Genomic DNA, 56,518 nt, shown 5'->3' with positions numbered 1-56,518 from the left:
ATTACTCGATGATCTTCGCGACGACGCCGGCGCCGACGGTACGGCCACCTTCACGGATGGCGAAGCGCAGGCCCTCTTCCATGGCGATCGGGGCGATCAGCTTGACGGTGATCGACACGTTGTCGCCCGGCATGACCATTTCCTTGTCCTTCGGCAACTCGATCGCGCCGGTCACGTCCGTCGTGCGGAAGTAGAACTGCGGGCGATAGTTGTTGAAGAACGGGGTGTGGCGGCCGCCCTCTTCCTTGCTGAGAACATAGACCTCGGCGGTGAAGTGGGTATGGGGCTTGATCGAGCCCGGCTTGCACAGCACCTGGCCGCGCTCGACGTCTTCGCGCTTGGTGCCGCGCAGCAGGATGCCGACGTTGTCGCCAGCCTGACCCTGGTCGAGCAGCTTGCGGAACATTTCGACGCCCGTGCAGGTCGTCTTGACGGTCGCCTTGATGCCGACGATTTCGATTTCGTCGCCGACCTTGACGATGCCGCGCTCGACGCGACCGGTCACGACCGTGCCGCGACCCGAGATCGAGAACACGTCTTCGACGGGCATCAGGAAGGTGCCGTCAACGGCGCGCTCGGGCGTCGGGATGTAGGTGTCGAGGGCTTCGGCGAGCTTGTAGATGGCTTCTTCGCCGAGTTCGCCCTTGTCGCCTTCAAGGGCGAGCTTGGCCGAGCCCTTGACGATCGGGGTGTCGTCGCCGGGGAAGTCGTACTTGCTGAGCAGTTCGCGCACTTCCATTTCGACGAGCTCAAGCAGTTCGGCGTCGTCGACCATGTCCGCCTTGTTCAGGAAGACGATGATGTAGGGCACGCCGACCTGACGGGCCAGCAGGATGTGCTCACGCGTTTGCGGCATCGGACCATCGGCAGCCGAGCACACCAGGATCGCGCCGTCCATCTGGGCGGCGCCGGTGATCATGTTCTTGACGTAGTCGGCGTGACCCGGGCAGTCGACGTGCGCGTAGTGGCGGTTGGCCGTTTCGTACTCGACGTGCGCGGTGTTGATCGTGATGCCGCGCGCCTTTTCTTCCGGCGCCGCGTCGATCTGATCGTAGGCCTTGGCTTCGCCACCGAACTTGCGCGACAGCACCGTCGTGATCGCCGCCGTCAGCGTCGTCTTGCCGTGGTCAACGTGACCAATCGTGCCCACGTTCACGTGCGGCTTGGTCCGTTCAAACTTGCTCTTTGCCATTTGCCGACTCCTCGGTCTTAGAACTGTGTTGCTGACGTTCGCTTACCCGGCCGCGAGCTGCGGCCGGGAATAGTTGGTGCCCATGGCGCGGATCGAACGCGCGACCTCTCCCTTACCAAGGGAGTGCTCTACCACTGAGCCACATGGGCAAAACCTAGCGCAACAAGACCGGAGTTCATTCACACCGCAAGCAATGGAGCGGGTGAAGGGAATCGAACCCTCGTCATAAGCTTGGAAGGCTTCTGCTCTACCATTGAGCTACACCCGCGAGCTCGATTTCCGGTCTTGCCAGAGCTTTCACACCCTGAACAGCAAGCATCCGCCAGCCTGCTAGCGAACGCCCGCCAAAAATTTGGTGGAGGAGGTTGGATTCGAACCAACGTAGGCGTAAGCCAACAGATTTACAGTCTGCCCCCTTTAGCCACTCGGGCACCCCTCCAGGGAACCTCGAACTCTAGCGACACTCCTTCAGCACGTCAAGCATTCGAGAAAATCTGATGCAATGAACCGACGGTACGGTTGTGGTTTTGCACATCGGCGAAAAGCAAGGGGCGGCGTACCAATGATTGCCATGCCTTCATAGGCCGGCACGTGCATGACCGGGAGCTGGAATTTCCGGGGGCAACTTCAGCCGTCGAGTGTCTTCGTGATGTCGGCGAGCAGCTTGCGGTCTCCGGGAGTGATGGTGCTCGGGTAGCTGCCGACAACCTTCCCACTGCGATCGATCAGGTACTTGTGGAAGTTCCAGCCCGGGCGGATCCCCGTGAGTCGCGCGAGCTCGGCGTAGAACGGATTGGGATTCGCGCCCGACACCACCGATTTCTCGAACATCGGGAAGCGCACGCCGTACGTGTTGAAGCAAAGTTCGCCGATCTCCTTGCTACCGCCCGGCTCCTGTCCACCGAAATCGTTGGACGGGAAACCGAGGATGACGAGACCGCGCGCCCCCAGATCGGCGAAGAGCTTTTCGAGGCCCTCGTATTGCGGCGTGAAACCGCAGTAGCTCGCCGTGTTCACTACGAGGACCGCCTTGCCCGCGTACTGGCAGAGCGACTGCGGCTTGCCGTCCTGGAGGCGATTGAACGTGAAGTCGAGCAGGCGAGGACAAGTCGCCGGCTGGGCCACTGCGACGCCGGGCAATACGCCCGCCGCGGTCGCCGCGAGCCAGGCGGATGCGCCTGCGAGGCAGCGCCTGCGCGGGGCCGACATCCGTGGCTCCCGAGAGCGGACGAATTCCGGCGTCGGATGCAAAACCTTTGGCTTCATCTCCCCTCCAAGACGTGTCGCGACGAATGAATCCGGCCCTGTGGCCGGATACCGCTTGAGCTGACCGGTCGTCGCGCGATTGGTTCGACACGCCTGAGCCTGTCTTGGTCAGACATTGGACACTCCCTAGAATCGCCCGCGATGGAAGACAACAACATTGAGCAGACCTGGCCCGGCATCGGCATCGCGGCGGTCGAGCGCGACACGGGACTGTCGAAGGATCTCCTGCGGGTGTGGGAGCGTCGCTACGGATTTCCGCGACCGGGACGCGACGGATTCGGCGAACGGACCTATCCGGCCGACCAGATCGAGAAGCTGCGCCTGCTGCGCCGGCTCATGGGCGCGGGGCATCGGCCCGGCAAGATCATCCAGCTCGAAGTGGCCGAGCTGCGCCGGCTTGCAGGCGAAAGCGGCACGGGCGGCGGCACGCCCGCGCCCGCGACTCGCGGCGGCGAGGCGCTCGACCCGCTGCTCGATCTGGTCAAGCGGCATGACGCCGAGGCATTGCGCACGGCGCTCCAGCAGGGGCTGATCCGGCTCGGGCTCACGCGCTTCGTGACCGAGTTGGTGGCGCCGCTCGTCGCGCGCGTGGGGGAGGCCTGGGCGCGCGGCTGGTTCGAGGTGTTCGAGGAGCACCTGTTCACCGAAGTCGTGCAATCGGTGATGCGCACCACGATCGGCTCGGTGCCGGCAACGCGCGGCGAGCCGAACGTGCTGCTGACGACGCTGCCGCAGGAAGCGCACGGCCTCGGGCTGCTGATGGCGGAATCGATGCTCGTGCTGCATGGTTGCACCTGCCTGTCGCTGGGCGTGCAGACGCCGGTGTGGGACATCGTGCGCGCGGCCGAAGCGCGCAAGGCGGACGTGGTCGCGCTGTCGTTCTCGGCTTTCGTGAGTCCGGCGACGGTGGCCGAGGGACTGGCCGAACTGCGCCAGCGCTTGCCGGCGTCGGTCGAGATCTGGGCCGGCGGCAGCAACGCGGCCTTGCAGAAGCGGGCGCACCGGGACGTGGTGGTGATGACGGCGCTCGATGACATCGAGACCGCGGTCGCCGACTGGCGCCTGCGCCACGGCGCCTGAGCCGCATGGCCACGGACACGGCCGTGGGCGCCACGCCGCCGCGCCGGCTGGCGCTCGTGCTGGGCGACCAGCTCTGGGCCGGGAATCCGGCGCTCGACGGGCTGGACCCGACACGAGATGCGGTGCTGATGATCGAGGCGCGTGGCGAGGCGAGCGGGGTGTGGAGCCACAAGGCCCGCATCGCGGTGTTCCTGAGCGCGATGCGGCACTTCCGCGACGAACTGCGCGCGCGGGGCTGGACCGTGCACTACCTCGCGCTCGGCGAGACGGTGGAGCGGTGGGCGGCGTCGGCGTCGGCGTCGGCGTCGGCAGGCGAGCCTGAATCCGCGCCCCGCGCCGACGCCCTCCCCGGCTTCGCGGCCCGCCTCGCCGACGCCCTTGCCCACCTGCGCCCCGCCGCCCTCACCTGCTGCGAGCCGGGCGAATGGCGGATGCTTGCCCTCGTGCAGGACGTCTGCGCCCGCGCCGGCATCGCGCTCGACCTGCGCGACGACACGCACTTCCTGTGCAGCCGCGCCGACTTCGCGCGCTGGACCGAGGGCCGCCGCGAATGGCGCATGGAACTGTTCTACCGCGAGCAGCGCCGCCGCCTCGGCATCCTCATGGACGGCGACGCGCCGGCAGGCGGCCGCTGGAACTTCGACACCGAGAACCGCAAGGGCTGGGGCCGCCACGGCCCGGGCCTCATCCCGCCGCCGGCGCGCTTCGAGCCCGACGCCGTCACGCGCGAGGTCATCGCGCTGGTCGAACGCGAGTTCGCCGACCATCCCGGCTCGCTCGCCGGCTTCGGCTGGGCGGTGACGCGCGCCGATGCGCTCATCGCGCTCGCGGAGTTCATCGATGCGCGGCTGGAGCAGTTCGGCCCCTGGCAGGACGCGATGTGGACCGGCACGCCCTTCGGCTGGCACTCGCTGCTGTCCGTCGCGCTCAACCTGCGGCTGCTCGATCCGCGCGAGGTCATCGCCGCCGCCGAGACCGCCTGGCGCGAACGCGGCCTGCCGCTCGCGTCGGTGGAAGGCTTCATCCGCCAGATCGCGGGCTGGCGCGAGTTCATCCGGGGCGTGTACTGGCAGCTCATGCCCGGTCTGGCCGACGCCAACCACTACCGCCACGACCGCCCACTGCCGCACTGGTACTGGACCGGCGAGACCCGCATGGCCTGCATGCGCGCCGCCATCGGCCAGACGCTGGAGCACGGCTATGCCCACCACATCCAGCGGCTGATGGTCACGGGCCAGTTCGCCCTCACCGCCGGCATCCGGCCGCGCGAGGTGAGCGACTGGTATCTCGCGGTGTACGTGGATGCGGTGGAGTGGGTCGAGGTGCCGAACGTGATCGGCATGGCGCTGCATGCCGACGGCGGCCGCTTCACGAGCAAGCCCTACGTCGCCAGCGGCGCCTACATCAAGCGCATGAGCAACTACTGCGACGGCTGCGCCTATGCGCCCGAGCGCCGCCACGGCGACGGCGCCTGCCCCGTCACGACCTTCTACTGGGCCTTCGTCGATCGCCACGAGGCCGCGCTGCGGCGCAATCCGCGCACCCAGCCCATGACGCTCGGCCTCGCCCGCCTCGGCGACGACGAGCGCGCCGCGTTCCGCGCCCACGCCGCCGCGCTCGGCAACAGGCTCGACGAGCTGTAAGCGCGGTTGCCGCACCGCGCGGAGCTTGCTGATCTGACGCGCGCCGTGACGAGCGCGCCACGCCACGCCACGCCACGCCACGCCACGCCACGCCACGCCACGCCACGCCTTCAGCCTCCGCCCTCCGCCGATGCCAGACAGCCCCGACCTCACGCTCCAGCTCGCCGCCTTTGCCGGACGTCATGCGCTCGCGCTGATCGCCGCCGCCATCGCCGGGACGATCGCGCTCGTCTGGCTCGGCGCGCGCGCCACCCGGCCATGGCGCCATGCCGGCGCCGATCCCGCCGCCGCGCGCCGGCTGCCGCTGCGCATCGTCGCGGCCGTGGTGCTGCTCGGCGGCGTGCTGTTCGGCGCGCTCGCCGACGAACTGCGCGAGGGCGAGGCGATGGAGCGCTTCGACGCCGCCCTCGCCGCCGCGTTGCGCGCCGGCCTCGACGACCGCGTGCTGCGAGCCACGAGCTGGCTCACCCGCCTCGGCGACGGGCCGGTGCAGACCGCCCTCGGCGCCGTCGTCGCACTCGGCCTGCTGGCGGCGCGCGAGCGGCTCATGGCCGTCACCTGGTCACTCGCGCTGCTCGGCAACGGGCTGATGCTGACCCCCACGCTCAAGGCGCTGTTCGCGCGCGCGCGGCCGCCGCACGACCACGGCTGGCTGGCGGCCGACGGCTTCAGTTTTCCGAGCGGGCATGCGTCGGGGTCGATGGTGTTCTTCGGCTTGCTGGCGCTGCTCGCGGCGCGCCTGCTCGATGGCTGGGCCCGGCGGCTGGCGGTGGCGATCTGCCTCGCGCTGCTGGTGGCGGTGGGCGCGAGCCGGGTGCTGCTCCAGGTCCATTACGCGAGCGACGTGATCGCCGGGTTCGCGGTGGGCGCGGCGTGGATGGTGGTGTGCGTGGCGCTGGCCGAGGCCTGGGCCGCACGGCGGGCCGGAAGCCACGGAGCGCAACGTGCTGCCGCCGGCAGCGGCAGCGGCAGCCAGCATGCCGCGGCGGCGACCGCCAGCGAACTCGACCGCCGCCCCCCGTCCTAGCCGCTCTCGGCCAGGCGGGTCCAGCTGTCGATGCGGAAATCCCGCTCGACATGCGACAGCAATCCGTCGAGCGCCAGTTCATGGCGCAGCCGGGCATGCACGTAATCGCCGGTGAGCGGCGCCTCGGCCGGCGGCAGGCGCGGATCGCAGCAGACCAGCTCGCCGCCCGGCACGAGACCGGCCAGCACCCGCGTGATCAGCCGCGAGAAGCCGGCCGAATCGAACCAGCAGGCGTAGTCGTCGAGCACGACAAGATCGGCACAGGTATCAGGCCAGTCGTCGGGAGCGTTGGCGAGGCGCGGCGAAGCAAGCCGGTCGCCGAAGCCGGCGGCGAGCACGGCGGTGGTGCAGGCCGAGCGCGCGGTATCGGTGGGGGTGACGAGACTGAGCTGGTCGCAGCGGCCGGCGAGTTCGACCGCGAGTCCGCAGCCGCCGCCAGGGCCGCCGGCGGCCAGCACGATGCGCGCGTAGCTCGGCCGCGCCAGAACGGCGAGGAGCAGGGCGCGGCGGCGCTGGCAAGCGTCGGTAGCCGGATCGCTCTCGGCATCGAGAGCGAAGGTGGCCGCCGCGTCGTCGCGCGGATGCGAGACATCGGCCGCCGCGGACACGAACAAGGGACTCGCCGCCGGCTGTGCTACGACGGGCAGGCGGCCGGCGCCGCCCGGCAATGGCACGGTCGGACCCGACAGCAGCCGGCGCGGCGCGGCACCGCCGGGAGCGCGCAGACCGACCGGAATGGCGCCGCAGATCAGCGGCAGCCGGGACGAGGCAGGAGGTTGAGGCATGGTCACCTCTTGGGGGGAGGGTCGGCGCCCCAGCACGGGCATGCGCCGACACAGGACGAGTGCAGCATCGGCCCCGGCGCGCTGCCGGCCCATCGGGAAGCCGGCCGAGCAGCTGTAGGAAGCGTCCGAGATCGACGCCGGTGCGCTTCAGAATCCCCAGTTCACCCCGATCGACAGCACCGGCTGGCCGCGCCCGAAGCGCGGGTCGTCGCGCAGGCGCAGTTCGTCGTCTGCGCGGCGCCCGGCGAGGGCGGCATCGCCGCCGGCCAGGGCGTCGGCATCGGCAGCCGGGAACAGCAGGCCCAGGTCGGCATGCAGGCCGAGGCCCAGCCCGTCGGCGCGACGCGACGACCAGCCCACGCCCACATAGGGCGCGAGGCGCCAGCGCCCCGGATCGGCCAGCCCGGGCGAGAAGCCCGGCATGCCGCCCACGGCACGCGCCGCGCCGCCGAGACCGAGGCTGCCCGCGCCATCGGGCAGCAGCCTCAGTCCGCCCGCGCCCTGGCGGTAGAGCGCGCCGCCGGTGAGCTTGAGTCCGCCGCCGAGCTGCCAGTCGGCCAGCAGGTCGAGGGCGGCGAGCCGGGCCGCGCCGAAACCGGCGGCATCGGCCGGCGAATCGAGACGCAGGCCCGGCCGGGCCTCGGCGCGCAGGCTCGCGTCGGGTGCGCTCACGTCGGCGCCGAGCCGCAGCCCGACGCGCTCGCCGAGGCTCAGGCCGAGCCCGGTCCCGCTCGCCGTCAGCCCGACCGCGTCGGCGGGACCGAGGCTCAGGCCCTCGGCCCGGGCACCGCCCGCCACGAGCACGGCGGCAAGGGCCAGGCCCGCGCGGCGACGGACCCATGACGACATCAGGACTTGCACGACTGCGGACATGGCGGCTCTCCGGCCCGCCGCGACCGGCGGGCAATGCGACAGCGATCTCGATGCGCACGATGCTGCGCCGCCCGCGCCGACGCCAAAGCCACGCGAACCGGCGCGAACGACGCGCTGCTCCGACCTTACGCCGCCCGCCTCAGCCGAGGAACAGCGTCAGCACGCCGGTGTGGCCTTGAAGCTCGTCGCGCGCGATCTCGCCATTGGCAAAGAAGCCGGTGAGCGGTATGTCGCCGAGGTTGTCGCGGATCAGCGCCAGCTCGTCGGAAGGGTCGTCGAAGAGCTGGCCCGGCCGCGCGACGCAGGAGATGTAGATGCCGCCGCGGATGCGCCGGCGCCCGTCGAGCGGACCGCTGGCGCGCGCCGCCTCCAGCGCCAGCGCGGGCGCGTCGGACTCGATCTCGTCGCGCAGCTCGGCGCAGACGCGGCGCAGGTCGACGCGGGCCGACTTCGCGTCGCGCGAGCAGAACAGCAGCCGCCGCCCCGGCTCGACCGGCCCGGCCAGCGCGATCGATCCGTCGCGCGGGTCGAGCGCCAGCACGTTGCGCAGCAGCATGTCGTGCGGCGCCGCGCCCGGCAGCTGCAGGCCGACGAACAGCCCATACGTGAGGCGCGGATGACGCACGAGGGTGAGCGGATTGTCGGCGTCGAGGTCGGCCAGCAGCGCGTAGAGCGCCGGATTGCCGTCCAGCTCCAACACCACGTTGCCCTCGGCGCGCGTGACCGTGTGAGCGCCGCCCACCGGCGCGATCGCCCGCGAGCTGCGCGAGGCCAGATGCACCTCGCTCGAAAACACCACGCCCGACAGCCCGCTGCCGTACACATTGGCCGCGTGGCCGCCGCCGGACTGCGTCTCGTTGGCGAGCTGCACGCCCGGCCCGCGCGACGAGGTGATGCCGCCGAACAGCCAGCCGCTCTCGACGCGCCGGGCGAGGTCGGCGACGAGCAGCGGCAGGTCGGGCGCGTCGGGATCGGCGTGGACCAGCGCGCTGTGGGCGGCGATCGCGCCGCTCGGCGTGCGCTGCTCGGCGGCGGGAATCGGCCGGGTGCCGCTGAACACGCTGAACGAGGCCGGTGGCAGATCGGCCAGCATCACCGACAACGCCGGCTCGTCGAAATAGCCGGCATTGGACGCGACCACGCCGATGCCGACCGAGCCGACCCAGTCGGGCACGCCGGTGCGCACGCGCAGGAAGGCGAGGATCTCGCTGGCATAGGGCGTGAGCTGGTCGCCGAGGTAGGCGAAACCGAGGTTGGCGCGCTTCGCGTAGGCCGGATCGCGCGACTGGGCATCGAGCTGGGCGAGGCAGAGCTCGACCGCCATGCGCCAGTTGGGATGGACCGCGTGCGCATGGCGGAAGCGGCCGGGCGCGGCGGAGCGCGCATCGGGTTGCGACGGGGGCGGGACGGGTTCAGACATCGGTCTCGGTGGCTCGGCGGCGGCGGGCGGGCGGGGTGGATCGGGCGGTCTTGGCGGCGGGTCCGGCGGCGGAGCGCGCGGCGGGCTTGCCGTCGGTCCGGGCGGCGGAGGGGGCGGCCGACGCGGCCGTCTTGCGCGGGGCGGCACTCCGGGCCGGCGCATCGGAGCCGGCCGGGCGCGGCGCGGCCGACCTGGGCGCCGGACGGGCCTCGGCCTTGCGGGCGGCGGGGGCGACGGCCTCGCCCGCCGCGCCGGCGGGACTGGGCGTGGCGGCGCGCGCAGTGGTCTTGCCGGCCGGCGCGCGGGGCGCGGGCGTGGAGGCCCCGCTCGCGGCGGCGCGCGCGGACGCGGCCGGCGCCCGGCCCGGCGCGGCGCGGCCGGTGCCCGGCGGCGTCGCGGCGGCCGGCGTGGCGGGCGCCGCCGTCTCGTCGCCCGGCGCGACACCCTGCATCGCGGCGCTGGCGACCCGCGCGAACTGGTCCTGCATCAGGTTCCACCAGGCGGTGGCGTTGGCCAGCGCCGCGCCGCTGGCGAATTCCTTCATGGCGCGGGCCGGATCGGCCGCAGGCGCGGCAGGATCGGACGGAGCCGCGTCGGCGCCAGCGCCGGAGGCCGTGGCGGCGGGCGCGGGGCTGGCGGCGGGATCGGCGCCGGTGCCAGTCGCACCGGCGGGCAGCGCCTCGAAATCGTCATCGTCATCGAAGGCGTCGGGATCGGGCTCGGGCACCACGGTATGAGGCGGGATGCTGGCCGGGTCGATCGCGGCCGGCTTCGCGGCGGCAGGCTTCGCCGCTACGGGCGCGCCGTCGGGCACGGCACCCGGCTGCACGGCGCCGGCAGCCGAGGCCGCCGCCTGGGCCACCCGGGCCGGCCAGCCGAACGCGGCGGCGACCGCCTCGCTCCAGCCGGGGCGCGCGGGCTCGGCCTGCGACGTCGCGGCCGGATCGGCGCCGGCCGGCTTGCCCGTGGGCCCGGCAGGAGCCGTGGCCGTCGCGCCGCCCGGCCGGGGCGCGGCCTTGCCGGCAGAAGCCGGTTCGTGATGGCGAGCATTGGGCGTGTCCATCGGCCAGTCGGGCGACACGCTCGGCGTCGGCGCGGGGCCGGCCGCACCCTCGGCGCGACGCGGATTGAGCGCCTCGAACAGCGCGCCCAGCATCGTCAGCGGCTGGCCCGGCTCGGCGCCGTGGCGCGCGAACTGCTCGGCATGCGCGCCCGGCTTGGCCAGCACCTCGCCGAAGGACTTGAGCGTCGCCACCGTGTTGCGCTGCACCTCCAGCGCCTGGATCGCGGTGCGCAGCATCTGCAGATTGGTGTCGAGCCAGCCCTCGACCGCGCGCAGATCGGTGATGCGACGGTCGATCTCATCCACGTCGAAGGACGGCAGCACGAAGCCCGGCAGCGGCGAACCCGCCGGCCCCGCGCCGGCCGCCGCGCCGCCCCACAGCGTGCGCAGGAACTCCACGCCCGAATTGAGCCCGCCGACCATGCCCCCCTCCCCGCCCAGCGGATTGGGCAGCGAGAAACCGGGCAGGCCGAAGCCCGCGAAACCTTCCTTCGTCTTGTCGCTCATCACATCTCCCTGGTGCGCTTGCCGATCGGCCCGCGCGGGCCGCCGGATCGTGCTTTCCAGTATGCGAGCAATTCTTTGCGTCGCACTCCATGCCGATCCGGGTAGCGCGACGGGCACGAGCACCGGGACACCGGCGGCGCCGACGCGCGGGGACGCTGCGGCTACCATCGCCCGCCTGTCCCTTCGCAGCCTCCGACCATGCGCCCCGCCCTTCGCCCCATCACCGAGCCGTCCGCCGCGCAACGGCCGGCGCGACGCGCGCGGGCCGGCCGCTGGAGCTGGATCGCGCTGTCGGCGCTGCTGCATCTGGTGCTGCTTTGGCACGGATGGCAGACCACGCGGGAACTCGGCGCCGACGGCAAGTGGCGCGACCCGGGTGTCCAGGTCGAACTCGCCGATCCCGAGCCCGCCGCGCCGCGTCCGCCGCTGGCCGGCACCGACGCCGATCCCGCGCCGCGTGCCGCCAACGCCGCGCCCGGTACCGACACGGACACCGCCCCCGCGACCGACACCGCCACGCCACCCCAGGCCGCCCCGGCGCCCGCCAACGCCAACGCCGACACCCCCGCCCCGGCCGCCACCGCCCCCGACCTGCCCGACAACCTCGCCGGCGAACTCGCCCCCGACGCCGCCGCCCCCGCGCCGCTCGTGCGCGACGGCAGCACGGCCCCCGACGCCAGCGCCGGCCCGGCCACGCCCGTCACCGGCGTTCCGACCGCGCGCGCCGACGCCAGCGCCACCCCGCCCGCCAACGCCCCAGACGCCGACGCTCGCGCGGCCCAGCGCGCCGATGTCGCCGCCGCCGATGACGCCCCCGCCCCCTGGCCCGGCGACTGGCCCAGCCCCGTGCCCGGCCAGCGCCGCGAGATGCGCGTCGTCCCGCCCAGCCGCCAGCTCGACTTCAACGCCCGCGCCGTCGTCAACGGCAACGAATACTTCGGCAAGGGCGTGCTGCGCTGGCGCATCGGCCACGAGCGCTACTCGCTCGAACAGGAAGCCTCGCTCGACCTGCTCGTCACCTCGGTGCGGCTGCAGAACTCCACCAGCACCGGCCGCCTCGGCGAAACCGGTCTCGAACCGCTGCGCTACACCGAGAAGACCCGCACGCGCGCCCAGGTCGCCACCAACTTCAACCGCGACCCCGCGCACAACAGCATCAGCTTCTCGGCCAGCACCGCCGTGCTCCCGCTCGAACCCGGCGTGCAGGACCGCGCCAGCGTCACGATGCAGCTCGCCATCCTGTTCGCCAGCCGCGCCGACGAGATCACCGACGGCACGATCTACCACCTGCTGCTCGCCGGCGTGCGCGGCGCCGAGCCCTGGGTGCTGCGCGCCGGCGGCCCCGAAAGCATCGACACGCCCTTCGGTCCGCTGCGCGTGCGCCGCATCGAGCGGCTGCCCCGACCCGGCAGCCGAGACAACCGCGTCGAGGTCTGGTTCGCGATGGACTACGGCTGGCTGCCGGTGCGCATCCGCCACATCGAGGCCAACGGCAACCTCACCGAACTGACGGTCGCCAGCATCACCGCCCTGCCCGACCTGCCGCCCTGAACCCCGCGCCAGCGCGCACGGCGGCCGGATGCCGGCGGCCGCGCGCCGTGGTTGCCGATGCCGGGCCGACGATCCTGCCCGCCCCGCCCTTCGCGTTGCCCGATCCCCGACAAGAACAGGAAGCCCTCCGCCATGCCCCTCTCCCGCACCCCGCTCTGGTTCGACGACCTGCATGTCGGCCTGCGCCACCGCAGCGCCGACTCCGCGCCCGTCGACACCGCCGCCATCACCGGCTTCGCCGCCGACTGGGACCCGCAGCCCTTCCACCTCGATGACGCGGCCGCGCGCGCCACGCTGTTCGGCGGCCTCGCCGCCAGCGGCTGGCACACCGCCGCCATCACCATGCGGCTGCTCGTCACCAGCGGCGTGCCGGTGGCCGGCGGCATGATCGGCGCCGGCGTCCAGCTCGACTGGCCGCGCCCCGTGCGTCCCGGCGACGTGCTGCATGTGGTGAGCGAGGTGGTCGAGCTGATCCCGTCGCGCAGCAAGCCCGACCGCGGCATCGCCGTCATCCGCAGCGAGACGCGCAACCAGCGCGACGAGGCGGTGATGGTGCAGACCGCCAAGCTCGTCGTGCCGCGCCGGAACCAAGCGCTCGGGCAATAAAGTCCGAGCTATTTCCCTGATTTGCCCGGCAAACCTCGGCCAGACCCGAACTCGCGCAAGACGGCCTCGGACTTACCCTGACTTCCTGACGACTGGCGCGCCCGGCAACGGCGAGCACGAAGGCAAGCAGCGCCCGCCGCCCCCGGCAGGCAAGTGCCAGCGATCCCCGGAGAGACACACAGGATGCGGACCTCCGCAGCGCGCTGGCAGTGGCAGTTCGTCGGCGTCGAATGAACGGAGGCCGCGCTGTTCTTCAACCGAGCCAGTGCGAGATCTCTTCCATGCCTACGCAGCCTTCCGTGACCGGTCGGGAGCATGACTATTCCGGCGCCACCACCCTCATGTCGGCCACCGATACCGACAGCCGCATCACCTACGCCAACGACGCCTTCGTGAAGGTGAGCGGCTACGAGCGCGACGCGCTCATGGGCCAGCCACACAACCTCGTGCGTCATCCCGACATGCCGCGCGAAGCCTTTGCCGACATGTGGACCACGCTGCGCGGCGGCGAATCGTGGAGCGCGCTGGTCAAGAACCGCCGCCGGGACGGCGACCACTACTGGGTGCGCGCCAACGTCACGCCGATCCGGCGCGGCGGCCAGCTGGTCGGCTACATGTCGGTGCGCACCAAGCCAGAGCCGGGCGAGACGGCGGCGGCCGAATCGCTCTACCGCGACTTCCGCGAGGGCCGCGCCACGCATCTCGCCTTCCGCAAGGGCGTGGTGGTGCGGCGCGGCGCGCTGGCCTGGACCTCGCTGCTCAAGACGATGCCGCTGCGCTGGCGCACCCGCGCGGCGGTCGCGGGCGGCGGTGCGCTGCTCACCGGCGCGGCCGCGGCCGGCGGCCTGCACGGTGCCGGACTGGCGAGCTTTGCCGGCGCCGCGACGACGGTGGCGCTGCTGTCGGCGGTCTGGCTCGAATGGCAGGTCGTGCGGCCGCTCGGCGCCGTGCTCGACCAGGCGCGCGCCGTCGCCGCCGGCAATCCCGAGCGGCTGCCGGTGCCCGACCGCGTCGACGAGATCGGCATGCTCATGCGCGCCGTCAACCAGTCGGGCCTCAACCTGCGCGCCCTGCTCGACGACGTCGAGGCGCAGAGCGGCGCGCTGCACGCGGTCAGCGCCGAGATGTCGGCCAGCGCCGAGGACCTCGGCGCGCGCACCCGCACCGTGAGCGACAGCCTGGCCAACACCGGCGACGCGATGGCGCGCATGAACCAGGTGCTCGGCCACAGCTCGGAAGGCGCGCAATCGGCGGTGGCCCTGGCCGAGACCGCGAGCAGCGTCGCCTGCCGGGGCGGCGAGGTGGTGGGTGCGGTCGTCTCGCGCATGCAGGACATCGCCGACAGCTCGCACCGCATCGCCGACATCATCGGCGTGATCGACGCGCTGGCCTTCCAGACCAACCTGCTCGCGCTCAACGCGGCGGTCGAGTCGGCGCGCGCCGGCGAACACGGACGCGGCTTTGCCGTGGTGGCGGCCGAGGTGCGCACGCTGGCCCGGCGCTCGGCCGACGCCGCGCGCGAGATCAAGACGCTGATCGGCGCGAGCGTGGCCGGCGTGCGGGACGGCTCGAAGCTCGCCGACAGCGCCGGCGTCACGATGGACGAGGTCGTGCGCCAGGTACGCCGCGTGGCCGGACTGATCGGCTCGGTCAGCCGCGACACCCGGACCCAGACCGACAGCATCGGCGCGGTGAGCGACGCGGTCGGCGAGCTCGACCGCATCACGCGCAGCAATGCCGACGTGGTCGAACGCTGCGCCGCGGCCGCCACCGCGCTGCATGCCGAGGCCGACAAGCTGGCCGAGGTGCTGCGCTTGCATCGCGGTCAGTCATGAAGTGCCGGGGCAAGTGCGCACTGACGAACGCGGGACGAACGGTAGGTCGTTGCGCGTCGCGCCACGGCCTACCGCCGTTCACCCCGTCCATCAGGCCGAGCACGCTCTACCCCGTAGTCGGTATGGAACGAGGGCTGCCCAGCCCCTATCCTGAAACGGTCATCAATCCTTCAGGGAGGCTTTGACGAGTCTCCCGGGTCGCGGGCGCGGCATCTCCGGCGACATCAACCAACAGGCAGCAGATCGTGATGGGGAGCGTGTTCGACACCGGCGGCGTGGGTTTCGTGGTGCTGCTCGCGGCGCTGATGTTCCTGTCGTGCGCGGCAGGCGCCGGCATGATCGGCAGCCTCGACGTGCTCATCACGCGGCGGCGCCTTCGCATGCTGCAAAGGCTTGCAGACAACCGCGCCGACATCGACGCCACCGTGCGCCGCGCCGCCGAGACCGAGCAGTGGTACCAGGCCATCGTCGAGGCCGCGCCGGTCGGCCTGCTGGTGGTGGACCGCGACCGCCGCATCGTCAACGTCAACCAGGCCGCGCTCGACCAGTTCGGCTACACGCGCGGCCAGCTCATCGGCATGACGGTGGAAGACCTCGTGCCGGAAGACCGCCGCGCCGGCCATGACCGCAAGGTCGAGGCCTCGTTCGGCAAGGGCGCGACGCGCCGGCTCCAAGCCACGTCGGGCATCTATGCGCGGCGCGCCGACGGCAGCGTGTTCCCGGCCGACATCCGCATCAATCCGCTGCCTGAGCGCGACGGCCGGCCGTACAAGGTCGCGGTGTCGATCGTCGACCTGACCGAGCGCCGCCTGTTCGAGACCCGCTTCCAGGCCGTGTACGACCATTCGCTCGACGGCTTCGCCTTCATCGACGCGGGCCTCGGCATGTCGCACGCGAACGCCGCGCTGCGCGGCCTGCTCGGCATCGAAAGCCCGGCGCCCGGGCTCGCCAGCTTCTGCCCGCCGCAGCAGCCCGACGGCGAGGCGAGCGGGCCGGCGCTGCGCGCGCGCCATGCGCAGGCGCTCGCCGAAGGCTCGGCTGCCTTCGAGTGGAGCTTCCGCCATGCGAGCGGCGAGGCCCGACCCTGCCGCGTGAACTTCGTGCGCATCCAGCTCGGTGCCGAGACGACCGTGCTCGCCTCGGTGCTCGACCTGCGCGAGGCCAAGGCCGCCGAGGCGGCGCTGCACGAGGCGCGCCGCCGCGCCGAGGACGCCGCCGCCGCCAAGAGCCGCTTCCTGGCCAACATGAGCCACGAGATCCGCACACCGATGAACGCGATCATCGGCTTCGCCGATCTGGCGCTGCGCACCGATCTCACGCGCCAGCAGCACGACTACGTGCAGAAGGTGCACGGCGCGGGCGTGTCGCTGCTGCGCATCATCGACGACATCCTCGACTTCTCGAAGATCGAGGCCGGCCATCTCGCGCTGGAGCGCACCGAGTTCGACCTCGACGAGGTGCTCGCGGGCGTGGCCGCCGTCACGAGCCACAGCGCGGCGAAGAAGAACATCGAATACCTCTTCGACGTGTCGGTCGGGCTGCCGCGCCGGCGCGTCGGCGATCCGCTGCGGCTCACGCAGGTGCTGGTCAACCTTGCCACCAACGCGATCAAGTTCACCAGCGCCGGCGAGGTGCGTATCGCCTGCGAGGCCGACCCGACCGATCCCGACCTGCTGCATTTCGCGGTGGCCGACACCGGCATCGGCATCGCGCCCGACCAGATCGGCCGGCTGTTCGACGCCTTCACCCAGGCCGACGGCTCGACCTCGCGGCGCTTCGGCGGCACCGGCCTCGGGCTGTCGATCTCGCGCCAGCTGGTGCGGCTGATGGGCGGCGAGATCTCGGCCACCAGCAAGCCGGGCGAGGGCAGCTGCTTTCGCTTCAGCGCGCGGCTCGACCATGCCCGGCGCGATCCACGTCTCGATGCGCTCGGACGCGACGGCATCGCGGGCGCGCATGTGCTCGTGGTCGATGACAACACCAATGCGCGCGACCTCGTGCGCTCGACCCTGGGCGAGCTGGGCTGCCGCGTCGAGGAGGCCGAGAACGGCATCCGCGCGCTGGCGCTGGCGCATGCGGCCGAGCGCGCCGGCGATCCCTTCGCGCTCGTGGTGTCCGACTGGCGCATGCCCGGCATGACCGGCACCGACATGGCCGGCGCGCTGCGTGCCACCAGCGATCCGGCGCGCCTGCCACGCGTGGTGCTGCTCACCGCCCATCTGCCCGACGAAGTCGCGGCCGACGCGCGCGAGACGGGCGTGGCGGCGGTGCTGTCCAAGCCGCTCAATCCGCGCCTGCTGCATCGCGTGATGGCCGACCTCGCGCTCGAACGCGCGGCCGGCGCGGCCTCGCCCCGGCTCGCCGACATCGAACCTCGGCTGGCCGGCCGGCGCGTGCTGCTGGTCGAGGACAACCTGCTCAACCGCCAGATCGCGGTCGCGATGCTGGAGGCGGCAGGCGTCATCGTGGGCATCGCCGGCGACGGCCAGGAAGCGCTCGACCAGCTCGACGCGCCCGGCGCGCGCTGGGACGCGGTGCTCATGGATGTGCAGATGCCCGGCATGGACGGCCTGACCGCCACGCGCGCGATCCGCGCCGACCGCCGCCACGACGCGCTGCCCGTCATCGCGCTCACGGCCCACGCCCTGCCCGACGAGCGCGAACGCTCGCTGGCCGCCGGCATGAACGCCCACCTCACCAAGCCGATCGATTCGCGCCTGCTGCTGCGCACGCTGGCGGCCTGCATCGACGCCCGCGCCGACGCTCCCGAGAGAACACCCGTGCCCGCGCCCGTGCCGATGCCGGCGCCGCCCTTCGAGCGGCTGCGCGCGCGGCTCATGGAACAGTTCCGCGGCCATCACGCCGGCACCGCCGCCGCGATCGCCGCCAGCCTCGGGCTCGACCGCGCGACCGCGAGCCGGCTCGCGGCCGATCTCCAGGCCGACGCCGCCTGCCTCGGCCTCGATGGCGTGGCCGAGCTGGCCGCCACCATCGAGCGCCAGTTGCAGGACAAGCGCTCGACGCGCGGCATCCAGGCGACCGTGAGCGAGCTGGCCGACGCGCTCGCCGCCGTGCTCGACGACGACGCGCCACTCGGCAATCAGGCCGCCTGAAGCGGTCGCGCGTCTCAGCGCACCTCGTCGATCGCCAGGATCGCGCTCGCGCCGTGGCGGCCGCCGCCCGGCTCCGTCTGCGCCGGCGGCCTCGATCACGAGCGAGCGCGTCTGCGGCGCGGTGGCCGCGTCACAGGCGAAGGTGCCGGTCGGCTATAGCCCGCGCCTCAGCGCCGCGCCGACGCGCTCGGCGCGCCATCGCTGGCCGCCGCCTGCTGCGAGCGCCACAGCCGCCCGAACGCCCCGCCCCGCGCGCGCAGCTCCGCTGGCGTGCCGTCCTCGACGAGACGACCGGCCTCCAGCACCAGGATGCGGTCAAAGCGGTCGAGCGTTGACAGCCGATGCGCCACCGCCACCACCGTGCAGTCCTGCATCAGGTTGACCAGCGCGCGCTGAACCTCGTGCTCGGTATGACTGTCGAGCGCCGAGGTTGCCTCGTCCATCAGCAGCACCGGCGCGCAGCGCAGGAAGGCCCGGGCGATGCCGATGCGCTGGCGCTGCCCGCCCGACAGCGTCGCGCCGCGCTCGCCCACGAGCGTGTCGTAGCCCTGCGGCAGCTGGCGGATGAACTCGTGGCAGCAGGCATGGCGCGCGGCGGCCTCGACCTCGTCATCGCTCGCATCGGGGCGGCCGTAGCGGATGTTGTCGCGCACGCTGCGGCGGAACAGCACCACCTCCTGCGGCACGACGGCGATCTGCTCGCGCAGGCTGTCCTGCGCCACCTCGGCCAGGCACTGGCCGTCGATGAGGATGCGGCCCTGCTGCGGATCGTCGAGGCGCTGGATCAGGCTCACGAGCGTGCTCTTGCCCGAGCCCGACGGCCCCACCAGCCCCACGCGCTGGCCCGGCTCGATCACGAGGTTGAAATGCTCCAGCACGCGCCGGCCGTCCGGATAGGCGAAGCCCACGTCCTCGAACACGATGCGCCCGCCATGCGGCCGGAAGGCGCGCGCGCCCTGCTGGTCGGGCAAGGCATGCGGCGCGGCCAGCACCCTGAGCGTGTCGGCAATCGCGCCGAACTGCTGGGCCATGCCCACCAGCGCCAGCGCCAGGTCGCGCGAGCCATGCAGGATGCGGAAGGTGAGCGCGCTCACCAGCACCACGTCGCCGGGCGTGATGGCGCGGCGCTGCCACAGCAGGATGGCCCAGGCCAGCATGCCGCCCGCCATCAGCCACAGGCAGAGGTCGTGCAGCAGGCGGGCCTTCTCCAGGTACATCCAGCTGCGGCGCTGGGCCGCCGCCTCGACGCCGAACTCCCGCGCCAGCCGGTCGCGCTCGCGGCGGCGCGCGGCAAACGCCTTGACCGCCCAGACGTTGCTCACCACGTCCACCAGCTCGCCGCCGACCTTCGACGCCAGCTCCGCATAGCGGTGATGCACCGTGCGCCCGCGCATCCCGAAGCCGCCGATCACCGCCGCCACGAAACCCACGCAGGCCGTCAGCGCCAGGGCCATGCGCCAGTCGACCGTGAACAGCACGAGCACCGCGCCGACGAAATCCACCACCGGCGGCAGCACGTTCCAGGTGAGCGTGCCGAGGATGGCGCCTGTCGCGGCGGCCGCCGCCGTCACGCGCGCGCCGACCGAGCCGACCAGGTGCTCGCGGAAATAGCGCATCGCATGGCCGGTGAGGTGGTCGAACAGATCGACGCGGATGTCCACGCCGCTCGCCACCACGGCGCGCGCGCCAAGCCAGCCGCCGATGCGCCACAGCACGCTCTCCAGCGCAATCAGCGCGAGGAAGAAGCCGAAGGGATGCCAGACCGCCGCGCGGTCGCCGCTGGCCATCGCGTCCACCAGCAGCTTCATGCCGACCTGCACCGCCACCGCGCAGGCCGCCGCGAGCGTGATGGCCGCGAACAGCGCGCCGAACAGCCAGCGCCGCGCCTTCACGTAGCGCGCGAGGAAGGCGAGCGGCCGGTCGGGAATGGGACCGGTGAGGACGCGTGCCTGCCGGTCATCGCCGCTCACGGCGCTCAGGCCGGCAGCCGCGCGCGGGAAGGCGATCGCGCGGCGAAGGCGTCCACCTGACGCGCGAGCGCGAACAGCATCGGCTCGTGCGGCGGGCGCCGGCCGTCGGCGTCGGCATGGCTCCAGCAGCCGGTGGCGCAATGGCGCTCGTCGACCCAGCCGGGGTAGTCGAACACCGGATAAAGGCAGATGCCGCCGACCGGCGTGCCGGCGTCGATCGCGGCCATCACCTCGGCGCACACGAGGTCGAGCCAGGGTGCGCGCATCGGGCCTTCGGCGCCGGTCTCGGCCAGCAGCAGCGGCCGGCCGTAGCGCCGGTGCACCTCGGCCAGCAGGTGGCGCAGCGGGCGGTGTTCCGGATGGCTCGGCGGGAGGGTCTCGGCGCCGAAGTACCACTGATTGTCGGGGTAGTAGTTGATGCCGATGACGTCGAGGTAGTCGGGGCTGCCGCCGAGGCCGGGCCAGAGGTTGCCGGCAAGCATGTCCCAGCCCTGGTACTGCGCCTCGTGATGGCCGGCGGCGGCGAGCGCCTGCTCGGGCGTGGCGCCGGGCGGGCTGGCGACGCGGATCAGCGGATCGACATTGAGGATGCGGGCGCGCGGATCGACCGAGCGCACCGCGTCGATGCCGGCGATGGCGGCGCGCACGAGCTGGTGCTTGAGCTCGAAGCCGCGCGCCTGCGCGAGCGGATTGAACAGCCCCGCGTCGCCGCCGGCCCAGGCCCAGTACGAGATCTCGTTGACCGGGCACCACCACGGCACCTCGTCCGACTGGTCGCGCACCACCTCGGCGGCGGCGCGCGCGAAGGCCGCGAAGCGCTCGACGAAGGCCGGGCGCCAGATGTCGATGTCGTCGGGCCAGCCGTAATGGCAGAGGTCCCACACCACCGGCACGCCGGCCTCGCACGCCGCGTCGAGCATCGGCAGGAAGCTCGACCAGTCGTAGCGGCCGGGGGAGGTCTCGATGAGGTGCCAGCGCAGGCCATCGCGCGCGGCGCGCATGCCGTGGGCGGCGACGAGGGCATAGTCGGCGGCGGCAAGACGGTCGTGCCCGGTCGCGGCAATGAGATCGAGCCGGCGGCCGTCATGGCGCCGGTGGGTGGAGCACTCGAAGCCGGCCATGAAGAAGCTGTCGAACAGAGGCGTCATCCGGCCACTCCCGCCAGCACGCGGCCGGTCTCCATCTGCTCGATGCGGTGGTAGGTGGCGAGCGCCTGGGCGACCACCTGGTCCATGTTGTAGTACCGGTAGGTCGCGAGCCGGCCGACGAAGGTCACGTCATGCCGGCGGTCGGCGAGCGCGCGGTAGCGCTCGTAGAGCGCGGCGTTCTCGGGGCGCGGGACCGGGTAGTAGGGATCGCCGGTGGCCGACGGGTACTCGCGCGTGATGCTGGTGCGGCGGTGCTGCTGCCCGGTCAGGTGCTTGTATTCGGTGATGCGCGTGTACTGCACCTCGGGTGACGGATGGTTGACCACCGCCACCGGTTGCAGCCATTCGCGGTCGAGTGTCTCGTGCTCGAAGCGCAGCGAGCGATAGGGCAGCTGCCCGAAGCGGTAGCCGAAGAAGGCATCGACCGGCCCGGTGTAGATGAGGTGGCCATAGCGCAGCTCATGCCGGATGTCCTCGAAGTCGGTGTTGAGCATGAGCCGGATGTTCGGATGGTCGAGCAGGTTCTCGAACATCCGCGTGTAGCCGTGCAAAGGCATGCACTGGTGACGGTCGAGGAAGTAGCGGTCGTCGGTGCCGGTGCGTGCCGGCACCCGCGCCGTGACCGACCGGTCGAGCCGTGCCGGGCTCGTGCCCCATTGCTTGGTGGTGTAGCCCTTGAAGAACTTCTCGTACAGCTCGCGGCCGACCTGGCTCAGCACCATCTCCTCGGCATTGCGCGGCTCGGCGATCGGCAGCGCGCGGCTCGCCAGAAAGGCGGCCGCGGTGTCGGGCGTGAGGTCGAGGTCGTAGAGCGTGTTGAGCGTGGTGAGGTTGATCGGCACCGGCACCAGCTTGCCGTCCACGCTCGCGAGCACGCGGTGCTCGTAGTCGCGCCATTTCGTGAAGCGCGACAGGTAGGCGAGCACCGCGTCGGAATTGGTGTGGAAGATGTGCGGCCCGTAGCGGTGGACGAGCAGGCCGGCGTCGTCATGATGGTCGAAGGCATTGCCGCCGATGTGCGGCCGGCGGTCGGTGACAAGCACCCGCTTGCCGAGGCCGACGGCCAGCCTCTCGGCGAGCACCGCGCCCGCGAAGCCGGCGCCGACGATGAGGTAGTCGAAGCCCGGCGCGCGTGGTCTTGCAAAGGTTTGCACGGCGGCGATCCGGTGTGCGTCTCCGGGCGGCGGTCGGCTGCGCGCAGCCTCGCGCAAGCAGTCGAGCATGCGGGCGGCGGTGTCGTCCCAGGACATGCCGGCGATGGCGGCATCGGCGCGCGCGCGCACCGCGCCGGTGTCGGCGGCCAGTTCGTCGAGCGCGGTGGCGATCGCGGCGCCGAATTCAGCGGCCGTGGCGGCGATGCGCACCACGCCGCTGTCGCCGTAGCCGCGCACCACGTCACGGATCGGCGTCGAGACGACGGGGCGTCCGCCGGCGAGGTACTCGGGCGTCTTGGTCGGGCTGATGAAGCGCGTCGCCTCGTTGAGAGCAAAGGGCATGAGCGCCACGTCCCAGCCGGCGAGATAGGCCGGCAGCTCGTCGTAGGTGCGCGGACCGAGCCAGTGCAGGTTGTCGCGGTGGGGCAGCGTGGCGGTGTCGATCTTGACGATCGGCCCGATCATCACGAACTGCCAGTCGGGATGGCGGAAGGCCAGTTCATCGAGCAGGTCGAGGTCGATCCGCTCGTCGATCACGCCATGGAAGCCGAGGCGCGGATGCGGCAGGTCGGCCTGGTCCTCCGGCTCGTCAAGGTCGTCGCGCGCGGCGGCGAAATGCGCCACGTCCACGCTGCTCGGGAAGGCGTGCACGTTGGCATGACGTTCGCGCTTGGCCTCGTGCAGGCTGTGGCCGCCGGTAAACACCACGTCGGCGCGCGCGAGCAGTTCGGTCTCGCGGTCGAGCAGCGCGGCCGGCGCGCCACGGAAGGCCGACAGCTCGTCCATGCAGTCGTACACGACGAGCCGCGCGGCCCAGTGGGCGCTGAAGCCGAGCGCCATCGGCGTGTAGTACCAGAGCACTGGCTCGCGCACGCCGGCGGCGGCGAAGTAGTCGCCGAACAGGCGGCGCTGCGCCGCGTCGGCGGCTTCGCCCGAACAGCCGCGCGGCAGCCGGGGCACGACCACGCGCACGCCGCCGGGCACGTCATGCACGTCGAGCCGGGGCTCGGCCTCGTCGCAGGCGATCGGCTCCTCGACGAACAGCACGCGATGGCTCTTGGCGAGCCGCCCCATCACATGCTGCGGACGCTGCCAGACGAAGTTCCAGCGCAGGTGCGACAGGCACACGAGCGGTGGCAGCGCGCTGGCCGGAAAGCCCGATGCGCCGGCACCGGCATCGAGGGTGTCGAAGCGCTTGCGGCGCATCGGATCGGTCGCGCGCGGCGTGCCGCCGCCGAGCGCATGAATGGCGCTCTGGTGAGTTCCAGCCCAGCTCATTGCCTTCCCCTTGCAATCGATACCGCCCGGGGATCGGGCTGAACCGTTGATGCACGGTAGAAGGGCAAGCTCCCGCTTCACGAAAAGCTACATGTGGCGGACTCTGCATACATCCGCGCCGGCGAGCATGCTGCCGGTCCGACAACGCCCCGGCATAAATGGAGACAGACGATGAACGCCGATGACCTGCGCGCCCTGCAAACCCCGATCAAGGACCGCTACCGCGTCGATCCCGCGAGCGCCGTCATCACGCTGCGCGCCAGCGGCCGCGCGGGCGAAGGCATCACCTGCCGCGTCGACACCGGCCGTGCGCTGGTCGAGGCCGGGCTGCATCCGGCCACCGGCGGCGACGGCCTCGCGGCCTGCTCGGGCGACATGCTGCTGGAGGCGCTCGTGGCCTGTGCCGGCGTCACGCTCAAGGCGGTGGCGACGGCGCTCGGCATCGCGCTGCGCGACGCCCGCGTCGAGGCCGAGGGCGATCTCGACTTCCGCGGCACGCTCGGCGTGGACAAGGAAGCGCCCGTGGGTTTTCGCGCGATCCGGCTGCGCTTCACGCTCGACACCGACGCGGGCGCCGACCAGATCGCCACGCTGCTCAAGCTGACCGAGCGCTACTGCGTCGTGTACCAGACGCTCGCGAAGCCGGCCCTGCTGGCAACGAGCCACGAGGTCGGTCCGGTCGCGGGCTGACCGGCAGCGGGCCGCTTGGCCGCGCCCGCGGCACCCGGCGCGGATGACCGTCGCGCGACAGCCCGGTGCCCGCCCCGGTCACGCACCGACACCGCGCGCCCGACGCCCGCCCGTCGCCCTGTCGGCTCCTCGCCGACAGCCGACTCAGCCCGTTACCAGGCTCGCGCGCGCCGCCCGCCGCCGCGCCAAAGAATCCTCCGCCAGCGGCCATGCCGCAGCGCCGGAGGATTCCCATGCAAGCCGCCCCGCCCGAGCCCGTCACGCTCACGCTCGACATCAACCGCGAGCGCCGCACCGTCACTGTGGACGCGCGCACCACCCTGCTCGACCTGCTGCGCGAGACCCTCGGCCTCACCGGCACCAAGAAGGGCTGCGACCACGGACAGTGCGGCGCCTGCACCGTGCTGGCCGACGGCCGCCGCATCAACGCCTGCCTCAGCCTCGCCGCGATGCACGACGGCGGCAGCGTCGTGACGATCGAGGGCCTCGCCATCGACGCGCGCAACCTGCATCCGCTCCAGGCCGCCTTCGTCGCGCATGACGCCTTCCAGTGCGGCTACTGCACGCCGGGGCAGATCTGCTCGGCGGCCGGCATGCTCGACGAACTCGCGGCCGGCGCGCCGAGCCTCGTGACCGACCCCGGCTGCGCGATGGCGGTCGCCACCGACGCCGAGATCCGCGAGCGCATGAGCGGCAATCTCTGCCGCTGCTCGGCCTATCCCAACATCGTCGCCGCGATCCGCGAGGTGGCCGACACGCCGGTGGCCGACGACAGCCACACCGCGCTCGACGACGCCGACGCCGGCCCGCGCGCCGAACCCGCCGGCCCGGCCATGCCCGCCGCCGCCGCGCCCGGCCATCCGACCGGAGGCGCCGCATGAAGCCCTTCGCCTTCCGCCGCGCCGCCACGCCCGACGAGGCGCTCGCGCAGGCCACCGACGGCTTCGCGCGCTACATCGCGGGCGGGACCAATCTGCTCGACCTCATGAAGCTGGAGATCGAAGCGCCCGCGACCATGGTGGACATCAACCGCCTCGCGCTCGACCGCATCCAGCCGCTGCCGGGCGGCGGCCTGCGCATAGGCGCGCTGGCGCGCAACGCCGATCTCGCCGCCGACGGCCTGGTGCGCGAGCACTGGCCGCTGCTGTCGCGCGCGCTGCTCTCGGGCGCGTCGGCCCAGATCCGCAACCGCGCCACCACCGCCGGCAACCTGCTCCAGCGCACGCGCTGCAACTACTTCTACGACCCGGCCCAGCCCTGCAACAAGCGCGAGCCCGGCAGCGGCTGCGGCGCGATGGAAGGCTTCAACCGCATGAACGCCATCCTCGGCGGCAGCCCGAGCTGCATCGCCGTGCATCCGTCGGACATGGCGGTGGCGCTGCGCGTGCTCGACGCCGAGATCGAGACGCTCACGCGCGACGGCCGGCGCCGCAGCATTCCGCTCGGCCAGTTCCACCGCCTGCCCGGCGACACGCCGCACATCGAGACCGCGCTGGAGGAAGGCGAACTGGTGACCGGCGTGCTGCTGCCGCCGGCGCCGGTCGGCAGCCAGCATTACGTGAAGGTGCGCGACCGGGCGTCGTATGCGTTTGCGCTGGTGTCGATCGCGGCGGTGGTGGACGTGGCCGACGGCCGCATCCGCGCGGCGCGGCTCGCCTTCGGCGGGATCGCGCCCAAGCCCTGGCGCGACCCGGACGTGGAGGCACTGCTGTCCGGCGCGCCCGCGAGCGACGCGACCTTCGCCGACGCGGCCCGTCTGCTGCTGCGCAATGCGCGCGGCCACGGCCACAACGATTTCAAGATCCCGCTGCTCGAACGCACGTTCGAAGCCCTGCTGCACGACGCCTGCGGCCTGAGCCACACCAACGGCCACGATCCGCACGCGCCCACGCCCGCCGACCTGCGTCTGGCCCAGCCCGACCGCGGCAGCGAGCCGGTGGTCGTGCGGGCCGACGGTAGCGCCGCCGACGCGCCGGCCGGCCCGATCGGCCAGCCGCTGCCGCGTGTGGAAGGGCGGCTCAAGGTGACGGGGCAGGCGCGCTATGCGCATGAGGTGCGCGACCTTGCGGCGCCGATGCAGGTGACGGCGCCGAGCACGGGCGCGGCCACGGCGCAAGGCGTTGCGCCCGTGCCGTCCGCCGCCGCGCAGGGTGGCAGCCGCGCGCACGCGCATGGCGTCATCGTCGGCGCGACCGCCGCGCGCGGTCGCATCACGCAGCTCGACACGCGCGTGGCCGAGACCCTGCCCGGCGTGCTGCTCGTGCTCACGCATCGCAACATGCCGCGCCAGGGCCGCCCGGACGACGGTGCCGCGCCGCAGATGACGAGTGACCGCATCGACCAGTACGACCAGCCCGTCGCCCTCGTCGTCGCCGACAGCCTCGAAGCCGCGAGCGCCGCCGCGCGCCGCATCGAAGTGACGATCGAGCCCGACCTGTCCGGCGCCCGCTACGACATCGAGGCCGCGCGCGAAGCCGCCGTCACGCCCAAGGCAATGATCCGTCCGCCCGAGAGCATCGTCGGCAACCTCGACCGCGCGATGCGCGAGGCGCCCTTCACGCTCGACGCCACCTGGACCACGCCGCACCAGAGCCATGCCGCGATGGAGCCGCACGCCGCCGTCGCCGACTGGGACGGCGACGCCCTCACCGTGCATTGCGCCAACCAGATGGTGCAGCGCGCGCCGAAGATCCTTGCCGCCACCTTCGGCCTGCCCGAGGCAAAGGTGCATTGCATCAGCAGCTTCATCGGCGGCGGCTTCGGCGGCAAGCTGGAGGTGCGCGCCGAAACCGTGCTCGCCACCGCCGCCGCGCTCGCGCTCAAGCGCCCGGTGCGCGTGATGCAGACGCGCCAGCAGGTCTTCCACAACACCTCGCACCGCAGCGCGACGGTGCAACGCATCCGGCTCGCGGCCGACGAGAGCGGCGTGCTGAGCGGCCTCGGGCACGAGGTGCTCGCGAGCAACCGGCCGGGCGCCCACTTTTACGAGATGGCGGCCGACCAGACCCGCTCGCTCTACGCCGCCGCGCACCGCCGCACCACGCATCGGCTCGCGCCGCTCGACCTGCCGGAGTCGGCGTCGATGCGCGCGCCGGGCGAGGCCGTCGGCCTGCTCGCGATCGAGGGCGCGATGGACGAGCTGGCCGAGATGCTCGGCCTCGACCCGATCGAGCTGCGCATCCGCAACGAGCCCGAGGTCGATCCCGAGAGCGGCGCGCCCTTCTCCACCCGCCGCCTCGTCGATTGCATGCTGCACGGCGCGCGCCGCTTCGGCTGGGCCGACCGGCCGCTCACGCCCGCCAACCGCCGCGAGGGCCGGCTGTGGATCGGCACCGGCATGGCCGCCGCGATCCGCGGCAACCTGCTGCAACCCGCGAGCGCCCGCGTGCGCCTGGACGAAGCCGGCGCCACCGTCGAGACCTCGATGACCGACATCGGTACCGGCAGCTACACCGTGCTGGCGCAGATCGCCGCCGAGACGCTCGGCCTGCCGGTCGAGCGCATCACCGTGCGCCTCGGCGACAGCCGCCTGCCCGCCGGCCCCGGCAGCGGCGGCAGCTGGGGCGCGAACAGCTCCGGCATGGCCGTGCGCCTCGCCTGCGAGAAGCTGCGCGACAAGCTCGCGGGCACCGGCGAACGCACCGGCAGCGCCAGCGCCGACTTCAAGCCCGGCGACGAGCTGAAGACGTATTCGCAATACAGCTACGGCGCCCACTTCGCCGAGGTGTCGGTGGATGACGCGACCGGCGAGGTGCGCGTGCGCCGCATGCTCGGCGTGTTCGAGGCCGGGCGGCTGCTCAATGCGCGCACCGCGCGCTCGCAGGCGCTGGGCGGGATGATCTTCGGCATCGGCAGCGCGCTGATGGAGGAACTCGCGGTGGACGCGAAGCGCGGCTTCTTCGTCAACCACGACCTCGCCAACTACCACGTGCCCGCGCATGCCGATGTGCCGGCGCTGGAGGTGGAATTCCTGGAGAGCTTCGACGACAAGGCCAATGCGCTCGGCGGCAAGGGCCTAGGCGAACTGGGCATCAGCGGCGCGGGCGCCGCGATCGCCAACGCGGTCTGGCATGCCTGCGGCGTGCGCGTGCGCGACTACCCGATCACGCCGGACAAGCTCATGCGCTGAACATGGCATGGCCGCGCGATCCGGAGGAGAGCCAGACCGCGCGGCCACGTTCAAACACGACGCGCGGCCCGGGAGAGAGCCGGACCGCGTGCCCCCCCGCTTCAGCCCTTGTGATGCACCTCCTGCAGGCCGTACACCGGCGTCGGGATGCCCTCGTAGCGCGCCTTGAGTTGCAGCGACAGGTATTGCGAGTAATGGCGCGACTGGTGCAGGTTGCCGCCGTGGAACCAGAGGTTGTTCACCTGCGTCGGCTTCCACATGTTGCGCAGCTCGCCTTCCCAGGGGCCGGGGTCCTTGGTGGTGTCGGAGCCGAGCCCCCAGCACTTGCCGACCTTGTCCGCCACCTCCTGCGACACGAGCTTGGCGACCCAGCCGTTCATCGAGCCGTAGCCGGTCGCGTACACCACCAGATCGGCCGGCAGCTCGGTGCCGTCCTTCATGAGCACACCGTTCTCGGTCAGGCTCTCGATGCCGACGCGGCTCTTGAGCTTGATGCTGCCGTTGGCCACCAGCTCGCTCGCGCCCACGTCGATGTAGTAGCCCGAGCCGCGCCGCAGGTACTTCATGAACAGCCCCGAGCCGTCATCGCCGAAGTCGAGCATGAAGCCCGCCTTCTCCAGCCGGCCGTAGAAGTCGGCGTTGTCCTTCTTCATCTGCTCGTACACGGGGATGTGGAAGGTATGCATGATCCGGAACGGGATCGACGCGAAGGTCAGGTCGGCCTTGTAGGTCGTCATGCCCTTCTCCACCGCGTCCTCCGAATACAGCCCGCCGAGCGCCAGCTTCATGAGCGAATCGCTCGGCGCGATGTGGGTCGAGGTGCGCTGGAGCATCGTCACGTCGGCGCCGTTCTCCCACAGCGCGGCGCAGATGTCGTGCGCCGAGTTGTTCGAGCCGATCACGACCACCTTCTTGCCCTTCCATTCGTCGCCGCCGCGATGCTGGCTCGAATGCTCCTGCCGGCCCTTGAAGATGTCCTGACCGGGAATCTTCGGGATGTTGGGCACGCCCGACATCCCGAGCGCGAACACCACATGCGTCGGCCGCAGCGTGACGGGCTTGCCCTCGCGCAGCACGTTGACGGTCCATTCGCCGGTGGCCGGGTCCTGCTCGGCATGCTGGCACTCGGTCGATGACCAGTAGTTCAGCTCCATGATCTTCGTGTAGGCCTCGAGCCAGTCGCCGATCTTGTCCTTCGGGCAGAACACGGGCCAGTCGTCCGGGAACGGCAGGTAGGGCAGGTGGTCGTACCAGACCGGATCGTGCAGGCAGAGCGACTTGTAGCGCTTGCGCCAGGCGTCGCCCGGGCGCTCGTGCTTGTCGACGATGAGCGTCGGCACGCCCAGGCGCCGCAGCCGCGCGCCGAGACCGATGCCGCCCTGGCCGCCGCCGATGATCAGCACATAGGGCTGCCGGCTGTAGCCCAGCTCGGCCTGCTCTTCCTGGCGCAGTTCGAGCCAGGTCTTGCGGCCGGGATTCACGCCGTGCTCGGCGCCCTTGATGCGGTTGCGGCCCTTCTTCTCCTCGTGACCCTTCAGCTCGGTCATCGTCGTGAGCAGGGTCCAGCCGAGGCCGTTCTTGAGGCGCACATAGCCGCGACCGCGCGCGACGGCGGTCTCGAAGGTGAACCAGCCGCTCGTGATGCCGTCGGCGTCGGTCGCGTCCTGTTCCTCCTCGGTGCGGAAGTTCGACGGCTTCACGTCGGCGAGGCGGGCTTCGAGCAGATCGCGGATCTGGTCGCGGCCTTCCACCGTCTTTAGGTTCCAGGTGAAGGCCACGAGGTCGCGCCAGTAGCACTCGTCGCCGAACAGCGCGAGCGCGGCCTGCACGTCCTGCGCGGCGAGCGCGGCCTCGAAGCGGCCGAGCCAGTCGGCGAGCTTCGCGGCGGCGGGATTGGCCGCGACTTGCGCGGCCGGGGTGACGCTGGCGGTCATGAGCTGTCTCCTCCGAAGGTTGGCCGGGCGGATGCCGGCCTCGGGAGGAGTGGTGCAAGTTGTTGCGCCGCAATGATTTCAGGCAAAGCCATCATCGGTGCGGTTGCGCGACTTGCCTGCCTTCCCTGGTGACATGACGGGCCATCTGCCCGACCACAAGCCCAGGCCCGGCATGCTGCGACGCCGCACGACATGTCGCTTTCCGCTGCCGCAGCGACAGGTGTCGCCGATCGTGCCTGCGACGACTGTCTACGCGTGCAGCGCCAACGCGGCGCCATGAAGCGTGGTGATGCGACAGCTTCTTCACCTGAGAAGTCCCGGCCCGGAAAAATCGCTGCGGCCCGCGGCACCGGTCATTGGCCAATCTCCCGTGGGCGCTGCCCATCGCGCCGCTCGAACCGCATTACCCCAAGCCCTCAGCCAAGGGCGGGCGCCCGGCTCACTCCCGCCCGAACAGCAGCGCGCGCTGCACCAGTTCCGCCTGCCGCGAGCAGTCCATGCGACGCATCAGATCGACGACATGGCTGCGCACGGTCAGCACGCCGCAGCCGAACCGCTCGGCCAACTGCTTGACCGACTCACCCGAGCACAGACCATGAAGCACGCGAGCCTGCGCGGGCGTGATCGGGAATGCCGCCTGCAACTGCTCCGGACTCGGCAGCGCCGGCGGCGTCCGCAGTTCGGCCTGCGTGATCACCCACCGGTCCGCCCCCGTGAGTCGTGCCGCCGCCGGCAAGGGCAGCAGTTCGAGATGCATCGACTGTCCTTCGCCGATGCGGCAGTCCAGCCGCCCACGGACACCGGACATGGCGCCGCGCAACGCGGCCGCGAAACCTTCGCGCAGTCGGCCGTCGACGATGCCGAGCCGATTGCCGCGGATGCGGCCATGCGCCGGCGAGCCCAGCACCTCGCCTTCGAGGCTCCGGCCGTCGAGCGACGCGACATTCCAGTTCTCGTCGACCAGGAACACCAGTGCGCCGCCATGCTGCAGAACCTCGTGGATCGAGCGGCGCACCGCGCCGGTCCGGGTGAAGCATTCCGCGAAGGTCTCGCGCGCCTGATCCGAAAGCTCGCCCATCGCGCCGGAATGCAGTTGGGCGGCCGACACCGGGAGCCGCGTCGAGCGCAGGAGCGTGATGCCCGCGATCACGCCCGGGGACACATGCAAGGCCAGCGCGATCACCTGCTGCATCCCGTAGCGGCGCAGCAGATTGAAGAAGGGCTGGCTGCCCCATCGCTCGTCGGGAAAGGCCTCGTCACTGACCTGCCAATGCAGGCGCATTCGACCCTTCAGCGCGTTTTGCAGCAGGAGGTCGTACTGGTAGTAGTGCTCGCTGTATTCGGCCTGGAGCCCGGGGTCAACGCCGGTATGTTCATGCGCGAGCACCTGCTGGTCGGCGCTGCGCCAGACCAGCACGCTGGCCGTGTCGGCACCGACCAACTGGGCAAAGGACTTGCCGACATCGAGCCAACCTCCCTCGCCGCCCGCCACCGCCTGCAGGCTGTCACGGGCCTGCGCAAATACGATCTTGTCCATCGAACCGTCCCGTCGCCGTCAGCCTGCGAGGCAATCGACCCCAAAGTTGCGACGAATCTGGACGGACGATCCGGCACTGACAAGGGTGCGGCATTTGCCCTAGGCGGCCGCCAGCAGGCACTCGGCCGAACCACCGGCATCCTCGGCAGCCCCAAAAAAACAGGCCGCACAAGGCGGCCCGAAGTGGAGTGGAACGGAGGAGAAGCAGCGGGCGCGTCAGCGTGTCGGCGCCTCGGTCGAGAGCTGGCGCAGATAGGCGACCAGCTCCCAGATCTGCTCGGGCGAGAAGGCCGTGCCCCAGGGCGGCATCACGTCGGCGCCGCTGTTGCGGCCGTTGGTGATGGTCTCGAAGGCGGCTTCGGGCACGAAGTCCGGCCGGCCCTTGAAGTTGGGCGCCTTGCCGCCCTCGCCGCCGTTGCCGTGGCAGTAGGCGGCGCAGGTCTGGTTGAAGCGCTTGCGGCCGGCGTCGATGCGCGCCGGGTCGGCGAGGTCGAAGGGCGGCGCGCCGGGCGCGGCGGTCGGCTCGGGCGGCGGCGGACTGGTGTGGGCCAGCGCCGCGACGCTCGCCGCGAGCAGCGCGCCGGCGATGACCAGCGCCGCGACCGGACCGCGCCGCCCCGGCGACCGGGCAGCGTTGGCCGCGTCGGTCATCGGCGCGTCCTCGCCGGTCTTGCAATCCTTTGCATCAGGTTTGTCGTGCCGCATCTCAATCCACCGTGAACACGAGCAGCGCCGCGCCGCCGGGCAGGTCGCGGATCTCGGGGAAGGCGCCGGTCAGGAAGCCCGGCGCGTGCGAGCCGAGGCCGGTCGGGATGGCGATGTACTGCTTGCCCTTGACCGCATAGCTGATCGGCCCGCCGCGCGCGCCCGAGCCGGCCTCGAACTTCCACAGTTCCTTGCCGTTGTCGGCGTCGAAGGCGTAGAGGTTGCCGCGCATGTCGCCGCTGAACACGAGGCCGCCCGCCGTCGCGAGCACCGAGCTGAGCGGCGGCAGGTCGAAGCGCACCTTCCACGCCGGCTTGCCGGTGAGCGGATCGAAGGCGCCGATCCAGCCGTCGGCCTTCTTGCCGGGCGGATCGACGAGGGTGATTTCGGACAGCCCGAGCGAGAGCTGGCTCATCGCGACCAGCGGCGCCTGCCGGTCGCTCGTCACGGTGTTGCACACCTCCATGCCGCTCGAATACCAGAGTTTCGTTTGCGGGTTATAGGCGCCGTGATTCCAGCTGCGCGCGCCGAGCAGGTTGGGGCAGTGCAGCTTCTGCTTGCCGGTCTCGGGCGGATTGGGGTCGATGGGCTGGCCGGTCTTGGGGTCCACGCCCTTGGCCCAGTTCATGTTCTCGGTGTACTGCCAGACGTTGCGGATCGCGCCGCTGTCCTTGTCCATCACGTACACGAAGCCGTTCTTGTTGAGGTGCACGAGGCTCTGGCCGCCCTTGCCGTCGGGCACGAGCAGCGACTCGTAGGCGGCGTCGAAGTCCCAGGTGTCGTTGGGCACTTCCTGGCGGTGCCACTTGATCCTGCCGGTCTTCGGCTCCAGCGCGAGCAGGGTCGCGGTGTAGAGGTTGTCGCCCATGCGGTCGTCGCGGTTGAAGTCGGGCGCGGCGTTGCTGGTGCCGATGTAGATGGTGTCGGTGGTCGGGTCGTAGGTGCCCGGCAGCCAGGCCGAGCCGCCGCCGCGCAGGCGGCTGTCGCCGGGCCAGCTCTTGGGGTCGTCGCGCGGGATCTCGAAGGTCCAGACGCGCTCGCCGGTGTCGGCATTGACGGCGAAGATCTTGCCGACCACGGGCTGGTCGCCACCCGTCGTGCCGCCGAACAGCACGTCGCCCGCGAGCTGGGGCGGCGACGAGAACAGCGCGCCGAATTCCTTCTTCTGGTCGGTGAGCTTGGTGCTCCACAGCTCCTTGCCGGTTTTCTGGTCGAGCGCGATGAAGCGGCCGTCGAGCGAGCCGATGAACACCTTGCCGCGCCCCACGGTCACGCCCCGGCTGGCCGATTGATAGAACACCTGCTTGGCCTCGGGCGCGAGCTTGGCGGTGTAGCGCCAGAGGATCTTGCCGGTGGCGGCGTCGAGCGCGAACACGTTGTTGTCGGCCGCGATCGTGTACATGACGCCGTCGATGACGATGGGCGTGGCCTGGAGGCCGTGGGTGATCGCGCCGGGCTGGTGAATCCAGGCGACGTGCAGGCGCTTGACGTTGTCCTTGTTGATCTGCGCGAGCGGGCTGAAGCGCCAGGCGTTGTAGCTGCGGTGGTACTGGGGCCAGTTATTGGGATCGTCCCAGCCGGGGCCGGCGGGCGCGGCGGCCTGGGCGGTGGCCACGAGCAGCGCGGCGACGCTCGTGGCGAGCGTGGTGAGGGTGGCCGCGAACAGGCGGCGGCGCCCAGGGATGGGTTGGTGGGTCACGGTGGTGTCTCCGAAGGCTTGCGATGTGGTGGTCGTCTCTCGCGCCGGCCGCCCGATGCGGCGGGGCCGATGCCTGAACGGCAGCTTCCGTGCCACTCGGGCAGGTGAACGCCCCGCGACGGCGGTGACCGAGCGTTTCCCTCGGGAAAACTTCCTTGCAATGCTTTGCAAGGCCTTGCCGCGACGGCGGTGACGGCTGTCGCAGGCAGCGCATCTGTCGCGGTGGCGCGCGACAGGTGAAGCAGCGACGGCGACAGTCGCGCGACGCTGCCTTGGCGCGCTCTGTCGCACCGTCGTGCCGATGCCGCAGCGCCGCAAAAGTCGCACCTGAAATGAATCTTGAAGCTGCGCGGGCAAAGTGCCCTGCCGCTCGGCATGGCGCGAGCGCACGCACCGGCATCGCGGCGCAGCAGCCGTGCCGGCATGCGCGGCCCGGCATCGGGCACATCGCCACCGGACCGCCGGCGCGCGCCGCAATGGCACGGACGCTGCCCCTCGCCCCTTGCGCGGCCTCCGCACGAGAGGCCCGCCGGCCCCGCATCCGCGCCCGGCCGAGCGCAACGCCCTGGAGAAGACACATGCCCCACATCCCCGCCCTGCCCGCCCGCGTCCGTCGTGGCGCGCCCGCCAGCGCCACGGCGCTCGCGCTGTTCGCCGCCTGCGGCGCGGCCCAGGCCCAGTCGTCGAGCGTCACGATCTACGGGATCATCGACGCCGGCGTGCTGACGCAGAACCATTCGCCCGGCGGCAAGAGCCTCACGCGCGTCGAGACCAGTGGCCTGCGCCAGAGCGTGATCGGCTTTCGCGGCACGGAAGACCTCGGCGACGGCCTGCGCAGCTTCTTCAACCTCGAATCGCATTTCGACACCGACACCGGCGCGCTGCACGGCACCGGCGACGCGCCGGGCTCGGGCACGATCCTGTTCCGGCGCCAGGCCAACGTCGGCCTCGAAGGCGGCTGGGGCAAGGTGATCGTCGGGCGGCAGTACGGGCCGGCGCTGCTCGCGCACATCGACACCGAGCCGCGCGCCTTCAAGGAGCAGTTCTCCAACCTCTACGCCTGGGCCTACAACCAGTTCGCCTCGACGGCGGACCCGACGGTCGGCATCAACACCAACAACGATGTCGGCATCTTCCTGAAGAACGCGGTGCAGTACCGCGCGACGGTCGGCCCGGTGGAAGGCGGCATCGCCTGGTCGTTCGGCGAGCAGGCGGGCAGCCTGTCGCGCAACAGCATCGGCGCGCTGGGGCTCACGTATCGCGGGCCGGTCGTGCTGTCGGGCAGCTACCAGTTCATGAAGGACCAGACCAGCGGTCATGCGACGGTGCGGCAATGGGGCCTGGGCGCGGCGCTGCCGGTGGACGCCTTCAGCTTCAAGGCCAACTTCCTGAAGGCGCGCAACGACGACGCGGCCGGCGCCGAGCTGTCGAACGTGAACGCCTGGGGCGTGGGCGCCGACTGGCGCTGGAGCCCGGCCAACACCGCGACGCTGGCCTGGTACGACAACCGCGACCAGCTGCACCGTGACGACGCCACGCACAACCTCGTCATCAGCAACGACCACGCGCTGAGCAAGCGCACGACGCTCTACGCCCAGGCCGCGTGGGTGGACGCGAAGCCGGGCGCGACGATCAAGACCAGCATCGTCGCCTCGGGCATTCCGCAGGCGGGCGCCAAGACGGTGCTGCTGAACCTGGGGATCAACCACACCTTCTGAGGCGGCGCGGCCGAGGGTGCGCGGGGCCGTGTGCCACGCGCGCCCGCCGGGCGGCGATTGCGACGCCAGCCCGCGCGACAGCGGGCCGCTTCACCGCCACCCGGCGCTACCGGGCCGGGCGACGCTACTGATGATTGGGGCTGACGATGCCGTGGCGCTTCATCTGCCGGTAGATCGTCGCGCGGCAGATGGCCAGTTCGCGCGCGGTCGTGCTCACGTTCCAGCGGTTGCGGCGCAGGGCTTCGACGAGGCGGTGGACATCACCGTCACCGAGGCTGACAGCGCTTGCATCGACGTGGCCGGCGGCGGGGGCGCGGCGGCTCGCGGCGAAGCCGGCGGCGATGGAAGAGGCGCCGGCTGAGGCGCCGTCGTCCGGCGCGTGCGGATGTGCGGCGTCGCTTTCGATGCCCGGGCCGCTTGCGACGCCCGACCTTCCGGCGCCGCCAGCCATGCCCGCACGCGCACCCGAGCGCATCCCGCCCGCGCCGACCTCCTCCGGCAAGTGCTCCGCCTCGACCGGCCCCGCTCCGCTGTACACGATCGCCAGCCGCAGCACGTTGCGCAGCTCGCGCAGGTTGCCGGGCCAGTCGTGCGCGAGCAGGCGTGCGAGCGCGGCCTCGGTGATGCCGGCGTGCCCGCCCGCCGCCGCAGCTTCGTCGGCATAGAGCTGGGCGATCAGCCATTGCCGGTCGGCGCGGTCGCGCAGCGCGGGCAGGCGCAGCGTCGCGCCGGCGAGGCGGTAGTAGAGGTCTTCGCGGAACGTTCCGGCCGCGACGCGCTCGCGCAGTTCGCGGTGGGTGGCGGCGACGATGGCGAGGTCCACCGGCACCGGCTTGTCGGCGCCGATCGGCAGCACCTCGCCCTCGCTGATGACGCGCAGCAGCCGGGTTTGCAGGTGCAGCGGCATGTCGCCGATCTCGTCGAGGAAGAGCGTGCCGCCGTCGGCCTGCTGGATGAGGCCGCGCGCGCCCTTGGCCCGGCCGCCGGTGAAGCTGCCGGGCAGGTAGCCGAACAGTTCGCTCTCGATGAGCGAGTCGGGGATGGCGGCGCAGTTGATCGCGACGAAGGGCCGCTCGGCGCGCGGGCCGGCCGCATGGATGGCGCGCGCGAGCACCTCCTTGCCGGCGCCGGTCTCGCCGTGCACGAGCACGTTCATGCGCCAGCTCGCGAGCCGGCGCACCTGGGCGACGAGGCGGGTCATGGCGGGGTCGTCGCCGGCGAGGCGGTCGAGCGTGGGATGGCGCGGTGCCTGTGGCGCGCGCGGGCTGCGCGCGGCGACCGGGCCGATGGCGAGGGCGTCGTCGCGGGCGGCGGATTGCGCGCCGGCGTGCCCGAGGCGGGCGTCGCGCGGGACGGCGCCGGCCGGCATGGCGTCGCCGTCGTGGCCGGACATCCCGGCGTTGCAAAGGCTTGCAGCGCCGCCCGACACGCCCACCCGCCGCGCCTGCACCGCATCCACCGCCTCCCTCACGCCGCGCCCGAGCGCGCTCGCCGACTCGCGCCAGCGTTCGCGCGGCGGGCTGGCGGTCGCGTACCAGCGCCGGCCGGCCTCGCCGCCGAGCACGATCTCGTCGATGCCGCGCCCTTCGCGCGCGAGCCGCCAGATGCCGTCGGCCGCCGCCGGAAACAGCTCGAACAGCGAGCGCCCGACCGGCGACTGCCCCGGCAGCCCGGCCATGCCCCAGGCCCGCGCCCGCGCGCCCGAATTGGCGCCGGCGATCACGCCGTCCTCGTCGAAGGCGAAGATGACTTCGCCCGACACATCCACCAGCCCCGCGCCGCGCCCGAGCCTCAGGATCCAGTGGCGGCGGAAGTGGCGCAGGAAGTTCGCATCCTCGATGCGCTGGGCGTACATGCAGGCGAGCTGGAAGGCCAGATGCTGGCTGTCGCGGCCGACGGGCGAGCGCAGCGCCGACACATCCAGCACCGCGAGCAGTTCGCCGGTCGGGTCGAACAGCGGCGCCGACGAGCAGGTGAGCGCGATGTGCGTGGCGTCGAAATGCTCGGCCTGGTGGCAGGTGATGGGCCGGCGCTCGATCAGGCAGGTGCCGACGCCGCAGGTGCCCGCGTGGGCCTCGTTCCAGTCGGCGCCGAGGTAGAGGCCGGCGCCGCGCAGTTCGTCTTCCTGCGACGGGTTGCCGATGTAGTCGACGGTGATGCCGGCGGCGTCGGTGAGCAGCAGCATGTAGCCGAGGTCGGCGACGCGCGAATACATGTCCTCCATGCCCGAGCGCGCGACGCGCAGGAAGTCGTCGAGCCGCTCGCGGTGCTCGCGCACCTGCTGCTGCGGCAGGATGCGCGCCGGCGTGGGTCGGGCCGGGTCGAGGCCGTGCGTGGTCACGCAGCGCGCCCAGCTGCGGTAGAGCGGCGTGGCCTCGGGGTGGACGGTCTGCGTCGCCTCGGCCTCGGGCCTAGCGACCATCGAGAACACGTTGTCGATGTGTCGCGCACGTTCTGCGGGTGAAACCATGTCTTGCTCCTCGCGCCGCCGGCCTGCGCACTGCTCGCGGCCGGTCATGTTGGGTGGTCCCTCCGTTGCCGAGGATCGGGGGTGCGGGGCGGGCTTGTCCTGCGGGATGTCCCGAAGCGGCGCGCGGCGCAGGCGCGGATGGCAGGAGGCGTGCCATGTGCGGCGCAGCATCGGCCGACACGCGGCGAGCGGCGGATGGCGCGCCGCCGCAAGACGGCAAACGGCGCGCAGAAGGCTGCGGAAGCGGCATCCGCATGCCGGATGCGGCGGCGCCGCACGGCAGGCGGCGGATCGGGCTGCGACAGGTGTCGCAGCTGTCGGTTGAGGTGGATGCGACATGAGCGGCAGCCGCATCCGCGATGTGCAATTTCAGTTCGCAATTCGGCATGAGCTTGCCGATCAGCCCCGCGCCGCCCGGAGCCGGCCAGCCGCCTTCACTCGTCGAGGCCCGCCCTCGGCTGCCGAGGCCCGCCCTCACCCGCCGAAGCTCGCCCCCACCAGCCCCGCGTACACCGCCCAGGCCGCCTGCGCCTCGGCCGCGCGCACGTCCGCGCCGGCCGCCAGCTCGCTCTGGCCCTCGCTCACCACGTTCACCTGCCGGTTGGCGACGCCGTACACCGCGCTCACCGAGATGGCCGCGTCGGGCGCGACGAGGCTGTAGCAGGTGTTGACCAGCCTCGGCTCGGGCGCGGGCGCGCCGGCCAGTTCGGCCGCGATCGCCGCCGCGCACAGCCGCGCCTGGCTCACCGCCGAGAACGCCGACTTCGGCATCGGCTGGGCGATGGCCGCGTCGCCGAGCACATGCACGCCGGCATGGCGCTGCGAGCGGAAATCGGCCGGATCGACCGGGCACCAGCCGCTCGCGTCGGTGAGGTCGGCGGCGGCCGCGATCGCCGCCGCGCGCTGCGGCGGGACGATGCAGGCGAGGTCGGCGCGCAGGCGTTCGCCGTTGGCGAGGCGCACTTCGCCGGCGCGTGCGTCCACGCCGGTCACTTCGCCGCCGGCCGCGCGCGCGATCCATTCGATGTGGCCGGGATGGCGCTCGTCCCAGGCGAGCTGGAACAGGCGGCGCTTGGTGAAGTCGTCCTTGGCGTCGGCGATGACGATGCGGAACTGCCGCATGCGCCGCGCGAGCGCCCAGGCCATGAGGCTGGCGCGCTCGTAGGGGCCGGGCGGGCAGCGGTAGGGGTTCTGCGGCGCGCCGATGACGACGGTGGCGCCGTCGCGCAGATCGGCGAAGCGGCGGCGCAGCAGCTCGAACTGCGCGCCGCCGAGCCAGCCGTGGGGCATGAGGTCGGTGGTCGTCTCGTCGAGCCCGTCGATGCCGCCGAAGCGCGGCGCGATGCCCGGCGCGACGACGAGCCGGTCGGCGCGCAGCACGCGGCCGTCGGCGAGGGTGACGGCGAGCGCTGCGGGGTCGATCGCCGTCGCCGCCTGCGCGACCACGCGGATGCCCTCGGCCGCGAGCGCCGCCGGCCCGTGCGTGACCGCCGCCGGCCGGGCGATGCCCGCGAGCAGCGCGTTCGACATCGGGCCGGTGACGAAGCTCGCGCGCGGCTCGACGAGCGTGATGTCGAGCGCGGGCGCGAGCCGCTTGAGCCAGCGCGCGCAGGCGCCGCCCGCGAAGCCGCCGCCGACGATGACGACGTGCGCGGCCGGCGCATGGCGCAACGCGGACGCGGCGCGGGCCGGCGCGATGCGGTCGGCCCGCGCGCCGGTGGCTGGCGTCGCGCCGGACGAGGATGCGGAGGCGCCCGGCGCCGGACTCGCGGCTTCCGCGGTGGCCGTGGCGCTGGCGAACGCCGACAACCCGGCCGCGATCAGACGCCGCCGCGCCGGCAGGAAACGAGGATTCATGCGCGACTCCGGCGACTCGGGCGCGTTGGAGAGGGAAAAGGCCGCGCGTGTCAGCGGGCCGGCGGCGCGAAGGCCGTGGCCAGCGCGGCGATGTCGGCATCGTCGAGCGCGCGCGCGATGCGCGGCATGACGGTGCCGGCGGCGGCATTGGCGCGGAAGGCGCGCAAGGCCGCTTCGATGCGATCCGGCGGCAGCCGGCCGAGATCGGCCAGCGGCACCAGCGGCCGGTCGAGCCCGCGCAGGTCGGCGGGCCGGGCCGGGTGGCAGACGAGGCAGTTGGCGGCGAGCGGGGCGATGCGCGCGGCCGCGACCCCGGCGTGGACGCTGGCGCCGTCGGAGGCCGCCGTGGCCGGCGCGGCCGCCTCCGCCAGCGCGCCGCCGGCCAGCAGGCCCGCGATCAGCGCGACTGCCGCGCCCGCGAGCTTCACGCCGCCCGTCGCCATCAGTAGGCGACGCCCGCCGCGCCCGAGGCGCCGACCGCGAGATAGCCGGCCGAGTTGGCGACGATGCGGCTCGCGCCGCCGGTCACGGCCGAGCCCTGGCTGGTCCAGGTATCGCCGAGGCGGCTGGTCCAGGCCGCGCCGCTTGCATCCACCGCCACGAAGCGCGAGGTGTAGGCCACGCCGGTGAGGTTGCTGCCGCCGGCGCCTGCCGTGCTGCTGATGTCGGTCCAGGTCGAACCGCCGTCGGTGCTGCGCAGGATCGTGCCGTTGGCGCCCACGGCCACGAATGTGTTGATGCTCGTGAGCGTGGCGGTGCCGCCGTTGATGTCGTAGCTGCCGTAGGCCACGGCCGCGAGATCGGCCGTCGGCGCGCTGCTGCCGGTCGCCATCGTCACGGCCGACCAGCTGCCGCCGCCGTCGGTGCTCTGGATGACGGTGCCGCGCTCGCCCACCGCCACGAGCCGGCCGTTGCCGTAGGTGACGCCGGTGAGATTGGCCGTGGTGCCCGAGGTGAGCGTGCTCCAGGTGCTGCCGTCGACGGTCGATTCGATCGTGCCGTTGTCGCCCACGACGATGAAAGTGCTGCCGACCTTGGTGATGGCGCGCATGGCGGCATGGCTGCCGCTGGCGGCGCGCGTCACGCTCCAGTTCGTCCCGTCGGTGCTGTGCAGCGCCGCGCCGCCCGCGCCCACGGCCAGCCAGACCATGCTCGGCGAGCTGGCGTTGAGCGAGGCGGTGTAGGTCGAGACGGCGTAGAGGTCGTCGGTGAAGCCGGTGGGCGTGGTGACGGCGGTCCAGCCCGCCGCGCTCGCGCCGCCCAGGCCGGCCCAGCCGGCGTAGAGGTCGGCATCGCTCACCTTCCAGATCGCCCCGCCGGGACCGACGCCGTAGTAGGTGCCGGTGTAGAGGCTGCCGTTGGTCGGGCAGCTGCGCTCGGCTGCGAAGCCGATGCCGTTGAGCGCGGTCGGGCCGCTGGCAAGCGCGCGCCAGGTGGCGCCGGCGGCGCGCAGGTCGGCGCGCTGGACGGTGCTGAAGGCGCCGCCCGGGCCGCCGTCGGTGCGGCCGTCGGCGGCGAACCACACGCTCAGGTCGTTGTACTGCGAGCAGACCACCTGCGGGCTGCTGGCATTGACGATCGAGCCATTGCCCGTGAGCGACACCCAGTTCGACTTGCTGATGCTCGCGTCGCGCGCATAGAACAGCCAGTACTCGACACCGGACTTGGCCGTGAAGGTGGCGACGACACGGCCGTCGCCGCCGGTGACGGCGAGGTCGGTGGGCGGCTCGGCGGAGCTGCCGTTGCCGCCGCCACAGGCGGCCAGTGCCGCCGCGATCAGGGCCGCGACCGAGGTGGTCGCGAAGGCCCGGCGAAACCTGTTGTTCACATCAACCTTTCGTGCTGAAGAAGCGCGGCGATTGTAGTCGGCGGGCATTGCCGCGCCGCGTTCAGGGCGCCTGCCCGAGGATGCGCTGCTTGAAGCGCTCGAAGCCCTCGTCACGGTCGGAGTAGTCGCGGCCGATTTCGAGGCGCCAGTTGCGGCGCTCGGCTTCGGCAAAGGTTTCGAGCCGCTCGCGGTACCAGCCGTCGAGGTTGCGGTCGCCGGCCAGGATCATGTCGGCGACGAGCATGGTGTTAACGGAATCGCGGCCGAGCATGACGATGGGCACGTCGCGCGGCACGAGTCGCAGCAGCTCGGCGGCGGCATGCACGACATGGCGACTGACGATGGCCGCGCCGGCCGGCATCAGCGGCAGCGGCGGCGCGTCGACAGGCGGCCAGGCGGCGACGAGAAAGTGCGCCGGATGCTGCACCGGCTCGCCGTCCTCCTCGCCGCCTTCTTCCGGGATGGCTTCGACGATGAAGCCGAACCAGCAGGCCGGCTGCCAGGTGCGCACGACGCGGGCGGCCAGTTCGCGCAGCGAATGGTGGTCGGACGGGTTGCTCGGCTGGGCGCTCATGGCGCGGAGCTTTCGGCGCGGGTGGTCATGACGGCCTCCGGAGGATGGACGGCGAGGGATGCGCGGCCGGCGCGGCGCCGGGCAGCGGGCGCGCCGCGCGACTGGCGCGATGCACCAGCCTAACCCGCGTCGGGCGCGCCGGGCAGTGCGGATGCGACGGGGGTGGGATCGTGGTCGTCGGTGCGGTCGTCGGCGTGGCGGGGCGCGCGGCTGGCGGACGCGAGCGCGGGCACATCGGGCACGTCGGGCACCGCAGGCTCGGCCGCCGCGACATCGGCGCGCTCCTCGTCGCCGTACTCGGTGGCGAAGACGCCGGCGTCGAGGCCGTTCTCGCGCAGCCAGCGCAGCATCGGCGCCTCGTAGCCGTGGGTGACGATCACGCGTCCGGCGCCGGTCGCGCGGATGGCGGTCATGAGGCCGGGCCAGTCGGCGTGGTCGGACAGCACGAAGCCGCGGTCGAGCGCGCGACGCCGGCGCGCGCCGCGCAGCCGCATCCAGCCCGAGGCGAAGCCGTCCGACGCCTCGCCGAAACGGCGCATCCACGGGCTGCCGGCGGCCGACGGCGGCGCGACGACGAGCGCGCCCGCGAGCGCCTTGCGGTCCTTGAAGTCGGTCACGAGCAAAGTGGGCGGCAGCGCGACGCCGGCCGCGCGATAGGCGCGGTCGAGCGCCTCGACCGCGCCGTGCACGACGATCGGCCCGATGGACGCATCGACGCCCGCGAGCACGCGCTGCGCCTTGCCGAAGGAATACGCGAACACCACGCTCGCGCGGCCGGCGGCGACGTTGGCGCGCCACCAGTCGTTCATGTCGGCGAAGACCTCGGCCGGCGCGGGCCAGCGGTAGATGGGCAGGCCGAAGGTGGATTCGGTGATGAAGCAGTCGCAGCGCAGCGGCTCGAAGGGCGCGCAGGTGGGGTCGGCGTCGAGCTTGTAGTCGCCCGACGCGACCCACACCTGGCCGCCGTGCTCGATGCGCACCTGGGCGCTGCCGAGCACATGGCCGGCCGGATGCAGGCTGATGCGCACGCCGTGGTGCTCGACCGTCTCGCCGTATGCAAGGGTTTGCAGGCGGATGTCGCCGAGGCGCTGGCGCAGCACGCCTTCGCCGATGGCGGTGGCGAGGTAGTGGCCGTGGCCGGCGCGGGCGTGATCCGAATGGGCGTGGGTGATGACGGCGCGGTCCACCGGACGCCAGGGGTCGATGAAGAAATCGCCGGGCGGGCAGTAGAGGCCCTCGGGGCGCTGGACGACGAGGTCGGCGGGGCGGGAGGCGGTCATGCGTGACTGATCCATCGGCCGGCCTTTCGTTCCCGTGGCGGGGCGGCTCAGTAGCGCCGGCCGATCTGGCCCGCGAGCCCGATCACGAGCCGCGCGACCAGCGCGACCGCGCGATGCGCGAGCCGCGCGGCCACGCCCGACGGCGCCTGGAGCACGGGCACGGCGCGCGCCATTGCCGCCTCGACCGAGGCCGCGAGTTCGGCGTTGAACTCGCGGCCGGCCACGACCACGTTGGCCTCGCGCGCATACAGCAGCGACAACGGGTCGATGTTGGAGCTGCCCACGGTGGCCCAGTCGGCATCGACGCAGGCGACCTTGGCGTGCAGGAAGGTGGGCGTGTATTCGCGGATGCGCACGCCGGCGTCGAGCAGCTCGCGGTAGAGCGCACGCGCGGCCCAGGCGGCGATGCGGTAGTCGTAGCGGCCCTGGAGCAGCAACGCCACGCGCACGCCGCGCCGTGCCGCGCCCACGAGGGCCTGCCGCAGCTGCCGGCTCGGATAGAAGTAGGGCGTGACGATCAGCACCCGCTCGCGCGCGGCGCCGATCGCGTCGAGATAGACGCGCTCGATCGCGCGGCGGTTGAGCAGGTTGTCGCGCATCACGAGGGCGACGCGCGGCGCGGCGCTGGCGCGGGGGATGCCAGGAGCGCCTGGGCCGTCGCCGGTGCCGGACGGCGTATCGGCAGCGATCCCGCGATCGGGCGCCGGGGCGATGCCGGCGAGCGCGGCCTCGCCGTCGGCCGGGCCGCGCTCGCCCGGCCGGGGCGCGAGACGGTCGGTGTCGGCGGGCAGCTCGCCGCGCGCGCGCAGGCCGCGCCAGAGCGTGCGCAGGTCGCGCCAGGGTTCGGGGCTGACCGCGAGGTCGCGCACCTGGCGGCGCCAGTCGCGGCGCAGCGCGGTGCGCAGCCAGGTGGTCTGCATGACGCCGAGCGCGCGCGCAGCGACCGGGCCGCGCACTTCCACCGCGTAGTCGAGGCGCGGCAGCTCGAAGCGGCCGTGATGGATGTCGAGCCGGTCGTCGATCACGTTGATGCCGCCGCAGAACAGCAGTTCGCCATCCACCACGCACAGCTTGCGATGCAGCCGCCTCAACCCCTTGGGATGGAACAGCGTGCGCCAGGCCGAGAACGGCCGGTACACGAGCAGGCCCACGCCCAGCTCGCGGCAGCGCGCGATCAGCCAGCCCAGGGTGTGCGCCGAGCCGAAGCCGTCGACCAGCACCCTCACCTTCACGCCGCGCGCGACCGCGCGGCCGAAGGCGTCGAGCAGGCGCTGACCGGCCTCGTCGTCATGAAGGATGTAGGTCTCGAACTGCACTTCGCGGCGGGCGGCGTCGCAGGCCGCGTGCAGCGCGGGGCCGAGTTCGTCATAGCCCGTGAGCAGCCGGACCGCGTTGCCCGGCAGCAGCGGGGCGCGGCTGGGAGCGAGGCGGTCGGCGAGCTGGTTCATCCGGCGCGGGTCTCGGACGCGGTGCCCGGGCGGGCGTCATGCGCGCCCCCTGCGCGCTCCGCGTCGTGCAGGGCGGGCGGCGCCGGATCGACGACGCCGCGGGCCGCATCGGCCGCGATCAGGTCGGCCACCAGCGGCGCGTGGTCGGACATGCGCGCCCACAGCCTTCCGCCCATCACCGCCGCATGCTCGACCGCGAAGCCGCGCACATAGATGCGGTCGAGCGTGAGCCAGGGCAGCAGCGCCGGAAAGGTGCGCGCCGGCCGGCCTTCGAGCGCCTGGGCGCGCGCCGCGCCGAGCAGGCCGCGCAGCCGGCCGCCGCGCGGCGCGGGCATCGAGGTCATGGCCTCGCACACGCCCAGCTCAGCGCAGATGCGTTCGTTGAGCCGGTTGTGCCAGTCGTTGAAATCACCCGCGATGATCAGCGCGGCGCCGGCGGGCACCTGCTCGCGGACCAGCGCGATGAGCGCGTCGGTCTGGCGCCGCCGGCTGCCCGCGAACAGGCCCAGGTGCACATTGACGAGATGCAGCTCGTCGGCGCCGTGACGCTGCACCACGTGCAGCAGGCCGCGGCTTTCCCAGGCGTGGTCGGACACGTCGTGGTTGCGCGCCTCGGCAAACGGCTGCAACGCCAGCACCGCGTTGCCGTGATGACCGTGCTCGTACACCGCGTTGCGCGCGTAGACCGAGTGGTATTCGGTGCCGGCGAGGTATTGCGTCTGCGGCTCGGCGGGCCAGTTGGCGAAGCGCAGCGCATGGCGCCGATGCACTTCCTGCACTTCCTGCAGGAAGACGATGTCGGCCTCCAGCGTGGCGAGGGCGACGCGCAGGTCGTCCGCGCGGCAGCGCAGGTTGAAGGCCGTCATCCCCTTGTGGATGTTGTAGGTGGCGATGCGCAACCGGCGCGGCAGGCCGGTCGCAGCCTCGGGCGCGGCGGGACGCAGGGCGCGGCGGGCGGCGATGGCGGCGATGACGGAATCGGGCATGACGGCGGATGACCTCAGACGGCGGCGCCCGCGCCGACCAGCTCGGGCAGCTTGAGGATGGCGTCGCGGTTGGAGGGCGAGAAGCAGCGCTCGGCGGCCTCCCGCCAGGGCAGCCAGACCCAGGCGGTGTGCTCGCGCGGGGCGATCGTGACCGGGATGTCGCGCGGCACGACGAGGCGGAACCAGTGCTCGGTGTTGTGGGTGACGCCGGGCGCGTAGCGGTGGCGCCAGTGGGCAAAGATCTCGTAGCGCTCTTCGTGCCCCCAGTCGTGCAGGCTGACGGCGGGCACGCTGGCGGGCACGCCGGCTTCGGGCGGCTCGCGGCGCTCGACGATGATGCCGGTCTCCTCGCGCACCTCGCGCACGGCGGTCTCGGTCCAGGTTTCGTCGGCGCTGTCGCGGCTGCCGGTCACGCTCTGCCAGTAGCCGGGGCGGTCGGCGCGCTCGAGCATGAGCACCTCCAGCTCGGCCGTGTGGATGACGACGAGGACGGATTCGGGCCGCTTGAAGATGGGCTTGACGAAGGTATCGGGCATGACGCGATTGGGGCGGAAAAGCGTTGCGTCCGGCAAGAGGGCGTGCGGGGAAATTACGCCAGTCACGTCCCGGCCGGAAAGCCGACAGCCTCGATCCCCGGCGCGACGGCGGGATCAGGGGTCGAGGCGGGGCCGGTCGGCGCCGTCGAGCGCGTAGCGGTGCAGTCGGGCGGGGCGGACTGCTGCTGCGGCCGGGCGGGGAGTGGCCGGCGGGTTGGTGGCGGCATCGGCGGCGGCACCGGCGGCCGGAGGCATGGCCGCCGGCGCGGTGATTCCGGCGGCGGCGACGAGCGCCGCGCGGTCGGGTTCGCGGTCGCGCGCGAGCAGCAGCCAGCCGCGTCTCGGCAGCGCGAAGGCGACGCGGCGGTCGCCGATCGCGCCGAGCAGTCGCCGCATGCGCGCCGGCGACAGCAGCTGGGCGGCCGGATCGCCGGGCGCGTTCAGCCACGAGACACCCTTGGTCATGAGCAGCGGATCGAGCCGCACCGGCGCGGGATCGGCGTCGAGATTGGCGACGGCCTCGGGCAGCAGGCGGGCGAGGCTCGTGCCCCAGCGATCGAGCAGCGCGGGCGTGACGAGGGTCATGACCTCGCCGGTGCGCAGCGCGAGGCCGAAGCGCAGGGAGGCGACCGACGATGTCGATGCGGCGCCCGGCACCAGCGCGCGGCCCGCCGGATCGCCGGCGGCCGGCGCATCGGCACCGACGGCCACCGCCAGCGGCTCGGTCGCGGCGAGCGCCTCGTCATCCCCATCGCCGAGCACGAAGGGCCGCAGGCGCGGGCCGGCGACCGAATCACGCGCGAAGCCTTCCGCGCGGCTCGCCGCGAACACGCCGAGCAGCCGGCGGATCTCCACCTCGCAACTGCCGGGCAGGCTGGCGCAGGTGCGTTGCAGCGGGTCGAGGTCGAGCAGCTGCGCGAGGCCGTCGGCATGAAGCACACGCAGGAAGCCGTCGGCGCCGACCAGCACCCGCGCCTCGGGCGACTGGCGCTCCAGCCCGGCGGCGAGCGCCGCCACGCCGGTGCGCGCGTCGAGCAGACAGCCGCGCAAGGCGAGCACGCAGGCGAGCGTGGCCGCGAGCGCGCCGAGCACGACCGGCCAGCGCGGGCGCCGGGCGGACACGCGCGCCGGCGGGCCTTCGGCGCGTGGGCGCGACGGCGGCGGATCGACGGGCAGGCGGTTCATCGGATCAGTCTTCCGGAGCCTTCGGGACCGGCAAAGAAAAAGGCCCCTCGCGGGGCCTTCTCGTGCGGCGGCGAACCGGGTTCGCCGCCACGCCGGCAAGCAGAGACGGAGCATGCGGCAACGGCCACGCGCCCCGCCGGCATCACGCCAGCTTCGCTTCCGTCGCCTTCTCGCTCGGGCGCAGGCGGATGTGCAGCTCCTTGAGCTGCTTCTCGTCCACGGCGCTCGGCGCCTGCGTCAGCAGGCATTGCGCGCGCTGGGTCTTCGGGAAGGCGATCACGTCGCGGATCGACTCGGCGCCGGTCATCAGCGTGACGAGGCGGTCGAGGCCGAAGGCCAGGCCACCGTGCGGCGGCGCGCCGTATTGCAGCGCGTCGAGCAGGAAGCCGAACTTGATGCGCGCTTCCTCGGCGTCGATCTTGAGCGCGCGGAAGACCTTGCTCTGCACTTCCTCACGGTGGATACGCACCGAGCCGCCGCCGAGTTCCCAGCCGTTCAGCACCATGTCGTAGGCCTTGGCCAGACACTTGCCCGGGTCGGTTTCGAGGAAGTCCTCGTGGCCGTCCTTCGGGCTCGTGAACGGATGGTGGGCGGCGGTGTAGCGCTGCTCCTCGTCGTCGTATTCGAACATCGGGAAGTCGATGACCCAGAGGATTTCCCACTGGCCCTGGAACAGGCCGTTCTTCTTGCCGAATTCGCTGTGGCCGATCTTCACGCGCAGCGCGCCGATCGCGTCGTTCACCACCTTGGCCTTGTCGGCGCCGAAGAAGATCAGGTCGCCGGCCTGGGCGCCCGTGCGCTTGACGATCTCGGCGAGCGCCGCGTCATGGATGTTCTTGACGATCGGCGATTGCAGGCCGGCGCGCAGCTCGGCGCCTTCCTTGACCTCGTTCACCTTGATGTAGGCGAGGCCCTTGGCGCCGTAGATCGCGACGAACTTGGTGTAGTCGTCGATCTCCGAGCGGGTCATTTCCGCGCCGCCGGGGATGCGCAGGCCGACCACGCGACCGCCCACCGAATTGGCCGCGCCCGAGAACACCTTGAAATCGACGTCCTTCATCACGTCGGTCAGCTCGGTGAACTGGAGCTTGACGCGCATGTCGGGCTTGTCCGAGCCGTACAGCGCCATCGCGTCCTGGTAGGTCATGACCGGGAACTTCGCCGGCAGCTCCACGCCCTTCACCTTGCGGAAGACGTGACGCATCATTTCCTCGAACAGGTCGCGGATCTCCTGCTCGCCGAGGAAGGACGTTTCGCAGTCGATCTGCGTGAACTCGGGCTGGCGGTCGGCGCGCAGATCCTCGTCGCGGAAGCACTTGGTGATCTGGTAGTAGCGGTCGAAGCCCGCGACCATCAGCAGCTGCTTGAACAGCTGCGGCGACTGCGGCAGCGCGAAGAACTGGCCGGCGTTGACGCGGCTCGGCACGAGGTAGTCGCGCGCGCCTTCGGGCGTGCTCTTGGTGAGCATCGGCGTTTCGACGTCGATGAAGCCGGCCTCGTCCAGATACTTGCGCACCTCGATCGCCACCTTGTAGCGCAGCTTGAGGTTGTTCTGCATGTACGGGCGGCGCAGGTCGAGCACGCGGTGCGTGAGGCGCGTGGTCTCGCTCAGGTTGTCGTCGTCGAGCTGGAACGGCGGCGTGACGCTCGCGTTCAGCACCTCGACTTCATGCGCCAGCACCTCGATCTCGCCCGACTTGAGGTTGGCATTCACCGTGCCCTCGGGGCGGCGGCGCACGAGGCCGGTCACCTTCAGGCAGAACTCGTTGCGCACGCTCTCGGCCGTCTTGAACATCTCGGCACGGTCGGGGTCGCAGACGATCTGGGCCAGGCCTTCGCGGTCGCGCAGGTCGATGAAGATCACGCCGCCGTGGTCGCGCCGGCGATGCACCCAGCCGCAGAGAGTGACGGTCTGGCCGAGCTGCTCGGCCGACACGAGGCCGGTGTAATGGGTACGCATGAGGTCACTCCGAAGGTTGTTCTCGATCCGCTCGCGGGCCGGGACGGCGTCTGGCGCGGCGGATCTGGTGTGCGTTGCCGGCGCGCGAAGGCGGGCGCGGCGGGGCGGCAACGGCTCCGGAGGCGGGGCCGCGCGGCGAGGCGCGCGACGATAGCACAAGGGTTTGCGGGCTTCCGGCGCGCGCCGATGACCGCCGCCGACGCTACGGCCGGCGCTGCCGCGATGACCTCGGCGGACCGGGCGCCGCCCGGCCTCAGGCCGCGGCCGGCGGCACGATGATCGTCGTGCCCGGCGTCTTGCCCGGCGCCACCACGCCGAGCGAGATCACGAACTTCAGCGCCTCGTCGATCGACATCTCCAGCTCGCGGATCTGCGCCGGCGGCAACACGATGAGGTAGCCCGAGGTCGGATTGGGCGCGGTCGGCACGAACACCGTCTGCTGGTCGTCGCCGAGCAGCGCCGCCACCTCGCCACCCGGCGAGCCGACCAGAAAGCCGATCGTCCACGCCCCCTGGCGCGGAAACTCGACCAGCACCGCCTTGCGGAAGGCCTGGCCGTTGGGCGACAGCACGGTGTCGCTCACCTGCTTGACGCTCGAATAGATCGAGCTGACGAAGGGGATGCGCGCGAGCAGCTTCTCCCACCAGTCGAGCAGGCGCCGGCCGATGAAGTTGTGCGCCAGCAGCCCGGTCACGAACACGATCGTCACCGCCAGCAGCACGCCCGTGCCCGGCCATTCGAGGATGTAGGTGGCCGAGCGCAGGCTGGGCGGCAGCCAGTCGCGCACCTGGTCGAGCGTGCCGACGATGACGCGCAGCACCCAGACGGTGACGACGAGCGGGACGAGGATGAGCAGACCGGTGACGAAGTACTTCTTCAAGCGAGCCCCGCTGTGAGGGTGGATGAGCCGGCGTCAGCTGCCGGTGGTCGGCGCGGCCGGACAGGGTTCGGGCGAACCGCAGGCGCCGCAGGCCGGAGCGGGAGTGTCCTCGCTCTTCTTTTCAGCCGGTGCGGGGCTGGAACTGCTGTTGGCGCCGCCACGGAAATCGGTCACGTACCAGCCCGAGCCCTTGAGCTGGAAAGCGGGCGCGGACACCTGCTTGCGGTAGCTGGCGGCGCCGCAGCTCGGGCAGGTGCGCTCGGCGGTGGCTTCGCTCATCTTCAGCCATTCATCGGCGGCATGGCCGCAGGCTTCGCAGCGATAGGCATAGGTGGGCATAACTGGCTCCAACAGCGGCGGTCGGATGGAAGACCGTTTGTTATCAGGGACTTGGAATGGGCGGCGAGTATAGCCACCGGGCGACGCGTCAGATGGCGGCTGGGAGTCGAAAAGCAAGATCGGCGCCGTCGGACAGCCGGGCGGTACCGGCGGCGGGCGCGGTCGTAGTGTGATCGCGGCCCCGCAGGCGCTGCCGATGCGTGCTCCCGCCGGCTTCTGCCTGCCCTTGTCCGGCGATCCCGCCTTCGTCCGCCCGCCCCGCCCTACGCTCGCCCAGTCCCGCCGCCCTCATGTCCACGCCGCCCGCCCTCGTCATCCTCGACTTCGACGGCACGCTTGCCGATTCCTTCGGCTTCTTACTGTCGGTGCACAACCGGCTCGCGCGGGCGCACGGATTCCGCGAGGTGGCGGACGACGAGATCGAGCTGCTGCGCCGGCTCGGCACGCGCGAGATGCTGCGCCACACCGGCCTGCCGCTGTGGAAGCTGCCGCGCGTGGCGGCGGACTTCATCCGGCTGATGGGCGAGGCCGACGGCATCGCGCCGTTCGCGGGCATCGACGCGGCGCTCGCGCGGCTGGCGGCGCGCGGCGTGAAGCTCGCGGTGGCCAGCTCGAACGGGCGCGCGAACGTCGAGCGCGTGCTCGGCGCGACGACGCTCGCGCGCTTTGCCGAGCTGGACTGCGGCGCTTCGGTGTTCGGCAAGGCGCCAAGGCTCGGGCGCATCGCGCGCCGGCTGGGCGTGGCGCCGCGCGACGCGCTGTTCGTCGGCGATCAGGTGGCCGACCTGCACGCCGCACGTGAGGCGGGGATGGCGGCGGGCGCGGTGGCCTGGGGCTATACGCGGCTCGACACGCTGCTGGCGCACGGGCCGCAGCGGACGTTCGGGAGCGTGGAGGAACTCGGGGCGCTGGCGGGGTAGATGCGCGCCGGAGGCCGGACCGGACCCTGCCCTATAGCGAGAGCGGGGGCGATCAGGCGTCAGGTCGCCCGCAACTCGTCAGCCCTCAGCGCCCGCCCTCGCCCAGCGCCCGCGCGATCACGTTGCGCCCGACCCGCGCCTTCGGCACCGGCTGGTCGAACCACTGGCGCACGTCCTCCTCCAGCCCGATGCCGTGCATGAAGTTGTAGATCGCCTTGCGCAGGCCGGCGCCGAGGCGGTCGTGGTCGGTGCCGGTCGGATCGACGAAGCCGACATCGTTCTTGGCGAAGCTGATGGCCGGCAGCGGCTTGAGCTTGACGCCGAACTGCTCCGGATTCAGCCCGACCGGCGAATGCACGGTGCAGACGAAGCGGTGGAAGAAGCCCGACTGGATGCAGCCGTTGGCGAACAGCTGGCGCACGTAGTCGAGCGCGTCCACCGTCTCCTGCGTGGTCTGCGTGGGGAAGCCGTACATGAGGTAGGCATGCACGAGCACGCCGGCCTCGGTGAAGGCCTTGGTCACGCGCGCGACCTGCTCGACCGACACGCCCTTGTTCATGAGCTTGAGCAGCCGGTCGGACGCCACCTCCAGCCCGCCCGTCACCGCGATGCAGCCGCTGTCGGCGAGCAGCGTGCACAGCTCGGGCGTGAAGCTCTTCTCGAAGCGGATGTTGCCCCACCAGGTGATGACGACGCCGCGCCGGATCAGCTCCTCGGCGAGCGCGCGCAGCGCCTTGGGCGGCGCGGCTTCGTCCACGAAATGGAAGCCGGTCTGGCCGGTCTCGGCCACGATCGCCTCGATGCGATCGACCAGCAGCGCGGCCGACGCGGTCTCGTAGCGGCCGATGTAGTCGAGGCCCACGTCACAGAAGCTGCACTTCTTCCAGTAGCAGCCGTGCGCCACCGTCAGCTTGTTCCAGCGCCCGTCGCTCCAGAGCCGGTGCATCGGGTTGAGCATGTCGAGCAGCGACAGGTAGCGGCCGAGCGGCAGGCCGTCCCAGGTGGGCGTGCCGATGTCGGCGAAGGGGATGTCGGGTTCGGGGAAGCTGACGAGGCGCACGCGGCCTGCGACGGCTTGCGGCGCGGCGGCAGGCATCACGCCCTTGTCGGCCGGATTGGCGTCGGCGCCGCCCGCCGCGCCGCCCTCGCCCGCCGCCTCCCGCACGAAGGTCCGCACCAGCCGCTCGCGCGAGCGGCGGCCGTCGAGATGCTCCAGCAGCGCGATCAGCGGCCGCTCGCCCGCGTCGAGGGTCACGTAGTCGAAGAAGTCGAACACGCGCGGCTCGGCCAGCTCGCGCAGCTCGGTGTTGACGAAGCCGCCGCCGAGCACGGTGACGATGGCCGGGTCATGCGCCTTCGCCGTCTGGGCGATGCGGAAGGCCGCGTACACCGAGCCGGGAAAGGGCACCGACAGCAGCAGCACGCGCGGGCGATGCTTGTCGAGCGCGGCGAGGGTCAGCGCGCGCAGGCGGTCATCGACGAGCGTCGGCGGCGCGGCGAGCGCCTTGGCGAGCGGCTCGAAGGTGGGCTGGGCGGCGGCGAGCGATTCGGCGTAGCGCACGAACTCGAAGCGGCCGTCCACCGCGTCGCGCAGCACGTCGGCGAGGTCGTCGAGGTAGAGCGTGGCGAGATGGCGCGCGCGGTCCTGGGCGCCGAGGGCGCCGAAGGCCCAGCCGAGCGGATCGCCGCTGCCGTCGTCGATGTAGTTGTCGAGCGCGGCGAAGCGCGGCCCCTCGGGCAGGAAGCCGCCCGCGACGATGCGGTGCGCGAGCGTCGGATCGCGGCCCTGCAGGAAGCCGATGACGGGCGCGATCGTCGCCGCGTAGCGCGCGAAGTTGTCGAGAAAGAAGGCGACTGTCTCGCCGCGCTTGCGGGCGGGGATCGCCTCGGCGCGCTCGCGCATGTCACGCAGGCCGGCCGGCGACAGCAGCGCGAGCACGAGGGCGAGGGCGAGGTCTTCCTGCGCCGCGTCGATGCCGCGCGCGCGCAGGAAGCCGGTGAGGTAGGCGGTGGACGGATAGGGCGTGTTGAGCTGGGTCATCGGGGGGATGACGCTCAGCACGCGCATCGGCGTGCCCGCCGTCGGGGCGGACAAGGCGATCAGAACGGGATGTCGTCATCCATGTCGTCGAAACCGCTGTTCGACGACGACTGCTGCGGACGCGGCGCGGGCGCCGGGGCCGGACGCGAGGCGCCGCCGCGCGAGCCGCCGCCGTAACCGCCACCGCCGCCGGCATTGCCACCGCCGAAGCTGCCGCCACCACCACCGCCCGAGCGCGCCGGACGCGATTCGCGCGGGGCTTCGTCGTAGCCGCCCTCATCACCGCCGCCCATGCCCTGACGGCCGCCGAGCATCTGCATCTCGTTGGCGACGATCTCGGTCGTGTACTTCTCGACGCCTTCCTTGTCGGTCCACTTGCGCGTCTTGAGGCGACCCTCGACGTAGACCGAGCTGCCCTTCTTGAGGTATTCGCCGACGATTTCGGCGAGGCGGCCGCGGAAGACGACGCGGTGCCATTCGGTTTCCTCCATCGGATCGCCGCTGTCCTTGGCCTTCCACTTGAGCGTGGTGGCGATGGTGACGTTGGCGAGCGCGTTGCCGTCGGGCATGTAGCGCACTTCGGGATCGCGGCCGAGGTTGCCGACGAGGATGACCTTGTTGATCGATGCCATGTGAACTCTCCCTGCTCCGGCGTGATTGCTGAACGATGGGCGCCCGTGAAACGCCGGAGTTGCTGGTGGATGCGCGCCCGGAACTGAGTTTATATCCAGTAATCGGGCGCTGAAAACCCGCCACGGATGCGCGGCGGGGCGCGCATTCTGCCTGCGCCCGCCGCCGCCGTGCCAGTCGGGCGATCGGCGGGAGGCGCGGGACTCGCCGGTGGTCTGACCCGGCCGCGATGGCGTGCCGCCGGGCAGTGCCGCGCCGCGCGCGCGAGCCGATAGGTCAGGCGCCACCCGAACGCAGCCGTCAGCGCGCCGGCTCGCCCGCCAGCTGCCGCGCGAGCCGGATCGCGTCCACCACCGCCTCCGGCTTCAGCCAGGGGATGTCGTGTCCGCTGTCGGCCCAGCGCTGCACCGAGCCGGGATACAGCCGCGCGATGTCGAGCCGCTTCTCGGCGCCGAGACGGCCGAGCGGCGAGTCGTCATGCATCGGCTGCTCGGCGCTCAGCACCACCACCGGCTTGCCGGCGAGCGGCGGCAGCGCGAGCACGGCGGCGCCGGTGGGCATGCTCAGGTCCAGCTCCTCGCGCGTCGTGCCCCAGGCGAACAGCCACAGCACCGCGCGCACATGCCAGGGCAGGCGGTCGAGCGCCATGTCGCCGGTGAACTGCGTGGGATGGGTGGAATCGACGAGCACGAGCGCGGCCACGTCCTCGGGATGGCGGCGCGCGAAGTCCTGCATGTACAGCCCGCCGAGCGAATGCCCGACCAGCACATACGGCGGCGCGATGCCCTGGCCGCGCAGCAGCGCGCGCAGCTCGTCGCCGATGTGCTCGCCGTCGCGCGGCGTGACGGGCGCGCCGCTCGCGCCGGTGCCGGGGCGGTTGTAGGCGAACCAGGCGGTATCGCCGTCGAGCCCGGCGATGACCTTGCTCCAGCGCCCCATCGACGCGCCGAGGCCGTTCTCGAACACGACGACGGGGCCGTGGCCGGGACGGCTGGCGAATTCGATCGCAGGAAGAACGACGGCGGGCGACGCGGCGGCCGTCGCGGGCGCCGATCCGACCGCGGTGACCGACGCCGACACGGCGACCGGCACCGCCACGCGCGTCCCCGGCAACGGCGTGGCGCAACCGGACAGCACCGCCGCAATCACGGCCACGCCGGCCAGACGACGGGAAAAGCGCCCCAAGGCGCACGCGCGCGCAGGACGGAATGGCATGACGGCGGACCTCCACAGAGCGAGGCCGCCATGCTGCCAGCGCGAGTCAGCCCGGCGGGCGTCGCGGGCCGATCAGCCTCGCCCCGGGCATCGACACCTTCGCGGCCTCGCAGCCGGCTTTGGCGTGCCCGCCACGGAGCGGCATCCACTTCGTGCGACAGATCACGGACTCGCGTGCCCGCCCCTCCCGCATGCGAGGGAGGGGCTTCCTAGCATCGCGGCCTCGTCACGCCGCCCCGCCGCCCGATGCCTCGTCCCGTCCAGCTCCACGCCCCCGCCGCGCTCGGCGACCTGCGCCTGCTGCGCCTGCAGGCCCGCGAAGCCGTCGGCGAGCTCTTCGAGCTCACCCTCGACGTCAGCACCCGCCGCCCCGACCTGCCCGAGGCCGACTGGCTCGCCCGGCCCTTTCGCATCGACTTCGACACCCGCGACGGCCTGCGCCGCCA

The 56,518-nt window shown here is 72.2% G+C and carries 42 protein-coding genes and 3 tRNA genes; 13 read left to right on the top strand and 32 right to left on the bottom strand.

Going from position 1 to position 56,518, the window contains the following annotated elements:
* Position 1: 1 nt before the first annotated feature.
* The 5 genes from tuf to H566_RS0100940 form a co-directional block, all read right to left on the bottom strand.
* Positions 2-1,192: an elongation factor Tu gene (tuf, locus tag H566_RS0100960; RefSeq protein WP_028309875.1), complete on the bottom strand. Its 1,191-nt coding sequence runs from the start codon at positions 1,190-1,192 to the stop codon at positions 2-4.
* A 74-nt stretch (positions 1,193-1,266) separates the two neighbouring features.
* A tRNA-Thr gene (locus H566_RS0100955) sits at positions 1,267-1,341 on the bottom strand.
* A gap of 45 nt (positions 1,342-1,386) precedes the next feature.
* Positions 1,387-1,460, bottom strand: a tRNA-Gly gene (locus H566_RS0100950).
* 85 nt (positions 1,461-1,545) lie between these two features.
* Positions 1,546-1,631, bottom strand: a tRNA-Tyr gene (locus tag H566_RS0100945).
* A gap of 188 nt (positions 1,632-1,819) precedes the next feature.
* Positions 1,820-2,401, bottom strand: a complete 582-nt coding sequence (locus H566_RS0100940; protein WP_028309961.1) for a glutathione peroxidase — start codon at positions 2,399-2,401, stop codon at positions 1,820-1,822.
* A 198-nt stretch (positions 2,402-2,599) separates the two neighbouring features.
* Between H566_RS0100940 and H566_RS0100935 the strand changes: the two genes are divergently transcribed.
* The 3 genes from H566_RS0100935 to H566_RS22140 all read left to right on the top strand — a co-directional run bounded on the left by H566_RS0100935 (position 2,600) and on the right by H566_RS22140 (position 6,208).
* Complete coding sequence (locus tag H566_RS0100935; protein ID WP_028309960.1) at positions 2,600-3,538, top strand: MerR family transcriptional regulator; 939 nt, start codon at positions 2,600-2,602, stop codon at positions 3,536-3,538.
* A 5-nt stretch (positions 3,539-3,543) separates the two neighbouring features.
* Positions 3,544-5,181 carry a cryptochrome/photolyase family protein gene (locus tag H566_RS0100930; protein WP_051377771.1) on the top strand — a complete coding sequence of 546 codons (1,638 nt, stop codon included), beginning with the start codon at positions 3,544-3,546 and terminating at the stop codon, positions 5,179-5,181.
* A gap of 130 nt (positions 5,182-5,311) precedes the next feature.
* Positions 5,312-6,208, top strand: coding sequence for a phosphatase PAP2 family protein (locus H566_RS22140; protein WP_051377769.1), 897 nt, complete (start codon positions 5,312-5,314; stop codon positions 6,206-6,208).
* Here H566_RS22140 and H566_RS27060 read toward each other — a convergent pair.
* The 4 genes from H566_RS27060 to H566_RS27055 all read right to left on the bottom strand — a co-directional run bounded on the left by H566_RS27060 (position 6,205) and on the right by H566_RS27055 (position 10,856).
* Positions 6,205-6,993 (bottom strand): hypothetical protein, encoded by a 789-nt coding sequence (locus tag H566_RS27060; protein WP_156924246.1) that lies wholly within the window; start codon positions 6,991-6,993, stop codon positions 6,205-6,207. The genes H566_RS22140 and H566_RS27060 overlap by 4 nt on opposite strands.
* Positions 6,994-7,140: 147 nt before the next feature.
* The gene (locus tag H566_RS0100915; protein ID WP_028309957.1) at positions 7,141-7,866 is read right to left on the bottom strand and encodes a hypothetical protein; all 726 of its coding nucleotides are present in this window, start codon (positions 7,864-7,866) and stop codon (positions 7,141-7,143) included.
* 139 nt (positions 7,867-8,005) lie between these two features.
* Positions 8,006-9,286, bottom strand: a complete 1,281-nt coding sequence (locus H566_RS22130) for an FIST signal transduction protein (RefSeq protein ID WP_084544598.1) — start codon at positions 9,284-9,286, stop codon at positions 8,006-8,008.
* Positions 9,279-10,856 (bottom strand): PhaM family polyhydroxyalkanoate granule multifunctional regulatory protein, encoded by a 1,578-nt coding sequence (locus H566_RS27055; protein WP_028309956.1) that lies wholly within the window; start codon positions 10,854-10,856, stop codon positions 9,279-9,281. The genes H566_RS22130 and H566_RS27055 overlap by 8 nt, the downstream gene beginning before the upstream one ends.
* A 198-nt stretch (positions 10,857-11,054) precedes the next feature.
* Between H566_RS27055 and H566_RS0100900 the strand changes: the two genes are divergently transcribed.
* The 4 genes from H566_RS0100900 (at position 11,055) to H566_RS22120 (ending at position 17,961) form a co-directional block, all read left to right on the top strand.
* Positions 11,055-12,407: a DUF3108 domain-containing protein gene (locus H566_RS0100900; RefSeq protein WP_028309955.1), complete on the top strand. Its 1,353-nt coding sequence runs from the start codon at positions 11,055-11,057 to the stop codon at positions 12,405-12,407.
* Positions 12,408-12,539: 132 nt separating this feature from the next.
* On the top strand, positions 12,540-13,013 hold the full coding sequence (locus tag H566_RS0100895; protein WP_028309954.1) for a MaoC family dehydratase: 474 nt from the start codon (positions 12,540-12,542) through the stop codon (positions 13,011-13,013).
* Positions 13,014-13,294: 281 nt separating this feature from the next.
* Positions 13,295-14,848 carry a methyl-accepting chemotaxis protein gene (locus tag H566_RS0100890; RefSeq protein WP_028309953.1) on the top strand — a complete coding sequence of 518 codons (1,554 nt, stop codon included), beginning with the start codon at positions 13,295-13,297 and terminating at the stop codon, positions 14,846-14,848.
* Positions 14,849-15,096: 248 nt separating this feature from the next.
* Positions 15,097-17,961 (top strand): PAS domain-containing hybrid sensor histidine kinase/response regulator, encoded by a 2,865-nt coding sequence (locus tag H566_RS22120; protein WP_051377767.1) that lies wholly within the window; start codon positions 15,097-15,099, stop codon positions 17,959-17,961.
* Positions 17,962-18,128: 167 nt separating this feature from the next.
* Here H566_RS22120 and H566_RS0100880 read toward each other — a convergent pair whose 3' ends face one another.
* From H566_RS0100880 to glf, 3 genes are read right to left on the bottom strand one after another with little or no spacing between them, the layout of a single operon-like run.
* Entirely contained in the window at positions 18,129-19,931 is a 1,803-nt protein-coding gene (locus tag H566_RS0100880) for an ABC transporter ATP-binding protein (protein WP_139826436.1), read from the bottom strand.
* 5 nt (positions 19,932-19,936) lie between these two features.
* Positions 19,937-21,079 carry a glycoside hydrolase family 1 protein gene (locus tag H566_RS0100875; protein WP_028309951.1) on the bottom strand — a complete coding sequence of 381 codons (1,143 nt, stop codon included), beginning with the start codon at positions 21,077-21,079 and terminating at the stop codon, positions 19,937-19,939.
* Complete coding sequence (glf, locus tag H566_RS30460; protein ID WP_051377763.1) at positions 21,076-23,511, bottom strand: UDP-galactopyranose mutase; 2,436 nt, start codon at positions 23,509-23,511, stop codon at positions 21,076-21,078. The genes H566_RS0100875 and glf overlap by 4 nt, the downstream gene beginning before the upstream one ends.
* A gap of 171 nt (positions 23,512-23,682) precedes the next feature.
* On the opposite strand from glf, the gene H566_RS0100865 reads away from it, so the two are divergent.
* The 3 genes from H566_RS0100865 (at position 23,683) to H566_RS30310 (ending at position 28,330) form a co-directional block, all read left to right on the top strand.
* A complete protein-coding gene (locus H566_RS0100865; protein ID WP_028309950.1) occupies positions 23,683-24,201 on the top strand; it encodes an OsmC family protein in 519 nt (172 codons plus the stop codon).
* Between the two features lie 65 nt (positions 24,202-24,266).
* Positions 24,267-25,082, top strand: coding sequence for a 2Fe-2S iron-sulfur cluster-binding protein (locus H566_RS22110; RefSeq protein WP_407919699.1), 816 nt, complete (start codon positions 24,267-24,269; stop codon positions 25,080-25,082).
* Entirely contained in the window at positions 25,079-28,330 is a 3,252-nt protein-coding gene (locus tag H566_RS30310; RefSeq protein WP_084544596.1) for a molybdopterin cofactor-binding domain-containing protein, read from the top strand. The genes H566_RS22110 and H566_RS30310 overlap by 4 nt, the downstream gene beginning before the upstream one ends.
* Before the next feature lie 101 nt (positions 28,331-28,431).
* Here H566_RS30310 and H566_RS0100850 read toward each other — a convergent pair whose 3' ends face one another.
* From H566_RS0100850 to H566_RS0100835, 4 genes are all read right to left on the bottom strand, one after another.
* Positions 28,432-30,264 (bottom strand): NAD(P)/FAD-dependent oxidoreductase, encoded by a 1,833-nt coding sequence (locus H566_RS0100850; RefSeq protein WP_028309948.1) that lies wholly within the window; start codon positions 30,262-30,264, stop codon positions 28,432-28,434.
* Positions 30,265-30,703: 439 nt separating this feature from the next.
* Positions 30,704-31,801: a helix-turn-helix transcriptional regulator gene (locus tag H566_RS27050; protein ID WP_051377761.1), complete on the bottom strand. Its 1,098-nt coding sequence runs from the start codon at positions 31,799-31,801 to the stop codon at positions 30,704-30,706.
* 216 nt (positions 31,802-32,017) lie between these two features.
* Complete coding sequence (locus H566_RS0100840) at positions 32,018-32,452, bottom strand: c-type cytochrome (protein ID WP_028309947.1); 435 nt, start codon at positions 32,450-32,452, stop codon at positions 32,018-32,020.
* 55 nt (positions 32,453-32,507) lie between these two features.
* Entirely contained in the window at positions 32,508-34,205 is a 1,698-nt protein-coding gene (locus H566_RS0100835; protein ID WP_245591254.1) for a pyrroloquinoline quinone-dependent dehydrogenase, read from the bottom strand.
* 578 nt (positions 34,206-34,783) lie between these two features.
* Between H566_RS0100835 and H566_RS0100830 the strand changes: the two genes are divergently transcribed.
* On the top strand, positions 34,784-35,923 hold the full coding sequence (locus H566_RS0100830) for a porin (RefSeq protein ID WP_028309945.1): 1,140 nt from the start codon (positions 34,784-34,786) through the stop codon (positions 35,921-35,923).
* Positions 35,924-36,047: 124 nt separating this feature from the next.
* Here H566_RS0100830 and H566_RS29815 read toward each other — a convergent pair whose 3' ends face one another.
* The 13 genes from H566_RS29815 to H566_RS22075 form a co-directional block, all read right to left on the bottom strand.
* Positions 36,048-38,393: a sigma-54-dependent Fis family transcriptional regulator gene (locus tag H566_RS29815; RefSeq protein WP_028309944.1), complete on the bottom strand. Its 2,346-nt coding sequence runs from the start codon at positions 38,391-38,393 to the stop codon at positions 36,048-36,050.
* A 474-nt stretch (positions 38,394-38,867) separates the two neighbouring features.
* On the bottom strand, positions 38,868-40,250 hold the full coding sequence (locus H566_RS22100) for an FAD-dependent oxidoreductase (protein ID WP_156924245.1): 1,383 nt from the start codon (positions 40,248-40,250) through the stop codon (positions 38,868-38,870).
* Positions 40,251-40,300: 50 nt separating this feature from the next.
* Complete coding sequence (locus tag H566_RS22095; protein ID WP_034410143.1) at positions 40,301-40,693, bottom strand: c-type cytochrome; 393 nt, start codon at positions 40,691-40,693, stop codon at positions 40,301-40,303.
* Positions 40,693-42,078: a WD40/YVTN/BNR-like repeat-containing protein gene (locus H566_RS27045; protein ID WP_051377760.1), complete on the bottom strand. Its 1,386-nt coding sequence runs from the start codon at positions 42,076-42,078 to the stop codon at positions 40,693-40,695. Before H566_RS27045 ends, H566_RS22095 begins: the two co-directional genes overlap by 1 nt.
* A gap of 61 nt (positions 42,079-42,139) precedes the next feature.
* Complete coding sequence (locus H566_RS0100805) at positions 42,140-42,652, bottom strand: hypothetical protein (protein ID WP_028309943.1); 513 nt, start codon at positions 42,650-42,652, stop codon at positions 42,140-42,142.
* 119 nt (positions 42,653-42,771) lie between these two features.
* The gene (locus H566_RS27040; RefSeq protein WP_139826435.1) at positions 42,772-43,932 is read right to left on the bottom strand and encodes a ligase-associated DNA damage response exonuclease; all 1,161 of its coding nucleotides are present in this window, start codon (positions 43,930-43,932) and stop codon (positions 42,772-42,774) included.
* 47 nt (positions 43,933-43,979) lie between these two features.
* Entirely contained in the window at positions 43,980-45,380 is a 1,401-nt protein-coding gene (locus H566_RS22085) for a phospholipase D-like domain-containing protein (RefSeq protein ID WP_051377758.1), read from the bottom strand.
* Complete coding sequence (locus tag H566_RS22080; RefSeq protein WP_084544594.1) at positions 45,377-46,366, bottom strand: endonuclease/exonuclease/phosphatase family protein; 990 nt, start codon at positions 46,364-46,366, stop codon at positions 45,377-45,379. The genes H566_RS22085 and H566_RS22080 overlap by 4 nt, the downstream gene beginning before the upstream one ends.
* Before the next feature lie 14 nt (positions 46,367-46,380).
* Positions 46,381-46,902 (bottom strand): dihydroneopterin triphosphate diphosphatase, encoded by a 522-nt coding sequence (gene nudB / locus H566_RS0100785; RefSeq protein ID WP_028309942.1) that lies wholly within the window; start codon positions 46,900-46,902, stop codon positions 46,381-46,383.
* 114 nt (positions 46,903-47,016) lie between these two features.
* Positions 47,017-48,087 (bottom strand): DUF1444 domain-containing protein, encoded by a 1,071-nt coding sequence (locus H566_RS0100780; RefSeq protein ID WP_028309941.1) that lies wholly within the window; start codon positions 48,085-48,087, stop codon positions 47,017-47,019.
* A gap of 142 nt (positions 48,088-48,229) precedes the next feature.
* Positions 48,230-50,047, bottom strand: coding sequence for an aspartate--tRNA ligase (gene aspS, locus H566_RS0100775; protein ID WP_028309940.1), 1,818 nt, complete (start codon positions 50,045-50,047; stop codon positions 48,230-48,232).
* Between the two features lie 253 nt (positions 50,048-50,300).
* On the bottom strand, positions 50,301-50,927 hold the full coding sequence (locus H566_RS0100770) for a DUF502 domain-containing protein (protein WP_028309939.1): 627 nt from the start codon (positions 50,925-50,927) through the stop codon (positions 50,301-50,303).
* A gap of 33 nt (positions 50,928-50,960) precedes the next feature.
* Complete coding sequence (locus H566_RS22075) at positions 50,961-51,266, bottom strand: FmdB family zinc ribbon protein (protein WP_034410139.1); 306 nt, start codon at positions 51,264-51,266, stop codon at positions 50,961-50,963.
* Positions 51,267-51,556: 290 nt separating this feature from the next.
* On the opposite strand from H566_RS22075, the gene H566_RS0100755 reads away from it, so the two are divergent.
* On the top strand, positions 51,557-52,186 hold the full coding sequence (locus H566_RS0100755; protein WP_028309937.1) for an HAD hydrolase-like protein: 630 nt from the start codon (positions 51,557-51,559) through the stop codon (positions 52,184-52,186).
* Positions 52,187-52,271: 85 nt separating this feature from the next.
* Here H566_RS0100755 and H566_RS0100750 read toward each other — a convergent pair whose 3' ends face one another.
* The 3 genes from H566_RS0100750 to H566_RS22070 form a co-directional block, all read right to left on the bottom strand.
* Positions 52,272-54,254: a B12-binding domain-containing radical SAM protein gene (locus H566_RS0100750; protein ID WP_034410135.1), complete on the bottom strand. Its 1,983-nt coding sequence runs from the start codon at positions 54,252-54,254 to the stop codon at positions 52,272-52,274.
* Between the two features lie 32 nt (positions 54,255-54,286).
* The gene (gene ssb / locus H566_RS0100745; protein ID WP_028309935.1) at positions 54,287-54,859 is read right to left on the bottom strand and encodes a single-stranded DNA-binding protein; all 573 of its coding nucleotides are present in this window, start codon (positions 54,857-54,859) and stop codon (positions 54,287-54,289) included.
* Between the two features lie 298 nt (positions 54,860-55,157).
* The gene (locus H566_RS22070; RefSeq protein ID WP_211238023.1) at positions 55,158-56,042 is read right to left on the bottom strand and encodes an alpha/beta fold hydrolase; all 885 of its coding nucleotides are present in this window, start codon (positions 56,040-56,042) and stop codon (positions 55,158-55,160) included.
* Between the two features lie 276 nt (positions 56,043-56,318).
* On the opposite strand from H566_RS22070, the gene H566_RS22065 reads away from it, so the two are divergent.
* On the top strand, positions 56,319-56,518 hold a 200-nt coding region (locus H566_RS22065), incomplete at its 3' end, for a hypothetical protein (protein WP_034410132.1).

It is taken from the genome of Derxia gummosa DSM 723 (genome assembly GCF_000482785.1).
In the GTDB taxonomy this organism is placed as follows: Bacteria; Pseudomonadota; Gammaproteobacteria; order Burkholderiales; family Burkholderiaceae_E; genus Derxia; species Derxia gummosa.
Note: the sequence above shows the minus strand (reverse complement) of the source record. Positions and strands in the feature narration are given on the sequence as shown.

Bases quoted from the DNA above. Each gene is read 5' to 3' on its own strand.
- H566_RS22140 (WP_051377769.1), top strand. From the start codon at position 5,312: ATGCCAGACAGCCCCGACCTCACGCTCCAGCTCGCCGCCTTTGCCGGA.
- H566_RS0100890 (WP_028309953.1), top strand. From the start codon at position 13,295: ATGCCTACGCAGCCTTCCGTGACCGGTCGGGAGCATGACTATTCCGGC.
- H566_RS22095 (WP_034410143.1), bottom strand. From the start codon at position 40,693: ATGGCGACGGGCGGCGTGAAGCTCGCGGGCGCGGCAGTCGCGCTGATC.
- H566_RS0100865 (WP_028309950.1), top strand. From the start codon at position 23,683: ATGAACGCCGATGACCTGCGCGCCCTGCAAACCCCGATCAAGGACCGC.
- H566_RS0100875 (WP_028309951.1), bottom strand. From the start codon at position 21,079: ATGACGCCTCTGTTCGACAGCTTCTTCATGGCCGGCTTCGAGTGCTCC.
- H566_RS0100780 (WP_028309941.1), bottom strand. From the start codon at position 48,087: ATGAACCGCCTGCCCGTCGATCCGCCGCCGTCGCGCCCACGCGCCGAA.
- H566_RS22130 (WP_084544598.1), bottom strand. From the start codon at position 9,286: ATGTCTGAACCCGTCCCGCCCCCGTCGCAACCCGATGCGCGCTCCGCC.
- ssb (WP_028309935.1), bottom strand. From the start codon at position 54,859: ATGGCATCGATCAACAAGGTCATCCTCGTCGGCAACCTCGGCCGCGAT.
- H566_RS0100805 (WP_028309943.1), bottom strand. From the start codon at position 42,652: ATGAGCGCCCAGCCGAGCAACCCGTCCGACCACCATTCGCTGCGCGAA.
- H566_RS0100850 (WP_028309948.1), bottom strand. From the start codon at position 30,264: ATGACCGCCAGCGTCACCCCGGCCGCGCAAGTCGCGGCCAATCCCGCC.
- H566_RS0100935 (WP_028309960.1), top strand. From the start codon at position 2,600: ATGGAAGACAACAACATTGAGCAGACCTGGCCCGGCATCGGCATCGCG.
- aspS (WP_028309940.1), bottom strand. From the start codon at position 50,047: ATGCGTACCCATTACACCGGCCTCGTGTCGGCCGAGCAGCTCGGCCAG.
- H566_RS0100830 (WP_028309945.1), top strand. From the start codon at position 34,784: ATGCCCCACATCCCCGCCCTGCCCGCCCGCGTCCGTCGTGGCGCGCCC.
- H566_RS22120 (WP_051377767.1), top strand. From the start codon at position 15,097: ATGGGGAGCGTGTTCGACACCGGCGGCGTGGGTTTCGTGGTGCTGCTC.
- H566_RS0100755 (WP_028309937.1), top strand. From the start codon at position 51,557: ATGTCCACGCCGCCCGCCCTCGTCATCCTCGACTTCGACGGCACGCTT.
- H566_RS22085 (WP_051377758.1), bottom strand. From the start codon at position 45,380: ATGAACCAGCTCGCCGACCGCCTCGCTCCCAGCCGCGCCCCGCTGCTG.
- H566_RS30310 (WP_084544596.1), top strand. From the start codon at position 25,079: ATGAAGCCCTTCGCCTTCCGCCGCGCCGCCACGCCCGACGAGGCGCTC.
- H566_RS0100930 (WP_051377771.1), top strand. From the start codon at position 3,544: ATGGCCACGGACACGGCCGTGGGCGCCACGCCGCCGCGCCGGCTGGCG.
- H566_RS0100940 (WP_028309961.1), bottom strand. From the start codon at position 2,401: ATGTCGGCCCCGCGCAGGCGCTGCCTCGCAGGCGCATCCGCCTGGCTC.
- H566_RS22100 (WP_156924245.1), bottom strand. From the start codon at position 40,250: ATGAATCCTCGTTTCCTGCCGGCGCGGCGGCGTCTGATCGCGGCCGGG.
- H566_RS22080 (WP_084544594.1), bottom strand. From the start codon at position 46,366: ATGCCCGATTCCGTCATCGCCGCCATCGCCGCCCGCCGCGCCCTGCGT.
- H566_RS27060 (WP_156924246.1), bottom strand. From the start codon at position 6,993: ATGCCTCAACCTCCTGCCTCGTCCCGGCTGCCGCTGATCTGCGGCGCC.
- H566_RS27040 (WP_139826435.1), bottom strand. From the start codon at position 43,932: ATGACCGCCTCCCGCCCCGCCGACCTCGTCGTCCAGCGCCCCGAGGGC.
- H566_RS0100840 (WP_028309947.1), bottom strand. From the start codon at position 32,452: ATGACCGACGCGGCCAACGCTGCCCGGTCGCCGGGGCGGCGCGGTCCG.
- nudB (WP_028309942.1), bottom strand. From the start codon at position 46,902: ATGCCCGATACCTTCGTCAAGCCCATCTTCAAGCGGCCCGAATCCGTC.
- H566_RS0100750 (WP_034410135.1), bottom strand. From the start codon at position 54,254: ATGCGCGTGCTGAGCGTCATCCCCCCGATGACCCAGCTCAACACGCCC.
- H566_RS0100900 (WP_028309955.1), top strand. From the start codon at position 11,055: ATGCGCCCCGCCCTTCGCCCCATCACCGAGCCGTCCGCCGCGCAACGG.
- H566_RS29815 (WP_028309944.1), bottom strand. From the start codon at position 38,393: ATGGTTTCACCCGCAGAACGTGCGCGACACATCGACAACGTGTTCTCG.
- H566_RS0100915 (WP_028309957.1), bottom strand. From the start codon at position 7,866: ATGTCCGCAGTCGTGCAAGTCCTGATGTCGTCATGGGTCCGTCGCCGC.
- H566_RS22075 (WP_034410139.1), bottom strand. From the start codon at position 51,266: ATGCCCACCTATGCCTATCGCTGCGAAGCCTGCGGCCATGCCGCCGAT.
- tuf (WP_028309875.1), bottom strand. From the start codon at position 1,192: ATGGCAAAGAGCAAGTTTGAACGGACCAAGCCGCACGTGAACGTGGGC.
- H566_RS27050 (WP_051377761.1), bottom strand. From the start codon at position 31,801: ATGGACAAGATCGTATTTGCGCAGGCCCGTGACAGCCTGCAGGCGGTG.
- H566_RS27055 (WP_028309956.1), bottom strand. From the start codon at position 10,856: ATGAGCGACAAGACGAAGGAAGGTTTCGCGGGCTTCGGCCTGCCCGGT.
- H566_RS0100895 (WP_028309954.1), top strand. From the start codon at position 12,540: ATGCCCCTCTCCCGCACCCCGCTCTGGTTCGACGACCTGCATGTCGGC.
- glf (WP_051377763.1), bottom strand. From the start codon at position 23,511: ATGAGCTGGGCTGGAACTCACCAGAGCGCCATTCATGCGCTCGGCGGC.